47 protein-coding genes and 2 pseudogenes (1 of these 49 only partly in view) are annotated in these 57,027 nt (G+C 70.5%); 19 read left to right on the top strand and 30 right to left on the bottom strand.

Annotated features, from left to right (window positions below; all coding sequences use genetic code 11):
- Window positions 1-110 carry the 3' portion of a hypothetical protein gene (locus BLQ39_RS00250; RefSeq protein ID WP_092321084.1) on the top strand. The gene continues 586 nt to the left of window position 1, outside the view, so 110 of the gene's 696 nt are visible here — the last part of the coding sequence; its start codon lies off the left edge, out of view; it ends in the stop codon at window positions 108-110.
- Between the two features lie 91 nt (window positions 111-201).
- Here BLQ39_RS00250 and BLQ39_RS00245 read toward each other — a convergent pair whose 3' ends face one another.
- From BLQ39_RS00245 to BLQ39_RS00220, 6 genes are all read right to left on the bottom strand, one after another.
- Entirely contained in the window at window positions 202-1,098 is an 897-nt protein-coding gene (locus BLQ39_RS00245; protein WP_092321083.1) for a nuclease-related domain-containing protein, read from the bottom strand.
- Between the two features lie 183 nt (window positions 1,099-1,281).
- On the bottom strand, window positions 1,282-2,697 hold the full coding sequence (locus BLQ39_RS00240; RefSeq protein ID WP_092321082.1) for an FAD-binding oxidoreductase: 1,416 nt from the start codon (window positions 2,695-2,697) through the stop codon (window positions 1,282-1,284).
- Between the two features lie 229 nt (window positions 2,698-2,926).
- Window positions 2,927-3,553 carry a nuclease-related domain-containing protein gene (locus BLQ39_RS00235; RefSeq protein ID WP_092321081.1) on the bottom strand — a complete coding sequence of 209 codons (627 nt, stop codon included), beginning with the start codon at window positions 3,551-3,553 and terminating at the stop codon, window positions 2,927-2,929.
- Between the two features lie 168 nt (window positions 3,554-3,721).
- Window positions 3,722-5,242 carry a carboxyl transferase domain-containing protein gene (locus tag BLQ39_RS00230; RefSeq protein ID WP_092321080.1) on the bottom strand — a complete coding sequence of 507 codons (1,521 nt, stop codon included), beginning with the start codon at window positions 5,240-5,242 and terminating at the stop codon, window positions 3,722-3,724.
- Between the two features lies 1 nt (window position 5,243).
- On the bottom strand, window positions 5,244-6,461 hold the full coding sequence (locus BLQ39_RS00225) for a CaiB/BaiF CoA transferase family protein (protein ID WP_092321079.1): 1,218 nt from the start codon (window positions 6,459-6,461) through the stop codon (window positions 5,244-5,246).
- A 45-nt stretch (window positions 6,462-6,506) separates the two neighbouring features.
- Complete coding sequence (locus BLQ39_RS00220; RefSeq protein ID WP_092321078.1) at window positions 6,507-7,874, bottom strand: SLC13 family permease; 1,368 nt, start codon at window positions 7,872-7,874, stop codon at window positions 6,507-6,509.
- A gap of 126 nt (window positions 7,875-8,000) precedes the next feature.
- On the opposite strand from BLQ39_RS00220, the gene BLQ39_RS00215 reads away from it, so the two are divergent.
- Complete coding sequence (locus BLQ39_RS00215; protein ID WP_241987006.1) at window positions 8,001-8,714, top strand: FadR/GntR family transcriptional regulator; 714 nt, start codon at window positions 8,001-8,003, stop codon at window positions 8,712-8,714.
- Between the two features lie 79 nt (window positions 8,715-8,793).
- Here the strand turns inward: BLQ39_RS00215 and BLQ39_RS00210 are convergent, their stop codons facing one another.
- From BLQ39_RS00210 to BLQ39_RS00200, 3 genes are read right to left on the bottom strand one after another with little or no spacing between them, the layout of a single operon-like run.
- A complete protein-coding gene (locus tag BLQ39_RS00210; RefSeq protein ID WP_092321076.1) occupies window positions 8,794-10,299 on the bottom strand; it encodes a tripartite tricarboxylate transporter permease in 1,506 nt (501 codons plus the stop codon).
- Complete coding sequence (locus BLQ39_RS00205) at window positions 10,299-10,817, bottom strand: tripartite tricarboxylate transporter TctB family protein (protein ID WP_241977284.1); 519 nt, start codon at window positions 10,815-10,817, stop codon at window positions 10,299-10,301. Before BLQ39_RS00205 ends, BLQ39_RS00210 begins: the two co-directional genes overlap by 1 nt.
- Window positions 10,814-11,845: a Bug family tripartite tricarboxylate transporter substrate binding protein gene (locus BLQ39_RS00200; RefSeq protein WP_092321075.1), complete on the bottom strand. Its 1,032-nt coding sequence runs from the start codon at window positions 11,843-11,845 to the stop codon at window positions 10,814-10,816. Before BLQ39_RS00200 ends, BLQ39_RS00205 begins: the two co-directional genes overlap by 4 nt.
- Before the next feature lie 217 nt (window positions 11,846-12,062).
- On the opposite strand from BLQ39_RS00200, the gene BLQ39_RS00195 reads away from it, so the two are divergent.
- Together BLQ39_RS00195 and BLQ39_RS00190 are read left to right on the top strand one after the other, a co-directional pair.
- Window positions 12,063-13,802: a sensor histidine kinase gene (locus tag BLQ39_RS00195; RefSeq protein WP_167738586.1), complete on the top strand. Its 1,740-nt coding sequence runs from the start codon at window positions 12,063-12,065 to the stop codon at window positions 13,800-13,802.
- Complete coding sequence (locus tag BLQ39_RS00190) at window positions 13,795-14,481, top strand: response regulator (RefSeq protein WP_092321073.1); 687 nt, start codon at window positions 13,795-13,797, stop codon at window positions 14,479-14,481. Before BLQ39_RS00195 ends, BLQ39_RS00190 begins: the two co-directional genes overlap by 8 nt.
- 137 nt (window positions 14,482-14,618) lie before the next feature.
- Here the strand turns inward: BLQ39_RS00190 and BLQ39_RS00185 are convergent, their stop codons facing one another.
- The 3 genes from BLQ39_RS00185 to BLQ39_RS00175 are packed head-to-tail and all read right to left on the bottom strand — an operon-like array spanning window position 14,619 to window position 18,939.
- Window positions 14,619-15,779: an acyl-CoA dehydrogenase family protein gene (locus tag BLQ39_RS00185; RefSeq protein ID WP_174775392.1), complete on the bottom strand. Its 1,161-nt coding sequence runs from the start codon at window positions 15,777-15,779 to the stop codon at window positions 14,619-14,621.
- A gap of 29 nt (window positions 15,780-15,808) precedes the next feature.
- On the bottom strand, window positions 15,809-17,533 hold the full coding sequence (locus BLQ39_RS00180; protein ID WP_256332645.1) for an aldehyde dehydrogenase family protein: 1,725 nt from the start codon (window positions 17,531-17,533) through the stop codon (window positions 15,809-15,811).
- Complete coding sequence (locus BLQ39_RS00175) at window positions 17,530-18,939, bottom strand: aminotransferase class III-fold pyridoxal phosphate-dependent enzyme (protein WP_092321071.1); 1,410 nt, start codon at window positions 18,937-18,939, stop codon at window positions 17,530-17,532. The genes BLQ39_RS00180 and BLQ39_RS00175 overlap by 4 nt, the downstream gene beginning before the upstream one ends.
- Before the next feature lie 118 nt (window positions 18,940-19,057).
- Between BLQ39_RS00175 and BLQ39_RS00170 the strand changes: the two genes are divergently transcribed.
- The gene (locus BLQ39_RS00170) at window positions 19,058-20,767 is read left to right on the top strand and encodes a PucR family transcriptional regulator (RefSeq protein ID WP_167738550.1); all 1,710 of its coding nucleotides are present in this window, start codon (window positions 19,058-19,060) and stop codon (window positions 20,765-20,767) included.
- A gap of 45 nt (window positions 20,768-20,812) precedes the next feature.
- On the opposite strand, the gene BLQ39_RS00165 is transcribed toward BLQ39_RS00170, so the two are convergent.
- Entirely contained in the window at window positions 20,813-22,009 is a 1,197-nt protein-coding gene (locus tag BLQ39_RS00165) for a CaiB/BaiF CoA transferase family protein (RefSeq protein ID WP_092321069.1), read from the bottom strand.
- A 463-nt stretch (window positions 22,010-22,472) separates the two neighbouring features.
- Here BLQ39_RS00165 and adhP point away from each other — a divergent pair, with 463 nt between their 5' ends.
- Window positions 22,473-23,483: an alcohol dehydrogenase AdhP gene (gene adhP / locus BLQ39_RS00160; protein WP_092321311.1), complete on the top strand. Its 1,011-nt coding sequence runs from the start codon at window positions 22,473-22,475 to the stop codon at window positions 23,481-23,483.
- Window positions 23,484-23,878: 395 nt separating this feature from the next.
- On the opposite strand, the gene rraA is transcribed toward adhP, so the two are convergent.
- Window positions 23,879-24,346, bottom strand: a complete 468-nt coding sequence (gene rraA, locus BLQ39_RS00155) for a ribonuclease E activity regulator RraA (RefSeq protein WP_092321068.1) — start codon at window positions 24,344-24,346, stop codon at window positions 23,879-23,881.
- A 221-nt stretch (window positions 24,347-24,567) separates the two neighbouring features.
- Window positions 24,568-24,921 carry an iron chaperone gene (locus BLQ39_RS00150; protein WP_092321067.1) on the bottom strand — a complete coding sequence of 118 codons (354 nt, stop codon included), beginning with the start codon at window positions 24,919-24,921 and terminating at the stop codon, window positions 24,568-24,570.
- A gap of 194 nt (window positions 24,922-25,115) precedes the next feature.
- Between BLQ39_RS00150 and BLQ39_RS00145 the strand changes: the two genes are divergently transcribed.
- Both BLQ39_RS00145 and BLQ39_RS00140 read left to right on the top strand, forming a co-directional pair.
- Complete coding sequence (locus BLQ39_RS00145) at window positions 25,116-25,385, top strand: acylphosphatase (protein ID WP_092321066.1); 270 nt, start codon at window positions 25,116-25,118, stop codon at window positions 25,383-25,385.
- A gap of 17 nt (window positions 25,386-25,402) precedes the next feature.
- Entirely contained in the window at window positions 25,403-25,648 is a 246-nt protein-coding gene (locus BLQ39_RS00140) for a hypothetical protein (RefSeq protein ID WP_092321065.1), read from the top strand.
- A 29-nt stretch (window positions 25,649-25,677) separates the two neighbouring features.
- Here the strand turns inward: BLQ39_RS00140 and BLQ39_RS00135 are convergent, their stop codons facing one another.
- Together BLQ39_RS00135 and BLQ39_RS00130 are read right to left on the bottom strand one after the other, a co-directional pair.
- Window positions 25,678-26,529 (bottom strand): SDR family oxidoreductase, encoded by an 852-nt coding sequence (locus BLQ39_RS00135; RefSeq protein WP_092321064.1) that lies wholly within the window; start codon window positions 26,527-26,529, stop codon window positions 25,678-25,680.
- Between the two features lie 68 nt (window positions 26,530-26,597).
- Entirely contained in the window at window positions 26,598-27,458 is an 861-nt protein-coding gene (locus BLQ39_RS00130; protein WP_092321310.1) for a DeoR/GlpR family DNA-binding transcription regulator, read from the bottom strand.
- A 151-nt stretch (window positions 27,459-27,609) separates the two neighbouring features.
- Here BLQ39_RS00130 and galT point away from each other — a divergent pair.
- Together galT and galK are read left to right on the top strand one after the other, a co-directional pair.
- A pseudogene (gene galT / locus BLQ39_RS00125) lies at window positions 27,610-28,731 on the top strand (galactose-1-phosphate uridylyltransferase); the annotation flags it as partial.
- A gap of 186 nt (window positions 28,732-28,917) precedes the next feature.
- Complete coding sequence (galK, locus tag BLQ39_RS00120) at window positions 28,918-30,072, top strand: galactokinase (RefSeq protein WP_092321309.1); 1,155 nt, start codon at window positions 28,918-28,920, stop codon at window positions 30,070-30,072.
- Window positions 30,073-30,306: 234 nt separating this feature from the next.
- On the opposite strand, the gene BLQ39_RS00115 is transcribed toward galK, so the two are convergent.
- The 4 genes from BLQ39_RS00115 to BLQ39_RS00095 form a co-directional block, all read right to left on the bottom strand.
- Complete coding sequence (locus BLQ39_RS00115; protein ID WP_092321063.1) at window positions 30,307-31,548, bottom strand: FAD-dependent oxidoreductase; 1,242 nt, start codon at window positions 31,546-31,548, stop codon at window positions 30,307-30,309.
- Window positions 31,541-32,419 (bottom strand): class I SAM-dependent methyltransferase, encoded by an 879-nt coding sequence (locus tag BLQ39_RS00110; RefSeq protein ID WP_092321062.1) that lies wholly within the window; start codon window positions 32,417-32,419, stop codon window positions 31,541-31,543. The genes BLQ39_RS00115 and BLQ39_RS00110 overlap by 8 nt, the downstream gene beginning before the upstream one ends.
- A gap of 3 nt (window positions 32,420-32,422) precedes the next feature.
- A complete protein-coding gene (locus BLQ39_RS16025; protein WP_241982780.1) occupies window positions 32,423-33,730 on the bottom strand; it encodes a type III polyketide synthase in 1,308 nt (435 codons plus the stop codon).
- Between the two features lie 115 nt (window positions 33,731-33,845).
- The gene (locus BLQ39_RS00095; RefSeq protein ID WP_167738549.1) at window positions 33,846-34,667 is read right to left on the bottom strand and encodes a phosphatase PAP2 family protein; all 822 of its coding nucleotides are present in this window, start codon (window positions 34,665-34,667) and stop codon (window positions 33,846-33,848) included.
- A 384-nt stretch (window positions 34,668-35,051) separates the two neighbouring features.
- On the opposite strand from BLQ39_RS00095, the gene BLQ39_RS00090 reads away from it, so the two are divergent.
- From BLQ39_RS00090 to BLQ39_RS00080, 3 genes are all read left to right on the top strand, one after another.
- Window positions 35,052-35,594, top strand: a complete 543-nt coding sequence (locus tag BLQ39_RS00090) for an OsmC family protein (protein ID WP_092321060.1) — start codon at window positions 35,052-35,054, stop codon at window positions 35,592-35,594.
- Between the two features lie 84 nt (window positions 35,595-35,678).
- The gene (locus tag BLQ39_RS00085; protein WP_092321059.1) at window positions 35,679-35,999 is read left to right on the top strand and encodes a hypothetical protein; all 321 of its coding nucleotides are present in this window, start codon (window positions 35,679-35,681) and stop codon (window positions 35,997-35,999) included.
- Between the two features lie 391 nt (window positions 36,000-36,390).
- The gene (locus BLQ39_RS00080; RefSeq protein ID WP_241986950.1) at window positions 36,391-37,329 is read left to right on the top strand and encodes a phosphodiesterase; all 939 of its coding nucleotides are present in this window, start codon (window positions 36,391-36,393) and stop codon (window positions 37,327-37,329) included.
- On the opposite strand, the gene BLQ39_RS00075 is transcribed toward BLQ39_RS00080, so the two are convergent.
- From BLQ39_RS00075 to BLQ39_RS00060, 4 genes are all read right to left on the bottom strand, one after another.
- Window positions 37,259-38,959 carry a stealth family protein gene (locus BLQ39_RS00075; RefSeq protein ID WP_092321057.1) on the bottom strand — a complete coding sequence of 567 codons (1,701 nt, stop codon included), beginning with the start codon at window positions 38,957-38,959 and terminating at the stop codon, window positions 37,259-37,261. The genes BLQ39_RS00080 and BLQ39_RS00075 overlap by 71 nt on opposite strands.
- A 314-nt stretch (window positions 38,960-39,273) precedes the next feature.
- Window positions 39,274-39,699 (bottom strand): DUF1761 domain-containing protein, encoded by a 426-nt coding sequence (locus BLQ39_RS00070; protein ID WP_092321056.1) that lies wholly within the window; start codon window positions 39,697-39,699, stop codon window positions 39,274-39,276.
- A gap of 95 nt (window positions 39,700-39,794) precedes the next feature.
- Complete coding sequence (locus BLQ39_RS00065) at window positions 39,795-40,205, bottom strand: DUF488 domain-containing protein (protein ID WP_092321055.1); 411 nt, start codon at window positions 40,203-40,205, stop codon at window positions 39,795-39,797.
- Window positions 40,202-42,142, bottom strand: a complete 1,941-nt coding sequence (locus BLQ39_RS00060) for a thioredoxin domain-containing protein (protein WP_092321054.1) — start codon at window positions 42,140-42,142, stop codon at window positions 40,202-40,204. Before BLQ39_RS00060 ends, BLQ39_RS00065 begins: the two co-directional genes overlap by 4 nt.
- A gap of 103 nt (window positions 42,143-42,245) precedes the next feature.
- Between BLQ39_RS00060 and BLQ39_RS15725 the strand changes: the two genes are divergently transcribed.
- Window positions 42,246-43,421 carry a serine/threonine-protein kinase gene (locus BLQ39_RS15725; protein ID WP_092321053.1) on the top strand — a complete coding sequence of 392 codons (1,176 nt, stop codon included), beginning with the start codon at window positions 42,246-42,248 and terminating at the stop codon, window positions 43,419-43,421.
- Window positions 43,422-43,467: 46 nt separating this feature from the next.
- On the opposite strand, the gene BLQ39_RS00050 is transcribed toward BLQ39_RS15725, so the two are convergent.
- Complete coding sequence (locus BLQ39_RS00050; RefSeq protein ID WP_092321052.1) at window positions 43,468-44,301, bottom strand: aldo/keto reductase; 834 nt, start codon at window positions 44,299-44,301, stop codon at window positions 43,468-43,470.
- Window positions 44,302-44,449: 148 nt separating this feature from the next.
- Between BLQ39_RS00050 and hrpA the strand changes: the two genes are divergently transcribed.
- Complete coding sequence (gene hrpA / locus BLQ39_RS00045; protein ID WP_135109346.1) at window positions 44,450-48,409, top strand: ATP-dependent RNA helicase HrpA; 3,960 nt, start codon at window positions 44,450-44,452, stop codon at window positions 48,407-48,409.
- A 236-nt stretch (window positions 48,410-48,645) separates the two neighbouring features.
- Window positions 48,646-50,340: a glycoside hydrolase domain-containing protein gene (locus tag BLQ39_RS00040; RefSeq protein WP_092321050.1), complete on the top strand. Its 1,695-nt coding sequence runs from the start codon at window positions 48,646-48,648 to the stop codon at window positions 50,338-50,340.
- A gap of 119 nt (window positions 50,341-50,459) precedes the next feature.
- On the opposite strand, the gene BLQ39_RS00035 is transcribed toward BLQ39_RS00040, so the two are convergent.
- The 4 genes from BLQ39_RS00035 to BLQ39_RS00020 form a co-directional block, all read right to left on the bottom strand.
- Complete coding sequence (locus tag BLQ39_RS00035; protein ID WP_092321049.1) at window positions 50,460-51,254, bottom strand: amino acid ABC transporter ATP-binding protein; 795 nt, start codon at window positions 51,252-51,254, stop codon at window positions 50,460-50,462.
- On the bottom strand, window positions 51,251-52,276 hold the full coding sequence (locus BLQ39_RS00030; protein ID WP_092321048.1) for an amino acid ABC transporter permease: 1,026 nt from the start codon (window positions 52,274-52,276) through the stop codon (window positions 51,251-51,253). The genes BLQ39_RS00035 and BLQ39_RS00030 overlap by 4 nt, the downstream gene beginning before the upstream one ends.
- A 3-nt stretch (window positions 52,277-52,279) precedes the next feature.
- Window positions 52,280-53,173 (bottom strand): ABC transporter substrate-binding protein, encoded by an 894-nt coding sequence (locus tag BLQ39_RS00025; RefSeq protein WP_092321047.1) that lies wholly within the window; start codon window positions 53,171-53,173, stop codon window positions 52,280-52,282.
- Between the two features lie 162 nt (window positions 53,174-53,335).
- The gene (locus BLQ39_RS00020) at window positions 53,336-54,190 is read right to left on the bottom strand and encodes a sulfurtransferase (RefSeq protein WP_092321046.1); all 855 of its coding nucleotides are present in this window, start codon (window positions 54,188-54,190) and stop codon (window positions 53,336-53,338) included.
- Window positions 54,191-54,321: 131 nt separating this feature from the next.
- On the opposite strand from BLQ39_RS00020, the gene BLQ39_RS00015 reads away from it, so the two are divergent.
- From BLQ39_RS00015 to BLQ39_RS00005, 3 genes and pseudogenes are all read left to right on the top strand, one after another.
- The gene (locus BLQ39_RS00015; protein WP_092321045.1) at window positions 54,322-55,533 is read left to right on the top strand and encodes an MFS transporter; all 1,212 of its coding nucleotides are present in this window, start codon (window positions 54,322-54,324) and stop codon (window positions 55,531-55,533) included.
- Window positions 55,534-55,676: 143 nt separating this feature from the next.
- Complete coding sequence (locus tag BLQ39_RS00010; RefSeq protein ID WP_135109344.1) at window positions 55,677-56,591, top strand: hypothetical protein; 915 nt, start codon at window positions 55,677-55,679, stop codon at window positions 56,589-56,591.
- A gap of 96 nt (window positions 56,592-56,687) precedes the next feature.
- Window positions 56,688-57,027 (top strand): annotated as a pseudogene (locus BLQ39_RS00005) (helix-turn-helix domain-containing protein); the annotation flags it as partial.

Raw genomic sequence — 57,027 nt, 5'->3', positions numbered from 1 at the left:
ACGCGGCCGGCGCGGCCATCGGCGGCTCAGCGATGACCCTGCTGGATGAGCTCCCGGCGAAGAATGCCTGCCGGTCGGCCCTGCCCTCGCCCTGCCGCATTCCGGACTAACCGGCACGCAGCCGTACCGGCCAGCAGCACCACCCAGCAAGCAGCCCGGCCAGCAGCACTGACCGGCACGCAGCACCACCGGCCTGCAGCACTAACCGGCAAGCAGCCCTGCGAACAGCTGCAGCACCTCGAGGGCCATGGCCGCCGCCGTCACAACACCGAGCAGCACCCAGAGTGCGCGGCGCAGGCGCGCGGCGCGAACATCCGCGTCGAGCGCGGTAAACCGGGCCATGGGGTCGTCAGCCGGCTCCGCCGAGGCCCGGTACGACGGCGACGAATCGCTGGAGCGCTGCGACGACAATTGCGACGGCGACGACCGCACCGACGACACGACGGGCCCCGGCACGGTCACGGGCGGCCTGCGCCAGCTCGCGGGGTTGTCGACGACGGCCGTGATCTCCATCCGCTCCGGCCAGGCGAGGGTCGGTGGAAGGCTCAGCAGCCAGCGCCGCAGGTGGCGCGCGTCGATGACCGCCACGGATGCGGGCTTCTCCCGGATGCTCAGCTGCTTCGGGCCGACGAACGCCACGACGGGGCGGGCCGGCGCGCTCCGCGGCATCCGCTGCCGAACGAGCCCGGTGACTCGCTCGGCCTCGAGTTCGGCGTCACGGATGTAGCGGGTCTTGCGGCCGGACACCAGAAGGCTTCGGCCCGCGACCCACACGGACTGGCCGCGGTGGTGCTTGGTATTGATGGTGAAGACCCCCGCCGGGCCGACGACGACATGGTCGATGTCGGAGCCCCTCCCGCCCACCGGCAGCGCGTGGAAGACGGCCCACTCCGGCGGCAGCGACTCGAGGAGCGACCCCACGGCCCGCTCCCCCTTCGCGCCGAGGTACCAGGGCACGCTGTCGGCGCCCAGCGGCGACTGGCCGAACACTCGGGCGAGCGTCGTGCGCGGCGGAACATCGCCCTGCACGCGCAGCAGCTCCTCGATGACCGCTTGCGCCGCAAAACGGTGCCGCATGGTGTCCACATTTGTTGCCATGACTCTCCCTCCCTGCCGAAACTACCGGCGCCGGGGCAGGGGCGGGCATCCCCAGAATGGCCGCGGGTGGCCCCCAAAACGGGCGTGAGCACGACCGTCTACCGGCGGGCTGTCTATGGGCCGTGCTGTCTACTCGCGGGCTGTCTGTCCTCTTCCGCCCGGCCCGCTGCCCCGGCCTTCTGACTACGCGCGGCCGGCGTTGTCGTGGAATGTGCTGAGCATCGGGACTCCGGCCGGCTTGATGTTCTGGTTGATGTGGAAGAGATTGCCCGGGTCGTACTTCGCCTTCACCGTCGCCAGCCTCGCGTAGTTGGCACTGTAGTTGTCGGTGATGCGGCCCAGGTCGTCGGCATCCATGAAGTTGATGTACCCGCCGGGCTCCGAGAACGGCCGCAGGGCCGTCCAGAAATCGCGCACCCATTTGATGTTCGACTCGTTGTCGGCGGGATCCGTCCACATGCAGGCGATCACCGGCGAGAACGCGGCGTGCCGGTAGGGGAACGCGGTCGCCTCGGCCGCCACCCGCTGCACGGCACCGTTGATCGGGTAGATGTCGACGGATGTCTGCACGCTCGGCACCATCCGGCCGAAGTCCAGGTAGGCGTTGATGGCCCCGTCGCTCAGCCCCGACAGGAAGTTCGCCTTCCAGTAGGCCCGCAGACCCTTGGTGAGCAGGTCGTCGAAGGCCTCGTTCAGCTCCGGGTAGGGCATCCGTTCCACCAGGGCGCCGGCCACCGGTGCCACGTCGAGGAACGGTTGCCAGCGCGCCGGCCCCTCGGCTTCATCGCCGGTCCACATGCCCACGACCATGCACAACGGTTTGTCGTGCCATCTCTCGGGCAGGAACCCCACCGGCGGGCCCCGGTGGAACCCGAGGAACGCCCCGAACTCCTCCGGGGCGCTCTCGATGTACTCGCGGTAGAACTCGGCCACGTCCCGGGCGTCGTCGACGGAGTAGAAGATGATCGCCGCGTGGACCATGTCCACCGGGTGCAGCTGGAACTCGAACGAGGTGACCACGCCGAAGTTGCCGCCCCCACCGCGCAACGCCCAGAACAGGTCCGGGTTCTCATCGGAGCTGGCCGTGAGGATGCGTCCGTCGGCGGTCACGACTTCCGCCGACAGGAGGTTGTCGCAGCTCAGGCCGTACTGGCGGCTGAGATAGCCGATGCCGCCGCCCAAGGTCAGGCCGGCGACGCCCGTGCTGCCCACGATGCCCCCGGGCGTGGCCAGACCGTGGGCGTGCGTGGCCTTGTTGAACGTGGCCCACGTCGCGCCGGCATCCGCCCGCGCGCGACGGGTCACCGGATCCACGTCCACGCGGGTACGCCCCGAGAAGTCGATCACGAGGCCGTCGTCGCAGGTGCCGTAGCCCGGGGCGCTGTGGCCGCCACCGCGGATGGCCAGGTCGAGGTCGCGGGCACGCGCGAAGTTCACCGTGGCGGCGACCTCTGCGGTGTTGCCCACCCGCACGACGGCGGCGGGTCTCCGGTCGATCATCCCGTTGTAGACGGCGCGCGCGGCCTCGTATTCCACGTCGCCCTGGGCAATCGCGTGTCCGTTCACCTGGACACGCAGTTCGTCGATCACGCTGGACATGGGTCTCCTGCACTCCGTGGTGGCTCGCGTCGGGATCTCTCGGCCGTCGGGATCGTGCCCCCGCCCTGCCCCCATGGATCAGTCAAGCCACATTTTCTCCGGCCCCGTCACCCTGGGCGGCACGGGCCTCTAGATGAGAAAAATTACGCCCCGCCCCGGCGGCTGTCAACGTTTGTGCGCGCGGCTCGGTGGTTCGGTGGGTGCGCGCGGCGGCGCGTCGGCCCGGGGGTCAGGCCCTGGCTGCGATTCCGGGCGCGACGTCCGGCCGGGAACGCCATGTGCCCGGGCCGTCGACGATGGCGTCGAGTTCCATCAGCTCCGGCTCGGTCAGCACCGGCTGGAGCTGCATGAGCCAGCGGCGCAGGTCCCCCGCGTGGACGACCTTGACCTGCTCCGGACGGTCGTGGATGATGAGCTGCTTCGGTTCGACGACAGCGATCACCGGCTGCACGGGCGCGACCAGCGGCATCCGTTCGCGAACCAGCGTGGTGACCCGGGCCGCCTCGAATTCGGCGGCGCGGATGCTCGGAACCGGCCGGCCGGACACCGTCATGCCGTGCTTTCCGACGCCGATGATCTTGCTTCCGAAGTGCTTCGTGGAGATCGTGAAGACGCCGCCGGGGCCGACGACGAGGTGGTCGATGGCCGAACTCCGGGCGCCGATCGGGAGGGCGTGCAGCACGGTCCACTCCGGCGGGAGGCTGTCCAGGATCGAGCCGACGATCCGCTCGCCTTTCGCGCCGAGGTAGCGGGCGACGCCGCGGCTGCTGAGGGATGAGCGACCGAGCGGCAGGAGCCTCTCGATGACCGACTGTGCGGCAAGACGCTGCCGCAGGGTGGGGATGTCGGTGGTCACAGAACTCCTCTTTGGCTGTCACGAATCTAGCCCTCGAGCCCCCGGCTGCGCAGCCCCCGAATGGGTGTAGTTTGCGTCGGATTCGTGCGCATCCGAGCAGGAGCGGCGCCGAGCTGCCCTGTTCCGGTCGAGTTTGCCCGGCACACCAGGCAAACTCGACCGCAACCGTCAAGCTCGGCGGGATGCTCCGGCGCCCACTTGCCGGAACTTGTCGACTCTTCTCACCAGCAGTTCATCGACCGACAGGCCTGCCAACGCGGACAGCTCGTATTCCACGGCCAGCGCCATCCGGCCGCAGAACGCCCTGCCCTCCTGGGCGGCATCCGGTCGCTCGTCGACAATGTGATCGACGAGCCCGTTGGCGTACAGGGACGCCACGTGCACGCCCTGCGAGGCGGACATCTCCGGTGCCATGTCGACGGTCCGATGCACAATCGCGCTGGCTCCCTCGGGCGGCAGCGGCGAGAGCCAGGCGTGCTGCGCGGCGATGGTGCGGTCGGCCGGCAACAGCGCGAGCGCGGCCCCGCCTGCCCCCTGCCCGAGCAGCACCGACACCGTGGGCGAGCGCAGGCCGATGAGGTCGTGCAGCGACCGGGCGATCTCCCCGGCCAGGCCGCCCTCCTCCGCCTCCTTGCTCAGCGCGGCGCCGGCCGTGTCGATGACGGTGAGCAGCGGCAACCCGAGCTCCTCCGCCAGGCGCATGCCCCGGCGCGCCTCGCGCAGCGACGCCGGTCCCATCGCCGCGTCCCGAGGCCGCTTCGGCCGGTTGTGACCCAGCACGATGCAGGACTGGCTGCCGAAACGGGCGATGGCCAGCAGCAGCCGCGGGTCATTCTCCCCCTGCCCGGTGCCGTTGAGCGGCAGCACGTCGCTCGCCCCGTGGGTGAGCAGCTGGCGCAGGTCCGGCCGGCGGGGATTGCGGGAGATTTCAACGGATGTCCAGGCCGGCACGGTCGACGGCCTCACCTCGAGCGTGGCCGGGGCCGGCACGGGCGCGGCCGGCTCCTGCACCAGCATCGACAGCGCACGATCGACGATCTGCGGCAGCTGGTCGGGCGGGACGACCGCGTCCACGAGCCCCTTGTCGAAGAGGTTCTCCGCGACCTGCACGCCCTCCGGGAAGGGTTCGCCGTACAGCGCTTCATAGACCCGAGGGCCGAGGAAGCCGAGGAGCGCGCCGGGTTCCGCCACGGTGACGTGCCCGAGGGAGCCCCACGAGGCCATCACACCGCCGGTCGTCGGGTGGCGCAGGTAGACCAGGTACGGCAGCGCGGCCTGCCGGTGTGCCCGCACGGCGGCCGTGATCCTGACCATGGCGAGGAACGCCATGGTTCCCTCCTGCATTCGGGTGCCGCCCGAGGCGGGCCCGGCCAGAAGCGGCAGCCTCTCCCGGGTGGCCCGCTCGACGGCGTCCACGATCCGGTCGGCGGCGGCCTGCCCGATCGAGCCGGCCAGGAATGCGAACTCGCTGACGATGACCGCGACCCGGCGCCCGCGAATCAGCCCCTCCCCCGTGATGACGGACTCGTCCACCCCGCTCTTCGACCGGGCCCGCTCGAGGTCCGCCAGGTAGGCCGGGTCGGGGTCCGGTTCGGTGACGGGGCCATCCCAGCGGGTGAAGGAGCCCTCGTCCAGGACGACGTCGATCAATTCAGAGGCGCTCAGGTGCCTGGTCTTCTCGGTCAGCATGTCAACTTCTTTCCAGCGAGCGGCTGAGCCAGCTCCGGATCTGGTCCCCGTGCTGATTGAGCACGGGAGGGGCCGCGTGGGTGGTATTCGTCAGTTCGCGGCTGTCGGCCGGGCCGAAGAACCGAAGCGGCGGCCCCGGGAGACTGATCTGCCCGAGCACCGAGTGGTCGACGTCGATCAGCAGGCCCTGCGAGAGAACCTGATCCCATTCGTACACTTCCTCCAGCGTGCGCACCTTGCCGGCCGGGATGCCGGCCGCACCAAGCTTCTCGAGCAGGGGCGCGGCATCGAAGCGGCCGAAGGCATCCTGGATCTCACCCTTGAGCATGTCCCGGTTGCGCACCCTGTCGGCGTTCGACGCGAACTCGGGCCGGCTCGCGTCGAGGCCGAAGGCGCCGGCGAACGTGGCCCACAGCTTCTCGCTGCCGATGCTGATCTGCACGCTCCCGTCGCGGCAGGTGAAGAGGCCGTAGGGAGCGATCGACGGATGATGGTTGCCCTGCGCCTCGGGCACCTCACCGGCCACGGTGGCCCGGGTCCCCTGGAACGCGTGCACGCCGACGAGCGCCGCCAGCAGCGACGTGCGGACGACCTGCCCCTGGCCGGTGCGTTCCCGCTGCAGCAGTGCCGCGAGCAGCCCGAAGGCGCCGTACATGCCCGAGAGCAGGTCGGCGATGGGCACCCCCACCCGCTGCGGGTCGTCCGGGCCCGAACCGGTCAACGACATGAGCCCGGCCTCGCCCTGGAGGATCTGGTCGTAGCCGCTCCGGCTCGACTCCGGACCGTCGTGACCGAATCCGGTGATCGACAGGATGACCAGGGCCGGGTTCAGCTCGTGCATCGCGGCCGGAGAGAACCCCAGCCGGTCCAGGACCCCGGGGCGGAAGTTCTCGACGACGATGTCGGCCCGCTCGATCAGGTCGCGCAGCACCTGGCGCCCGTCGTCGCTCTTCAGGTCCAGTGCGATCGATTCCTTGTTGCGATTGCAGGAGAGGAAGTAGGTGGACTGCGGGTCGTCGGCGGGGCCGACGAACGGCGGCCCCCAGCCCCGCGTGTCGTCGCCCGATTCCGGGTTCTCCACCTTGATGACGCGGGCCCCCAGGTCGGCGAGCATCATGCTCGCGTGGGGGCCGGCGAGGGCCCGGCTCAGGTCCACCACCAGGTATCCGGCCAGGGGGCCTTCACTCGTGCCGGGTGCTTGTGTCGGTTCGGTGCTCATGATGCGTTTCCTCTCACGTGGTGGTAGCCGGATGCCGCGCTCGGCCTACATCCAGCCGGGGACGACCATCACCAGCCAGGCGATGGCGGGGCCGACGACGACCACGATCCCGCTGTAGGCGAGGATCTGCTTGTAGAAGCGTTCCTTGTTCACGTCCTCCGGCGCGTTGGCCAGCACGAGCGCGCCGTTGGTCGAGAACGGCGACACATCGACGATCGTCGAGGCGACGGCCAGGGCGCAGATGACCCCGACGGCCCCGATCTGGCCGGAGGCGAGGAACGGCACGGCCAGCGGAATCAAGGCGGCGAGGATGGCGGTCGAGGAGGCGAACGCCGACACCACGGCGCCGATGTAGCAGATCAGGAGCGCGGCCAGCAGCGGCATCCCCAGGCTGGCGACGCCGTCGGAGACGTAGGCAATCGTTCCGGCCTCCTCGAGGACGCCGACGAAGGTCAGCATGCCGCAGATGAGCAGCACGGTCGACCAGCTGATCTTGTTCACGGCGCCCTTCTGCGCCTTCGGCGAGACGAGCGCGAGGATGACGGCGATCGTGATGGCGACGAAGCCGACGTCGACCTTGAAGCCGAGCGCGATCACGGCCAGGGCGATGAGGCCGGCAATGGTGACGAGCTGCGGCATCCGTTCGGCGCGGCTCTTCGTGGCCGCCTCACCGTCTCCGGCGGGGTCGCGGGGTCCATAGATTCCGGAACCGAAGCCCTTGAAGTCCACGTCTCCGCCGGCGCGCATGCCCGCGCTGACCAGCATGCGGGCCTCGGCCGCCTGCTCGACGAAGTCACTGACCCGGGCCGACACGAGCTTCCGGCCACCGAGCACGGCGAAGAGGACCAGGGCGATCAGGAAGTTGAAGACGAGGCTGGACAGGAACAGGGCGGTCGGGTTGGACTCCAGTCCGGTGCCCTCCATGATTCCGTTGACCGTGACGCCGTAGACGGCGATCGGCGAGAAACCGCCGGCCTGCGCGCCGTGGATGACCATCATGCCCATGAGCAGCGGGCTGATCTTGTACTTGCCGGCGAAGCTCAGCGCGATGGGCGCGATGATCGCGACGGCGGCCGGGGACAGGGCGCCGACCGAGGTGATCAGAGCCGTCACGGCGAACATGACCCACGGGATGAAGGCGACCCGATTGCCGACCATCTTCACGGCGCCGCGCACCAGGAGATCGATGGTGCCGTTGTTCTGCGCGATGGCGAAGAGATAGGTCACGCCGACGATGGTCAGGAACAGACCGCCGGGGAAGTTGGCCAGGATGTCCTCGGTGGGCATGCCGAGGAAGACGGCGCCGAGGAGGAATGCTCCGACGAAGGCCAGTGCGCCCATGTTGACGGGGAGTACGGTGGCCAGCAGGAACATCACCGCCAGAATGATGATCGACAGGACGGGAGCGGACATCGTTGTTCCTCCATTGGCTTCGGATGTGACGTGGACCAAAGGACCACTGGCCTAGCCTCCTAGACAGTAGGTGAGTTGTCAAGCGCGCGGTAGGCTGGACTCCACGGAAACACCGTCACGACCGACGTGGAGGCAGCAGTGGCCCAGGACTTCACCCCCCAGCAGCTCACGCGTGTGTCCAAACCTCGCCTGTACGAACAGCTGGTGGAACAGATCCTCGGCTACATCCAGTCTGCCCGGCTCGGCCCTGGCGATCTCCTGCCGGCCGAACGCGACCTGGCGGAACGCCTCGGAGTGTCCCGGGCGACACTGGCCCAGGCTCTGGTGGCCCTGGAGGTCCTCGGCGTCATCGACGTGCAACACGGCACGGGCGCGGTGCTGGTCTATCGGCCGAGCATCGCGACCGTCATCAGGGAACTCCGCGCGCACCGCAGCCGGCTCCCCGACATCGTCGAGGCCAGGAGCACCCTCGAGGTGAAACTGGCCGGGCTCGCCGCGGTTCGGCGCACCGAGGAGGACATGCTCGCCATCGATGCGTCCCTGGACGCCATGGCGGCCGAGATCGCCGGCGGCGACAAGGGCGCCCACGGTGACGAGCTCTTCCACCAGGCGGTCACGCGCGCCGCGCACTCCTCGGTGCTGGCGCAGCTCATGACGTTCATCGCCGAAATGATCCTGGAGACGAGGCTGGAATCCCTCGGCCAGCCAGGACGCCCCGAGCAGTCGCTGGCCTCGCACCGCGCGATTGCGGACGCGATCCGCGGGCAAGACGCGCAAGCAGCGCAGGACGCGATGCAGTCCCACATCGATCTCGTCTCGGACGTCGCGCTGCTCAAGTGATCGGCCGTATCCGTGCGCGCCGAGCTGCCCTGTTCCGGTCGAGTTTGCCCGGCACACCAAGCAAACTCGACCGCAACCGTCAACCTCGGCGGGAGGCGTCGCGCGTCCGCCGCCGGACGGCCTTGAGCAGCGGCGGCACGACCAGGAAGACCGCGATCACCGCGTAGAGCACGATCGCCAGCGGTTCGCTCACCAACGCGGCCGGGTCGCCGGAGCTGATTTGCAGCGAGCGGCGCAGCTGGCGTTCCATCTCCGGGCCGAGGATGGCGCCGACGATGATCGGCAGCACGGGGAATCCGTAGCGCCGGGCCATGTAGCCGAGCGCCCCGATCAGCAGCAGGATGACGATGTTGAACGACTGCATCCCGGCCGCGTACGCGCCGAGGGTGGCGAAGAAGAGGATCCCCGCGTACAGGTACGGCCGCGGAATCCGCAGCAGCTTCGCCCAGAACGGCGCGAGCGGCAGGTTCAGCGCCAGCAGCAGTGTGTTGCCGATGAACAGGCTCGCGATGAGGGTCCAGACCAGCACCGGCTCCGTCTTGAACAGCAATGGCCCCGGGTGGATGCCGTACTGGTTGAACGCGGCGATCATCACGGCGGCGGTCGCTGTGGTCGGCAGGCCGAGCGTGAGCAGCGGCACGAGGGTTCCGGCGGCGGAGGCGTTGTTCGCGGCCTCCGGACCGGCGACACCCTCGATGGCGCCGTGGCCGAACTCCTCCGGGTGCTTGGAGAGCTTCTTCTCGGTGACATAGGAGAGGAAGGTGGGGATCTCCGCTCCGCCGGCCGGGATGGCGCCGAACGGGAAGCCGATCACCGTGCCGCGCAGCCACGGCTTCCAGCTGCGCTTCCAGTCGTCCTTGCCCATCCAGGGCACGCCCACCGGAATCGTCGCCTGCTTGCCCTGACGCAGGTGCGCGGCGATCCAGAGGGCCTCACCGACGGCGAACAGCGCGACGGCGATCACCACGACGTCGATCCCACCGGACAGCAGCGGCTGGCCGAACGTCAGCCGGGGCTGGCCGGTGGTGGGGTCCATCCCGACCAGGCCGATCGTCAGTCCGATGAAGAGCGCCGCGAGCCCGCGGATCCGGGACGAACCGAGCACCGTGCTCACCGCGATGAACGCGAACACCATCATCGCGAAGTACGACGGGGCACCGAGGCTGATCGCGATCGACACGATGAACGGGGCGACGAAGACCAGGGCGCCGGTGGCGATGGTGCCGGCCACGAACGATCCGATCGCCGCCGTCGCGAGCGCCTGGGCGCCTCGTCCGGCCTTGGCCATCTTGTTGCCCTCGAGCGCCGTGACCACGGACGAGCTCTCCCCCGGCGTGTTCAGCAGAATCGACGTCGTCGACCCGCCGTACATCCCGCCGTAGTAGATCCCGGCGAACATGATCAGCGAACCGGTCACGTCGAGTGCGTAGGTGAGCGGCAGCAGCAGGGCCACCGTCATCGCCGGGCCGATGCCGGGCAGCACGCCCACCGCGGTGCCGAGCAGCACACCGATCAGCGCGAAAAGCAGGTTCTGGAGCGTCAGCGCGTTCGTGAACCCCTCCATCAGCAGTGCGAGGTTGTCCATCAGAGAATTCCCGTCAGCAGGCCGGCCGGCAGGGGGATGCCGAGGCCAAGTACGAAACCGTAGAACGTCGCCACGGACAGCGCGACGCCGATGAGCAGGGCCCAGACGAAGCGCCGGGAGCCGAGCAGCAACGCCGAACCGTAGAAGAGGATGCTGCTGGCGACCACATAGCCGAGCGGGTCGAGCACCAGCGCGTAGCCAAGGATCAGGCCGGCCAGGCCGAAGACCGTCGGCCAGTGCGCCGGGATGGAGAGGTCGATGTCTTCGCCCTCTTCGGGGTCGGCGTGCCCTCCGCGCAGAACGCTGATCGCGAGCGCGATCGCGCACAGGGCCAGGCCGGTCGCGATGATGGCGGGAACGACCTGCGGGCCCATCACGCCGGAGTTGACGGCGGTCTGGCGGATGTTGGCGGTGTCGACGGCGACGATCACCGCAAGCGCCCCGAGCAGGGCGGCGACGCCCAGCTCGGAGCGACCGTGCAGCAGTCCTGGTCCACCCCGTGAGCTGGGGGTGGTCACACCAGTCCCAGATCGGTGAGCACGGTGGCGACGCGCTCGTCCTGCTCGGTCAGGAAGGAGGCGAAGTCGTCTCCGGTGATGAAGGCATCCGTCCAGCCGTTGTCCTCGAGCACCTGTGCCCACTCGTCACTGTCGTGCATGGCCGTGACGGCCGTCACGAGCCTGGCCGTCTCGGCCTTGCTGAGGCCCGGTGCCGCGAGCAGTCCGCGCCAGTTGGTGAAGACCAGGTCGACGTCCTGCTCCTTGAGGGTGGGGGCATCCGGCAGAACGGGGACTCGCTCTTCGCTGGTCACGGCGAGAACGCGCAGCTCGCCGGCCTTGACCTGCTCGAGGAATTCGCCGTAGCCGGAGGCCGCGAACTGCAGCTTGCCGCCGAGGATCGCCGGCAGCAGCTCGCCGCCGCCGTCGTAGCTGACGAAGTTCACGTCGCCGGCCTCGATGCCGACGGCGTCGGCGAGCTGCATCGGCAGCAGGTGGTCGGGCCCGCCGGGCGAGGATCCGCCGCCGACCGGGAACGCGCCGGGGTTCTTCTTCCAGGCGACGATGAGGTCGTCGAGGGTCTTGTACGGGGAGTCGGTCGGCACGAAGATGGCGCCGGCCTCCTCGATCAGGCGGGCGATGGGAGTCGCATCCGCGACCTTGGCATCCGTCTCGTTCGTGTAGGCGGCGCCGACGACGCCGAGACCCATCATGAGCAGGAAGTCTTTGTTGCCCTTCTCGGTGAGGGTGCGGGCCAGGCCGACCGTGCCGCCGGCGCCGGCCAGGTTGGTGACCTCGGTGCCCGTGGTGACGCCGATTTCGTCCATCACCTTGACCGCGGCGCGGCCGGTGACGTCGTAGCCGCTGCCCGGGGCGTTGGGGATCATCACCTGGATGTTCTTGAGCGGGCCGTCGGCCGTTGCCTCCGCGGTGCTCGCGGTGGTGCCGGTGACGCCGCAGGCGCTGAGCGCCAGGATGAGTGTGGCGGCGACGGCCGTGGTGCCGATCAGACGCGTGGGTGCTGGCTTGAGCCGGGCTGATGTGCGCATTGCAATCCTCTTCGATTGAAGGCCGGCATCGTCGCCGACCGTGACCATGATGCGCAGGAGCGCCGCAGCCCCTGCAACTTGTGGTGTTAGAGGACGTTGTGTAGCTTGTGGCCGAGTTTCCTTCCTTCCCCATTCTGAGGGACTATTTGTTAGGGCCGCCGCGCGCGGCCCGTGCGCCGGGGCCGACGATGGCCCGGGCCGGCCGACGGGAGGGCAGATGCAGTCACAGTCGCCGTCCTCTGCACCGTCGCAGGCGCGCCCCCGCCTCAGCCTCACCCGCCAGTTGCTCGTCTTCCAGCTCACCCTGCTCGCCATCGTGCTCGTCGCCGTGACCGCCATCTCGCTCGAACAGACCCGCAACATTTTCGACAGCGGCCAGCAGCGACGGATGCTCACCGTCGCCGAATACACGGCCGCCAATCCCCTGCTCCGCAGCCTGCTCGCCAGCGACTCGGCGCCGCGGAAACTCGCCTCGCCGGTGGAGTCGCTGCGCACCACGACCGGGGTCGACGAACTCATCGTGACGGATGCCGCCGGCCTGGTGCTCGCCTCCCCCGCCGACCCGCGCATGCTCGGCACCACCGTGCAGCTCAATGTCGACCGGAAGGGCTACGACGGCGCCTGGGCCGGAGTGGCGCAGCTCGGGACCGTCGACCATGTCGTCGGCCGGGTGCCCGTGCTCTCGAACTCGGGCGAACTCATCGGCACGGTCGTCGCCGGGCGCCGGTTCCCCACCCTGGCCGGCCTGTTTTCGGTTGCGGCCCCGAACCTGCTCACCTACCTCGGCGTCGCCGGCATCCTCGGCGCCGCCGGCTCGTGGTGGCTCGCCGCCCGGGTCAAACGCCAGACCCTGGGCCTGGAGCCGGAGCAGATCGGCCGCCTGGTCGAGCACCGGGAGGCCATGCTGCACGGCATCCATGAGGGCGTCATCGCGGTCGACGCGGACGGCATCATCACCCTCGCCAACGACAGCGCCCGGTCGCTGCTCGGGCTGCCCGACGACGCGGTCGGCCGTCCCGTCGACGGTGTCGGGCTGGGCGGAGAGGCCGAGCGGGCGCTGCGTTCGCACGGTGCCAACGACCGCGACACGCCCCTGGTCAACCGGGGGGTGCTGCTCGTGCTCAACCAGACCACGATTCATCCGCCCCGCTCCAAACCCGAGGTGGTGACGACGCTCCGCGACCGCACCGAGCTGGTCACGCTGCAGCACGACCTGGGCAGCAGCAGGCAGGCAACCGAAACCCTGCGCGCGCAGACCCACGAGTTCGCGAACCGGCTGCACACGATCTCGATGCTGATGCAGCTCGGCGACACGGATGCGGCCGTCGACTACATCGATGCGGTCTCCCGCGACCGCTCCGAGCTGGACAGCACGGTGCTCACCCGGATCAACGAACCCGCGGTCGCCGCGCTGCTGATCGCGAAGACGTCGCTCGCCCGCGAGCGCGGAGCCGACCTCACGCTCACGGCCGATTCCGCGCTGCCCAGGGTGGACGAGGCGATGTCGGTCGACCTCGTGACGGTGATCGGCAACCTCGTCGACAACGCCCTGGACGCGGTGACCGGGGCGGCGACCCGGCACGTCTCGGTCGACGTGCGGGTGGTGGGGCCGGGTGCGGCGGGGCCGGATGCTGCGGGGGCGGATGCTGCCGGTGCTCTGGTTCGCGTCGTCGTGCGCGACACCGGGCCCGGGGTCGACTCCGCCCTGATCGACCGCGTGTTCGAGGCCGGGGTCACATCGAAATCGACGTCGTCGGGCGCCGCCGACCACGGCTTCGGCCTGGCGATCGTGCACCTCGTCGCCACCCGCCGCGGCGGCCGGGTCGGCTACCGAAACGACGGCGGAGCGGTGTTCGAGGCGGTCCTGCCGACCGTCGCGCGCGCATCCGGAGCCCCCGGCGAACCCGTCGAGCCCACAGGCCTCGAGCCCACAGGTCGGGAGACCCTCCATGTATGACGTGCTGATCGTTGACGACGACTTCATGGTCGCTCGCGCCCACGAGCGCATCGTCGAACAGCTGCCCGGTTTTCGCGTCGTGGGGGTGGCGCATTCCGGCGCTGAGGCACTGGACCTGATCGGCACGCTGCGGCCTCAGCTCGTGCTGCTGGACATCTACCTTCCGGACACGACCGGGCTCGACGTCATCCGTCGCGCCCGCGAGCACGGGTACGACCTGGACTTCCTCGTGCTCAGCGCCGCCCGCGAGTCGGAGACGGTCAGCGCTGCGCTGCAGGGGGGCATCGTGAGCTACCTGCTCAAACCGTTCAAGATCACCGAGCTGCAGGCACGGCTCGCCGGGTACGCCGAACGCCGGCGCGTGCTCGGGCGCCCCGGCGACCTCAGCCAGAGCGACCTGGACCAGGCCCTCGGCTCGGCGTCGGGCGTGGCCCCGCTGCCGCCCCTGCCCAAGGGGCTGAGCAAGGAGACCGCCGTGCTGATCGAACGTGCGCTGAAGGACTCCGACCTGGACCTGGCCGCGTCCGAGTGCGCCGAGGAGCTGGGCCTGTCGCGGGTGGTGGCCCGTAAATACCTGGAGCACTTCGTGCTGCTCGGGCAGGCCGCCGTTGCGCTGCGCTACGGCCAGACCGGACGCCCCCAGCGCCGCTACTCCTGGCTCGGCCCGGCGCCCCGGTAGCGACCGCACCCGGCTCGCCCGCCCCGCGCTTCGCGGGTAGTGCGCCACTTCGCGCGTGGCGCAACTCACGCGCACCGGCGCAGTGCCCGCGTAACTCCCCCGCAGCGATACCCGCGCGACTGCTACCCGACGGGTGCCTAGCGGAAGGCGGGAATGCCCGTGATGTGGTTGCCGATGATCAGCGTGTGCACCTCGTCGGTCCCCTCGTAGGTGCGCACGCTCTCGAGGTTGTTCGCGTGGCGCAGCGGGGAGTAGTCAAGGGTGATGCCGTTGCCGCCGAGCACGGTGCGCGCCTCACGGCAGATGGCGATCGCCTCGCGGGTGTTGTTCAGCTTGCCGATCGAGATCTGGTGCGGCTGCAGGGTGCCGGCGTCTTTCAGCCGGCCGAGGTGCAGGGCGAGCAGGGTGCCCTTGTTGATCTCCAGGGCCATGTCGACGAGCTTCGACTGCGTCAGCTGGTAGCCCGACAGGGGCTTGCCGAACTGCATGCGCTCGCCGGCATATTCGAGGGCGGTGAGGTAGCTGTCGCGCGCGGCGCCCATGACGCCCCAGATGATGCCGTAGCGCGCCTCGTTCAGGCAGGAGAACGGGCCGCTCAGCCCTTTGGCCTTCGGCAGCATGGCCGAGGCGGGCAGGCGCACGTTGTCGAGGTCGATCTCGCACTGGATGGAGGCCCGCATGGAGAGCTTGGATCCGATCACCGTGGCGGTGAATCCGGCCGTCTCGGTGGGCACGACGAAACCGCGCACCCCGTCGTCGGTCATCGCCCAGATCACGGCGACCTGGGCAACGGAGGCCAGCCCGATCCACCGCTTGGTTCCGGTGATCACCCAGTCGTCGCCGTCGCGGAGGGCGTACGTGGTCATGCTGCCGGGGTCGGAGCCCGAGCCGGGCTCGGTCAGGCCGAAGCATCCGATCGCCTCGCCGGCCGCCATTTTCGGCAGCCACTCGTTCTTCTGTTCCTCCGAGCCGTGCTTGTGGATGGCGCTCATGGCCAGGGATCCCTGCACGCTCACGAAGGTGCGCAGGCCCGAGTCGCCGGCCTCGAGCTCCAGCGCGGCCAGGCCGTAGTCGACGGAGCTGCGGCCCGGGCATCCGTAGCCCGTGAGGTGCATTCCGAGCAGGCCCAGCTTCGCCATCTCCGGCACGATCTCGAGCGGGAAGACGCCGTTCTCGTACCAGCGCGCGATATTCGGCCGGATGCTCGAGTCGACGAACGAACGCACGGAGGCGCGGAGCGCCACCTCGTCGGCGCTGAGGAGGGACTCGATGTCGATCAGGTCTGAGGTGTCGATCATGGGGTTCACTTTCGTCAGGGTGGAGGACGTCATTCGCTCGGCGCCGTCGCGGTCGGCGCTGTCGCGGTCGCCATTGTCGCGCTCGGCACTGTCAGTTTGCCGTTGATTCGCCGCGGGATGCGCCAGGGGTTGCCGGGCTGGAGGGCCGGCGGCAGGTGGGCGGGTTCGGCGTTCTGCACCGCGACCGGCCGCACGAAGCGGCCGAGTGCCCCGGCGCCGACGCTGGTCGCATCGGAGCGCGAGGTGGCCGGCCACGGTCCGCCGTGCTGCATGGACCAGGACGTGGCCACTCCGGTGGGCCAGGCGTTGAGGGCGACCCGGCCCACCCGGCCGAGCAGCCGGCGCACGATCTCGGCCGACTGCGGGTCGCCCGGGCCGCCGGTGAAGACGGATGCGACGAGGCTCGGCTGCAGCCGGACGAGGGCGCCCAGCGCCTGCAGGGCATCCTCGTATTCACAGACGAGCGCTACGGGGCCGAAGCATTCCTCGAGCAGGCGGGAGCCCGGGTGCAGGTCGTCCAGCCGCACGAGGATGACCCGCGGGGCGACCGCATAGCCGCCGGCTTCGGCTTCGGCGGCCGGCGTTTCGGCGGACGCGGAGGACGCGGCGGACGCGGAGGACGCGGCGGACGCGGCGGACGCGGCGGACGCGGCGGACGCGGCGGACGCGGAGGGCGCGGGGGGCGTGGGCGCGGCTGCCTGCGCGGCCTGGGTGGCGGCGGGCTCGGCTGCATGCGCGGCGGCCTGCGTCACGGCGGGCTCGGCGGCCGCCGCCTCGGCGAGCCGCGCCACGCCCGCGCGGTAGCCGGCGGCGATCCCGGCCGTGAGCAGGGGGGCGGATTCGACCTGCGCCAGCTCCGCGAGCACGGCGTCGAAGATGCCGGCGCCGGCGGGGGCGAAGAGCAGCCCGGGCTTGGTGCAGAACTGTCCGGCCCCGAGGGTGAACGACCCTACGAAGCCGGCGGCGATCTCCTGGCCGCGCGCCGCGGCATCCGGGGTCACGAAGACCGGGTTGACGGTGCCCATTTCGGCGAAGACCGGCACGCCGCGGGCTGCGGCCCGGTCGACCAGGGCCATGCCGCCGCCCTGGCTGCCGGTGAAGGCGACCGCGGTGACCTCGGCGGCGTCGACGAGCTGCAGCCCGGCGTCGAAGCCCACGACGAGGGCGTAGCTGCCCGGCGGGGCGCCGGCCTCGGCGAGCGCGCCGGTGACGATTTCGGCCAGGCGCACGCTCAGGCGAGGGTGAGCCGGGTGGGCCTTGACGATCACCGGGCAGCCGGCGGCGAGGGCCGAGGCCACGTCGTGGCCGATCACGCCGAAGCCGAAGGGGAAGTTGCTCGCCCCGAACACAGCGACCGGGCCGACCGGGATGTTCCAGCGGGACAAGGTGGAGTCGCCGCCGATCCCCTCGGTGCCGGCCTGGAGGTAGCTGCCCTCGGCCGCGACCGTGCCGTAGAAGAGCGTGCTGGCCGCGCACTTGGCGAGTTCGCCGCGCAGGCGGTCCAGGCCGAGGCCGGTTTCCTCGCGGGCGATCCCGACGAGTTCCTCGTCGTGTGCCGTGAGGGCCTCGGCGACGGCGGTGAGCCAGCCGAGGCGCGTCGCCGGGCTGGTCTCGGCGACGCGATCCGCCGCGCTCTGCGCCCGCCTCAGGATGTCGGAGACCCGTTCCGGGGACGTGTGCGGCACGCTTCCGCGCTGCTCGCCCGTGCGCGGGTCGTGGCTCGGGTCGGCGTTCATCGTGGTCGGGGCGCTCACGCGCGGACCGCCGCCGCGCCGACGGCCGATCCGGCAGTCGAGTCGGCAGTCGATCCGGCAGTGGAGTCGGCGTACACCGACTCGACGGCCTCGCGGAGCACCGCGAGCCCGTCTTCGAGCAGTTCCTGGCCGATCACGAGCGGGGGAAGCAGTCGGATGACGTTGCCGTACGTTCCGCAGACAAGCACGAGCACGCCCCGGGCGTGGCAGCGCGCGGCGACCGCCGCGGCGAGCAACGGCCGCGGCTCGAGCGTCGCGGCGTCGGCGAATTCGATCGCGAGCATGGCGCCGCGGCCGCGGAATTCGACGATCGGCAAGTCCTCGGTCACGAGCGGTTCGAGCACCCGGCGCACCGTGTCCTCGATGCGGAGCGCCCCGGCGAGCAGGTCGCCGGTTTCGAACGCCTCGAAGACGCCGAGTGCGGCGGCGCAGGCGAGCGGGTTGCCGGCGTAGGTGCCGCCGAGGCCGCCCGCGTGCACGGCGTTCATCAGCTCCACCCGGCCGGTCACGGCGGTGAGCGGCAGGCCTCCGCCGAGGGCCTTGCCGGTGACGACGAGGTCGCCGGCCACTCCCTCGTACTCGCTGGCGAACATCCGGCCGGTTCGGCCCATTCCGGCCTGGATCTCGTCGAGCACGAAGACGATTCCGTGGCGGGCGGCGATGTCGCGGAGCCCGGCCAGGAAGCCGGGGGCGGGCACGATGAAGCCACCTTCGCCCTGGATCGGCTCGATCACCATGGCGGCGAAGGTGTCCGCTCCCTGCGCGGCCAGGACCGCCTCGACCCCGGCGAGCGCTTCGACGGTGGCGTTCTCCGCTCCGCCCGGCCAGCGCAGCGGCGCCGCCATCGGCGCCCGGTGCACCTCGCCGGGGAAGGGCCCGAAGCTGGTCTTGTAGGGGTTTTCCTTGGCGGTCATCGCCATGGTCAGCAGCGAACGCCCGTGGTAGGCGTCGTCGAAGACGAGGATCTTCTCCCGCCCGGTGGCGGCCCGGGCGATCTTGATGGCGTTCTCCACGGCCTCGGCGCCGGTGGAGAACAGCGCGGTGCGCTTCTCGAAGTCGCCGGGGGTGTGCGTGTTCAGCCACTCGCAGACCGCGGTGAACGAGTCGTACTCCGTCACCATGAAGCAGGTGTGGGTGAACCGGGCCAGCTGGTCACGCACCCGGGCCTGCACGAGCGGGTTACTCGCCCCGACGCTGGTCACCGCGATGCCCGAGGCGAAGTCGATGATGCGGTTGCCGTCGACATCCTGCAGGATGCCGCCCTCCGCCCGGTCGATGAACACCGGCAGGGCGACTCCGAATCCGCTCGAGACGTGCTGCACGCGCTCGGCGTGCAGGGTCGTGGACCTGGGGCCCGGGATCGCGGTGCGGAGCAGGCGAGTCTGGGCAAGCGGCAATGATTCCATGGCTTCAATGTAGGCGAGGCCACCCTCCGCGACATCGTACGGACTATCCAAAACCACACCCCCGCGGAGATAGACTGTCCAGTCATTGCCCCGGCCGCTCGATCTGAACAGGATGACTATGGTGCGGATCAGCCTCGCCCGGCTGTGCGAACAGCTCGGATCGGATCTCCTGCCGCACGACGGCGGCCATGTGGCCCGGCAGGGACTGACCGGCGTGCACATCTCCGAGCTCGACGATCCGACCCCGTACCTCGGTGGCGGGGAGCTGCTGCTGACCACCGGCATCCCGTTTTCGGGCGGCGCCGACGGGGCCGGCCGGTACGTGCAGCGCCTCGTCGACCGGGGCGTTGCCGCGCTCGGCCTGGGGCTCGGCGCGGGGACCGACGAGGTCCCGGCCGAACTGGATGCCGCCTGCCGCGAGGCCGGGCTGGCCCTGCTCATCGTTCCGGAACGAACCCCGTTCATGCACGTGTCGCGGGCCTATTGGGACCTCGTCGGCAAGGCGGAGCAGGCCGATCTCACCGCGAGCCTGAGCCGGCAGACCTCGCTCGCCCGCGCGGCCACGCGCCCGGGGGCGGTCGCCTCGGTCGTCAAGGCCCTGGCCGAAGCCCTGGGCGGCTGGGCCGCCTATGTGCCCGCCGACGGGACCGCCGAGACGATCTGGCCCCTGGCCGAGGCCCGCCTGCTGCCGCAACTGCGCGAGGAGACCGCGCGGCTCGGCCTGGCCGGCACGCACTCCTCGGCGACGTTCCCCCTGCACGGGACTGACGTCGTCGAATACTCGATCATCGCCGACGAGAAAACGGCGGGATTCCTCGCGGTCGGAGCCGGGCGGGCGCTGCGCGCGGCGGATCGGCAACTCATGCTGACCGGCTGCATGCTGCTCTCGGTCACCGCGCAGCAGCACTGGGACCGGCGCCGGGCCGACGCGGTCCTGGGCGGCACCGCGGCATCCCTGATCCTGCACGGGTACGCGGATGCCGCTCGCCTCGCGGCCGACGAACTGGGCATCCCCGCGCTCGCGGAACGGGTGCGGCTCCTGGCCGTGCGCGGCGGGCAGGTCGAGCTCCTGGGCAACGCCGAGCTGGCCGACCGGGTTGCGGCGATGGCGCCGGCCGGGGCGGCGGCGCGGCTGCGGCGGAGCATCCGTCGTTCGGGCCTGCGCTGCACGCTGGACGGCTTGACCTACGTAATCCTGGCGGAGACCGGCGCCGGGGCGAGCGAGGAACCGGGCGGCGAAGCGAGCGGCGACAGGTGGGTGGGCTCGGAGCCCGCGGGGGTGCCGGCCGGCGGAGCAGGTGCCGGGCCCTCTGTCGGCTCGCCTGGCTGGCTGGCTGCCGAGCCTGCTGGCGGACCGGCGGCGGGGCAAGCGGCCGGACCGGCGGCGGGGCAAGCGGCCGGACCGGCGGCGGCACAAGCGGGCGGGCAAGCGGGCGGACGGGCCGGCGGACTGGCGGCCGGACCTGCCGGCGGGCTGGCGGCCGCGCTGAGCGGCCCGTTGCTCCTGGGCCAGGTCTCCGGCAGCGTCACGGAGGTGGGCCGCGCCTGTCGGCGCGTGGCCGCGGGGCAGCTCGCCGTGGTGGACGGCCTCCTCGACCCGCAGGCGGACGACTGGGTCGACGCCTTGCGAAGCTACTCCCGGGCCGACCTCGTGCAGACGGTGCGCTGCTACCTGCGGCACCGGGGCCAGTGGGAGCCGACGGCGCGCGAACTCGGGGTGCACCGCAACTCGCTCCGGCACCGGATCGGGATCGCGTCCAAACTCATCGAGGCCGACCTGGACGATCCCGATGTCGCGGCGAACCTCTGGCTCGCCCTGCGCGGCTGACCTCCCCTCCCGCGAAACCGCAGTTGTGCGCGCTAAACAGGCGTTTTAACGCGCACAACTGCGGTTTCGCGAGGGATTGGAAGTCAGCCAGGCGCGGATCGCGTCGCCGTGCTCACCCAGGGCGGGCGGGGCGGCCGTCCGTGGCGCGAGCGGCGGGGTCCAGCTGACCGGGTGCCGGATCTGGCGTCCCACGGCCCGGCCGGAGGCATCCTGCACGTCGATGGTCGGCGCCAGGCCGAGGCTCTCGGCGAGCGCGATCCCCTCGCCGATGGTGGCCACGCGCCCGGCCGGCACGTCGGCTTCGGTGAGCCGGAGCTCCCAGGAGTGCGCCGATGCCCCGGCCAGACGCCCGTGCAGGATGTCGATGAGTTCGGTCCGGTTGCTCACCCGGGCGCTGTTGGTCGCGAAGCGTTCATCCGAAGCCAGCGTCTCCACGCCCAGGACCCGGGCGAGCCGCGCGAACTGGCCGTCATTGCCGCAGGCCACGGCCAGCGGACCGTCCGCGCAATCCAGCAGCTGGTAGGGCACGATCGACGGATGCGCGTTGCCCATGCGTGTCGGGATGACGCCGGCCCCGAGGTAGGCCTGCGCCTGGTTCGCGAGAGCGCCCTGCAGGCTCGAGAGCAGGTTCAGTTCCAGCCGCGCGCCCCGGCCCGTCGCCGCTCGGGCGGTCAGTGCGGCGAGGATGCCGATCGCGGTGTCCTTCGCGGTCAGCACGTCGACGAGGGCGACGCCCACCTTCATCGGATCGCCGTCGGCCTCGCCGGTGATGCTCATCAGGCCGCCGAGGGCCTGCACCAGGAAGTCGTAGCCGAGCAGGTCCGCTCCCCCGGCGCTGCCGAATCCGGTGATCGAGGCGTAAACCAGCCCCGGGTTCTCCTGCCGGAGCGCGTCGTAGCCCAGCCCGAGCTTCTCCATCCCGCCGGGCTTGAAGTTCTCGACGAGCACGTCGGCCTTGAGCGCGAGCGCCCGGGCCAGCTTGAGGTCGGCGGCATCCGTAAGGTCGAGGCAGATCGACTCCTTGTTGCGGTTAATCCCCTCGAAGTAGGTGGCCCCGGTGGCGGAGTACGGAGGACCCCAGCCGCGCGTGTCGTCGCCGGTGCCCGGACGCTCGACCTTGATCACCCGCGCGCCCAGGTCGGCCAGCGTGACGGTGGCGAGCGGGCCGGCGAGGATCCGCGAGAAGTCGGCGACCAGGATTCCCTCGAGCGGCCGGGAGAGGTCGCCGGCGCTGTTGTCCATCTGCTTCTGCACTGAAGTTCCGTTCACTGGTGGCGCGGCGGGCCGGACCCGCGCGGTTGCCCTGCCGCGGGTGACCCTGGTTAACTGCTTGCTGTCGAATCTAGCGGCCCGGCCGCACCGGCTCATTGGATGGATCATCCACAGACTGGGCAGCGTGCCCGCCGATGCGCGGATGCACGGATGCACGGACGCACGGACGCACGGACGCACGGACGCACGGATGCACGGATGCGTCGAGATTGCCTGTTCCGGTCGAGTTGGCCGCGCGCACCGGGCAATCTCGACCGCAGGTGCCAAAGTCTGCGGGCTTGCCCGGCCCGCAAGCTCCCGCAACGCGGCCGCAACGTTGCGCCGCCTAGCGTCGGGACCACGGACGAAGACGTTCGATCTAGGGAGTTTTACCATGACATTGATTGAAACGACCATGCACGACGAAGCCGGCGCCGATGTAACGGCTGCCACGATGCACGCCGCCGTCGTCTCGACCTTCGGCCAGCACCTCACCGTCGAAGAAGTCCCGGTGCCCACGCCGGGCCCGGGCCAGGCGCTCGTCAAGCTCATCTCGAGCGGCGTCTGCCACACCGACCTGCACGCCGCCGAAGGCGACTGGCCGGTCAAGCCGAGCCTGCCGCTCATCCCGGGCCATGAAGGCGTCGGCACCGTCGTCGCCCTCGGTGCGGGCGTCACCAGCCTCACCGTCGGCGAACTCGTCGGCAATGCCTGGCTCTGGTCGGCCTGCGGCAGCTGCCAATACTGCCGCACCGGCTGGGAGACGCTGTGCGAGCAGCAGAAGAACGGCGGCTACAGCGTCGACGGATCCTTCGGCCAGTACATGCTCGTCGACTCGCGGTTCGCCGTGAAGATCCCCGCAGGCTCCGACCTGGTCGAGATCGCGCCGGTGCTCTGCGCCGGCGTCACCGTCTACAAGGGCCTGAAGATGACCGAGGCCAGGCCCGGTCAGTGGGTCGTCATCTCCGGCATCGGCGGCCTCGGCCACATCGCCGTGCAATACGCCAAGGCCATGGGCCTGCGCGTCGTCGCAGTGGATGTCGCCGACGACAAGCTCGCCCTCGCCCGCAAGCACGGCGCCGAACTGACCGTCAACGCGATGGACGAGAACCCGGTCGAGGTCATCCAGCGGGTGACCGGCGGCGCCCACGGCGTGCTCGTGACCGCGGTGCACCCGAAGGCGTTCGGCCAGGCGATCGGGATGGCTCGCCGCGGGGGGACCATCGTCTTCAACGGATTGCCGCCGGGAGACTTCCCCGCACCGATCTTCGAGATCGTGCTCAAGGGACTCACCGTGCGCGGCTCGATCGTGGGCACCCGGCAGGACATGGAGGAGGCGCTCGAGTTCTACGCCCGCGGCGAGATCCACCCCACGGTGTCCACTCGCAGCCTCGACGAGATCAACACGGTCTTCGACGAGATGAAGCTCGGCAAGATCGACGGCCGGGTCGTCATCACGTACTGACCCGCTCGGTGACAGGCGCGAGCGGCGCTGCCCGGTGGCGAGTCACCCCGGACGGCGCCGCCCCCGGCCGCGCGGCCACGGCCATCTGCGGCCGCCCCCGTGTGTGTGGCTAACTCCCGTGTGTGTGGCTAACTCACGTGTGTGTGGCTAACTCAGGAGAATCCAGCGGCAACTGCCCCCGTGCCCCGATTTTCCGCGGAGGGGCGAGTCGGTGATCAGGATTCTCCTGAGTTGGCCACATACCCGCGGGTCGACTGAGGCCCGGACTCCGGGGCGCTGCAGTGGTTGGCCGCTGCCGCTTCGGCGCCGAGAATCGCCGTTCGCGCCCACAATCGCCGTTCCAGCGGCGATTCTCGGCGCGAACGGCGATTCTCGGCGGGCTGGGCGAGACTTGCCTAGCGTTCGACGAGGATGCCGTCCTCGTCGCAGTAGACCATGCGTCCGGGGCGGAACAGTACCCCGGCGAACTCGACGACGACATCCGCGCTGCCTTTGCCGGTCTTGTTGCTCTTGCGCGGGTTGCTCCCCAGGGCCTTGACCCCGAGCGCGAGCGCGCCGATCGCGACCCGGTCCCGGATGGCGCCGTTGATGATCACGCCCGCCCAGCCGTTGGCGACCGCGGACTCCGCGATCATGTCGCCCATCAGCGCCGTCTGCAGCGATCCGCCGCCGTCCACGACGAGCACGGCGCCGGCGCCCGGCCGCGCCAGGACTGCCTTGACCAGCGCGTTGTCCTCGAAGCAGCTGACTGTGCGGATCGGCCCGCTGAAGCGGGCGTTGCCACCGACCGACTGGAACTGCACCGCCACGGATTGCAGGTCTTCGCCACGCTCGTCGTACAGGTCGGCTGTCAGCAGTGTCATGGTGTCCCCCGGGAGCTTGTGCGGTGTCCCCCCAGAGTAGCGACCCGGAGGAGCGACCCTGCGCGGGCCCGGAGAAGCCCCTGCGCCCGCCCGGAGAAGCCCCGAGGCGCGGCGGCGCGTGCGGCGCGTGCGGCGCGTGCGGCGCGTGCAGCGCGTCAAGAGGGGCGGCGCGTGCGGCGCGTCACCCGGCGCGGCGGCGCGTCTCGCCGGGCAGGGCCGCGTCAGGCGCTGCGGTTGTCGGCGAGCCGGTTGGCCACGATGGTGCGCACGAGCGACTCCGGCAGCGGATGCGACGGCGTGAACCGGATCGTCCCGCCGGATGCGTCGAAACCGGCGAGCTCCTCGCCCAGGGAGGAGACGAGCCCGGGGCGCAGCGTGTAGAAGCTGCAGCCCGTCGATTGCGCGCCGAAGCCGACCAGCATCCCATGGTCGAAGAACGTCGGGATCCGGTAGCTGATCCGTTCGGTGGCCTCAGGATCCAGCCGCTGGATGGTCTCGCGGAGCTCCTGAAGCGCCCCGCGGAACTCCAGCGGCACGCCGGTCAGGTACTCGTCAACGTCGTCCGACCCGCTCATGCGGCCCAAAATACACCCGCGCCGCCGGCCTCCCCCGACTGCGCCTTGCGCCCAGCCTGCGCCGAGGTTGACCGTTGCGGTCGAGTTTGCCCCGCGCACCGGGCAAACTCGACCGGAACGATCAAGGTCGGCGGAGCATCCGGGCGATCGAAGCCGATGGTGCGCCGGCGCGGCCGGCGGAGCAGAATATCCCTGTGATCCGCAAACATGCCGTCGTGCGAGGCCAGGTGCAGGGCGTCGGGTTCCGGTACTACGCGCTCACCGAGGCGTCCCACCTGAACCTGGCCGGTTACGTGCGCAACCGACCGGATGGCTCCGTCGAACTCGAGTTCGAGGGGCCGGAGGCCGCCGTTGCGCGGATGCTCACCTGGCTCGCCCATGGGCCGCGGTCGGCGATCGTCGACTCGCTCGACGTGTCCGACATCCCGCCGCTCGGCGAGGCCGCCTTCGCGATCGCCTACTGACTGCGAGAATCCTCGGCATGGACCCGCTCGCGATCAGCTCCCTCTACCTGCTCCTGACCTGGATCATCTCGGGAAGCGCAGCCCTGCTCCTCATCTACGGAGTCGTGCGCGTGGCGGTCAGCCGGGGCCTGCGCGACCACCACAACTGGCTCGTGAAGAGCCGCCGCGCGGCCTCCGCCGCCGCCGACAAGGGCTTCACGGGAGAGCCGCAGTTTCCGCCGATCACGCCCCAGCCCTCGACCGCGGACCGGACCGTCGACTAATCCAGGCCTTCTGACTCTGAGCCCCCCGATCAGCGCCGCTCCTCCGCCACGCTGTTGCCGCCGTCGACGACGACCGTCTGCCCGGTCACGTACGACGCGCCCGGCGAGGCGAGCCAGGCGATGACGGATGCCACCTCCGCCGCGGTCCCGCTGCGCCCGGCCGGCACCAGGCCGCCCTCGATCTCCTCGCTGGGAAGCTGCGACCCGGTGGCGATCCAGCCCGGCGCCACCGCATTCGCCGTGATGCCCCGCGGCGACTCGTCCACGGCGAGCGCCCGGGTCAGCCCGGCCAGCCCGGCCTTCGCCGCCGCGTAGGCGACATCCCCGCGGGAGGCCATCACCGGCCCGCTCACGCTGGACACCGTGACGACCCGTCCCCAGCCGGCGGCGCGCATGAAGCCGATCACCGCCCGGGTGGCGTGAAAGGCGGTCGACAGGTTGATCGCGAGGCCGCGCTCCCAGTCGGCGGTACTGCTCAGGATGTCGCCGTGCGCCATCTCGACGTCCCCGACGGCGACCATGCCCGCGTTGTTGACGAGGATTGTCGGCGTGAGGCCCGCCTCGGCGAGCCCGTCGGCAAGCATCCGGGCGCCGGCCTCGGAGTCGAGGGTGCAGACGATTCCGGATGCGTCCACGCCGAGTTCCCGGAGCTCGGCCGCGCGCTCGTGCACCCGGCTGGTGGTGGCGGTGACGACGACGCGTGCGCCGAGTTCGCCGAGCATCCGGGCCGCAGCAAAGCCGATGCCGGAGGCGCTCCCCGCGCCGGTGACGAGTGCGGTGCGCCCGGCCAGGCTCCAGGCGTCGGGCAGGGGCAGGGGCGCAGACAGGGACGCCGGCGGGGAATCGGGCGCAGACAGGGAATCGGGCGCAGGCAGGCTCATGGCATCATGCTAGGCGACCCGCGGGCCCGGCCCCTCAGCTACTGCTACTGCTACTGCTACTGCTCCCGCTACTGCTCCGGCTGCAGCACGCCGAGCCCGGTTTCGCGGATGAGTTCCAGCGTGGACGGGTCGGCCGCGGCATCCGTGATCAGCAGGTCGAAGGCGGAGAGAAGTGCGACCCGGCCCAGGTGCACCTGGCCGAGCTTGGCGCCCTCGGCGACGACGATCGCGCGGGCGGTGGCGGCCAGCATCCGCGTTTTGACGGCCGCCTCGGGGAGGTTGATGTTCGTCACGCCGTGCTCGGGATCGACGCCGTTGCAGCCGATGAAGGCCAGGTCGGCGTGCACCTGGTCGAGCACGGTGGCCGCCAGCGGCTCGACGAGGGAGTGCTGCAGGGGGCGGAGGGATCCGCCGGTGACGATGACCGAGAACCTGGGGATGGCGGGCTCCAGTTCGAGCGCGATGCTCAGCCCGTTCGTGATGATGACGACGTCGGTGAGGTCGGCTCGGGCGCGCAGTGCTCGGGCGATTGACAGCGTCGTCGTGCCCACATCGAGGATCACGCTCTGGCCGCTCCGCACCAGCGACGCGGCGAGTTCGCCGATCTGGCGCTTGGGCAGCACGGCCGACGCGAGCGCCTCCTCGAACGACGACTCGCGCTCCGGGCGGCCCGCGCGACCGGCGCCTCCGGCGGCATGGGCGGGCACAGCGCCGCCGTGCACGCGCTGCACGGCACCCTCGCCGACCAGCACGTCGAGGTCGGCCCGGGCCGTCACGCCGGACACGCCGAACGCCTCCCGGAGCTCGGCCACGCGCACGAAGCCGCGCTCGTCGACGAGGCGACGGATCTGCTCCCGCCGCAGGTGAGCAGGCAGCGCGTCGCGGTCGCCCGGGGGCGCCGGCTGCGGCGGGGGTGTCGGCTGCGGCATCGGCGGCACGGGCGGCACAGGGCGCGTCGAAGGCACAGGGCGCGTGGGGAGCACAGGGGAAGCCATGCCCCCATCTTCACTTAGTTGGTGTTTCTTTTCAATACGAAAGCACTGGTTTCAGATGTGAAGATCGGATATCGTGGTTCCTGCCATGAACACCACTTCCCCGGCCTTCGTCGCCGACACGCGCATCGCCCGGCAGCAGCACACCCTCGCGGACGGGCGGGAGCTCATCTACTTCGACGACCCGGACACGGCCCTGGCGCCGGAGCGCGCGCCGGACCTCCGCGAGCTCGAACCTCGCCCGGCAACAGCGCGCATGCGGCAGGACCCGCTCACCGGCGAGTGGGTGTCGATCGCGGCCGCGCGGCAGAACCGGGTGTTCCTTCCCCCCGCCCACCTCGACCCGCTCGCCCCGTCCACCCCGGAGAACCCGTCCGAGGTGCCGAGCAACTACGACGTCGTCGTTTTCGAGAACAAGTCGCCGTCGTTCGGCCCCCTGCTGACCGATGCGGATGCCCCGGACGGCCTGGCCGACCTCGCCTCCATCGGGCTCGGGCGCTCCCGCACCTCGGTCGGGCGCTGCGAGGTGGTCTGCTTCAGCCCCGAGCACGAGGGGTCCTTCGCGAGCCTGTCGGTCACCCGCGCCCGCACGGTGATCGAGGCCTGGGCGGAGCGCACGCACGCCCTGTCCCAGCTGCCCGGCGTCGAGCAGGTCTTCCCGTTCGAGAATCGCGGCGAGGAGATCGGCGTGACGCTGCGGCATCCGCATGGACAGATCTACTCGTACCCGTACGTCACGCCGCGCACCCAGCGGCTCGTCGAGTCGCTGGACTCGTACGGCCCGACCCTGTTCGCGGATATCCTCGCCAGCGAGCAGGCCGGCGACCGGGTCATCCTCAGCGGCGAGCACTGGACCGCCTTCGTGCCGTTCGCCGCCCGCTGGCCGATCGAGGTGCACATGCTGCCGCACCGGCAGCTGCCCGACTTCGCCGCGACGACCCTCGCCGAGCGCGACGAGCTGGCGGTGCTCTACCGGCGTCTGCTGCGCGGGATCGACGCCCTGTACCCGACGCCCACGCCGTATATCGCGGCCTGGCATCAGGCGCCGGTGAATGTGCGGCGTGACGACATCCGGCTGATGCTGCAGGTCACCAGCCCCCGCCGGGCCGAAGGCAAGCTGAAATACCTGGCCGGCTCGGAGGCCGCCATGGGCGCCTGGATCGGCGATGTGCTGCCGGAACAGCAGGCGGCCACGATCCGGGATGCCGTGCTGCGCGCGGCCGCCGCCGACGATGCGGCCGACTCCACCAACGCGGGCCTTACGGCCGACACCGGCGTTGCGTCCGACACGGGCGTTGCGACCAATACCGGCGTTGCGTCCGACACGGGCGTTGCGTCCGACGCGGGCGTTGCGTCCGACGCGGGCGTTGCGGCCGACTCCCGGCCGGCCACCACCGTGCTGAACGCCACCGTGCTGGCCGATTTCGAGAGCCGGTTCAACCACCGTCCGGCCGGCATCTGGTCCGCCCCCGGGCGCGTCAACCTGATCGGCGAGCACACCGACTACAACGAGGGGTTCGTCTTCCCGTTCGCGATCGACCGCCGCACGGTGGTTGCGCTCGGCCTCCGCGAGGACCGGATCATCCGCGTGGCCAGCTCGTTCGCGGCCGAGGCCATCGAGATCTCCCTCGACGAACTGATCCCGGAGAATCTGGCCGGCTGGTCCGCGTATCCGCTCGGCGTGGCCTGGGCGCTCGGACGGTTCGGGGCCGACCTCGGCACGGTGCCCGGCTTCGAGGCCTTCATCGACTCCGACGTGCCGATCGGCGCCGGGCTGTCCTCTTCCGCGGCGATCGAGAGCGCGGTGGCGGTCGCGCTCAACGACGTCTGGGGCCTCGGGCTCGATCGGAGCACCCTCGCCCAGGTCGGCCGGCTCGCCGAGAACCGTGCCGTCGGCGCGCCCACGGGCATCATGGACCAGTCCGCGTCCCTGCTGGGCAAGGCCGACGGCGGCGTCTTCCTCGACTGCCGCAGCCTCGAGAGTGACGTGATTCCGCTCGGGTTCGACGCGGCCCGGCTGGACGTCCTGATCATCGACACGCGGGTGAGCCACGCGCACGCGACCGGCGGGTATGCCTCGCGCCGGGCATCCTGCGAGGCGGGCGCAGCCGCCCTGGGCGTGTCAGCGCTCCGCGAGCTCGGCCTCGACGACCTCCCACGCGCCGCCGAGCTGCTCGATGACGAGACCTTCCGACGGGTTCGGCACATCGTCACCGAAAACCAGCGCGTGCTGGATACCGTGCAGACTCTGCGGGAACACGGGCCGACCCGGATCGCCGAGCTGCTGGATGCCTCGCACGTCTCGATGCGGGACGACTTCGAGATCTCGATCCCCGAGCTGGACCTCGCGGTCGAAACCGCCCGCGGCGCCGGCGCCCTCGGGGCGCGCATGACCGGCGGCGGCTTCGGCGGGGCGGCCATCGCGCTGACTCCGCGCGACCTGGTCCCCGACGTGGAGGCGGCCGTCGCAGCCGCCTTCGCCGAACGCGGTTTCCGCGCCCCGGTCATGTTCGTCGTGCACGCCGCCGACGGGGCCCGCCGCGAGCAGTAGCCGCCGCCGGTCCCCGCGCGCCCCGCACACACCCCGCGCGCCCGCGCGCCCGCCCTGATCGCCGCCACGTGTGGCGAACTCAGGAGAATCCGTGACGGCTCGGCGCCGGCCGGCGTGTTTCCGCGGGAGAACCGGGCGGGGCTACGGATTCTCCTGAGTTAGCCACAGCTCAAGCACGGCACCGGGCCGGGAGGGCGCGGGACAGCAGGGTGCGGGGGGTGGGGGCGGAGCGGGTCAGAGCCAGCGCATGGTGAACGCGCGGGCGAGGATGCCGCGGGCCGGCGGAACCGCGAGGACCCGCACGAGCGCGTTCCTGGCCCGCAGGCGCACGCCGCTGGCCGGGCGGCCCATCGCCATGTTGAACCCCGCCTGGCGCGCGGCCATCCGTGCCGAGCGCCGCCTGCGCCGATCGAACTCGGCCAGCGCCGCCTCCGCCGAGGCCGGATCCGCCAGGGCTAGGGCCACCGCCGGTGCCAGGGCCACCGCGTCGAGCCAGCCCAGGTTCATGCCCTGTCCGCCGATCGGACTGATTTCGTGGGCAGCGTCGCCGACCAGTACGACGCGGCCGGCCAGCATCCGGTCGGCGAGGCGTTGCCGCACCGAAAATGCGCTCGGTGGGTCGGCTGACGGGGGTAGGAGCACCCCGGTGCGGTCCCGGATGATCCCGGCCAGGTCCGCGGAACAGGCATCCGTCACCAGGCCGTCGGTCAGGGCCACCCAGCGGCGCCGACCGTTCGGCAGCGGGAAGGACTCGACCACCCCGCCCCGCTCGAAGTACAGCACCGCCTCACCGCTGCCTGAGGCCGCACCGGCGGCGCCCGAGCCGGCCTCGCCCGAAGAACCCGCGCCGCCCGAGGCTGCACCGGCGGCGCCCTCGCCGCGCACACCCGCGTTGCCCGCGCCCGCGCCGCCCTCGCCGGGTTCGGCGAAGTCACCCATCAGGTAGGTTTCGCCGCCGCCGTGCGAGGTCCAGCCGATGTGGAGTGCGTCCCGCACGACGCTCCGTGCGCCGTCGGCGCCGACCACGTATCGGGCGCGGATCGTGCCCCGACCCCGTGACGTGACCTCCACGTGGTCTCCGAGGTCGCGCACCCCCAGCACTGTGACGCCGGGGCGCAGCCCGCCGGGCCGAAGCTGCTCGAACCTGGCGCGGAGCAGGGCCTCGGTCTCATACTGGGGAAGGGCGACGACGAACGGATACCGCGCCGCGGCCTCCGCGAAGGAGAGCCGTCCGAGCGTGCGCCCGTCGCAGCTCACGATGCCGCCGCGGATCCGCACGGCCCGCGCGATCAGGTCGTCGGCGACGCCGATCTGCTCCAGCGCCCCGAGCGACGGCGGGTGGATGCCGATCGCCCGCGAGCGCATCGACGGCTGCCGGCGCTGCTCCAGCACCTCGACGTCGACCCCGCGCACCGCGAGCAGACAGCCGAGCAGGATGCCGACGGGCCCCCCGCCGACGATGACGACGTCACGCATGCGCGGGCCCCGACCCTGTCGCCGAGCTTGAGCGTTCCGGTCGAGTTTGCCCGGCGCGCCCGTCAATCTCGACCGGAACCGTCGAACTCGATGACTGCGACCCCGATCCCGCACGCGAACCCGACGCGCCGGACGAGCGCGACACCGGCGCCTCCCAGTGCAGCACAAGCCGCGACGGGAGTTCCCGCGTCACCCGCCACCCGGCGGGGAGCACGCTCCGCAGCTCCGCGGCCGTGAAGCTGCGACGGATCGAGGTGAGCCCGTCGGCGCGAATGAACGAGCCGCGGAAGAACGGCCAGGTCGCCAGCCCGAAGCCGAGGTAGGCCGATCGGCTCCGCTCGATGTCGCTGTGCAGCACCCGCCCGGCGCACAGCCGCTCGGAGTCGACCAGCAGCCCGCCGAGCTCCGCCGCGCCCAGGTGGTGCAGCACATGGTTGGACACCACGAAGTCGAAACGGGCCCCCTCTGCGACCAGCTCGGAGCTCAGCGCCCGCCGGAACGACAGCCCGGGCAGCGGCGGGCGGGCGGTCGCGTACGCGTGGGCGCGGGCATCCGGGTCGATCGCGGTGACCCGCAACTGCAGCCCGTCGCGCGCGGCCCACCGGGCGAGCGCCCGCGCCACGTCCCCGCCGCCGGAGCCGATGTCGAGCAGAGTTCGCGGACGGGTGCGGGACAACGCCGGGCGGATGTCGCGCCGGTACATTCCCCGCCAGCCCGACACGAACGCGTTCACGATCCGGAAGTCGGCGTAGGTGCGGGCGAGCCGTTCGGGGTCGCACCCGGGGTCGTCCATGATTTCGACGGCGTCGCTCGCGCGCACGCGCAGCGAGCGCGCACGCCGCGCGGGCACGTGCGGCGCGGACAGGCCCATGCCCTAGCCGACGGCGACGGTCATCAGGCCGGACTCGACGGTCAGCCCCGGCCCGAAGGCCATGGCACAGACACGCTGTCCGTCCTCGGTCGTCGGGGCGTCCATGATGGCCTTCATCACGAAGAGGATCGTGGTGCTGCTCATGTTTCCGTACTGGCGCAGGGTCTCCCGCGACGGCACGAGCTGGGCTTCGGTGAGCCCCAGCTTGGCCTCTGTCTTGTCCAGGATGCTTCGCCCGCCCGGGTGGATCGCCCAATGCGCGATGGCCGTGCTGAGGGTGTCCGCCGGCGCACCCGCGCCCGGCCCCGCGCCCGGGCCTGACCCCGCGCCCACCGCCGCAGCCCCGGCACCGGCCCCGGCACCCGACGAGACCAGCGACTCGGCGAGCACCTGGGAGAGCACGTCGGCCAGGACCTCGATCTCCGCGGCCTCTTCCGCCTCCTCGACCGGCAGCAGTCCGGCCAGGGTCTCGTCACCGTCGAACAGCGGCGCGAGCGCGCCCTCGATGTGCTCGTCGATGATGTGCGGCACATAGGAGCTGAGCACCATCTCAAAGCCCTCGTCGCCGATCTTCCAGGCCATGTCCCCTTCGCCGACCGGGGTGATCACGGTTTCGAAGCGGTCGAGGTTCAGCGCGACCTCGCCCGGCGCCAGGGCGCGGCTGCTCACGATGCCGGCGGCGGCGCCATCCGCGAACAGGGAGGAGGCCACGATCGTGTCCGGGTCGTTGGAGCTGCGCAGGTGCAGCGAGCACAGCTCGGCGCTGACCACGAGCACGACGGCGTCGGGGTCGGCCAGGACGAACTGTTTGGCGGTGCGGAGCGCCGGCATCGAGGCGTAGCAGCCCATGAAGCCGAGGTGGTAGCGCTGCGTGGCGGGGCTGAGGCCGAGCTCCCGCACGAGCATGTAGTCAGGACCCGGCGCGTAGAAACCCGTGCAGGACACGGTGACGACGTGCGTGACATCCGCGGCCTCGATACCCGGGCAGGCGTCGACGGCGCGTCGGCCTGCCTCGACGAAGAGCTTCGTGGCCTCGGTGATGTACAGCTCGTTGCGCACCTTCGTGCTCGGCACCAGCAGCCGCTGGGTCACCGAGTCGAAGAACCGCGGATCGGCCGCGTCCCCGTCGAGGGTCAGCTCCTCGATCACGGTGTGCCGTTTCTCGATTCCCGACAGGTTGAAGGATGTCGACACCAGCCGCTGGGCGAGACGGCTGAGGTCGGGCTGGGCTGCGAAGACATCCCGCACCTCGTCCTGGATCAGGATGGTCGGCGGGACAACGGTCTGGATCGCTCTGAGCGTGACGGCCATGCCCCAGTGTGACACGCACCCGCCCCACGGGCCAGTTTCGGGTTGAGTTGCGGAAAAAGTACCGTCAATCTCACGTCGAAGGTGCTTTGTCCGCATCTCAACGGGAGGTGGCCGGTCAGGGCAGCGGGTCGAAGAGGCGGGTGGCCGTGAGCGCGATAAGGAAGCCGGAGGCGGCGATCGCCGTGAGGCCGCCGATGTAGGCGATCAGGGCACCGGATGCCCCGCCGGACGTATCGAGGAGGGTGACGACCAGCGCCGCCCCCGAGATCACCGCGAAGGGAATCGCGATCCACCACTGCCGGCTCGGGGAGTCGTGCGGCGGCAGGTCTGCAACCGCGCGGCTGAACGAGAGAACGGCCCCGCCCACGCACCCCCAGAAAGCGACCACGAGCAGCGCGGCGATCACGTCGCTGGGGCGGTGCCACTGGTCGGCCAGGGTAGACAGACCCGCGAGCACGGCGAAGACGGTGCCCCAGACGCCCACCCGCGAGCGTGTCCGGGGGCTGGCCACCAGGAAGAGCGCCAGGGCGGATGCCGCGGCGACGGTCGTATGCCCGGAGGGGAATGAATTGCCGGCGTACCCCTCGACGCCGAGGTCGGAACGCGACAGGATGCCGTACTTGAGCAACTGCGTCGTCGCGATCGCGGCGGCGGCAACACCGACCGCCACGACGAACGTCTTCAGGTGGCGACGGATCAACGCGACGATGATCGTCAGCAACAGTCCGACCACGGCCGAGGCGATCGGCAGCCAGTCGAGGATTCCCTGCGTGAACGGGGTCACGCTCCGACGCCCGAATTCCGCGCCATCGTAGGCGAGCTGGTCGACCGCCTGCCCGGTGTGCGTCTGCACGAAGAACAGGTAGAGCAGCACGAACACGGCGGTCGACAGAAGCGCTCCGCCGAAGAAACGGACGGGGTTGGATCGGGTGCGCACGGTCCACCTTTGCACAGCCAGGCCGGTTCCTCCTGAATCCGCCGCGGCTCGGGCACGTAGCGAGGGACCCCGGCAACTGAAACAGCCTCCGGGGTCCCTCTGATCTGACTTGCGTCCGATGTCCAACACAAGCTAGGCCGATCCTCAGCCGGCGCAAGGGTGCCGGCGCACGGGCGCCTGCGCACGGGCGCCGGAGGGGGCGCGCAGGGAGCCGGGGGCGGGGGGCCGGTTACGCCGCGTGACCCGCAGCGTTACGCCGTGTGACCCGCAGCGTTACGCCGTGTGACCCACAGCGTTACGGCGTGTGAACGCGGGGCGGGGCGGAGGCCGCAATGGTTCGTACTCTGAAGTTCCCGCCCCACACTCTCCAGGAAGAAGCCCCCCGTGATTATCGAATCCTCCCGTTCCATTTCCGCCGACGAGCGCGCCGCTCGCCTTGTCTCCGCCGGCACCGCCTGGGCGGACCGGATCGGCGCCGACGCCCGGAGCGCCCAGCTCTCCTACACGGTCAAGGGAGAAGGCGAAGGTTCCGTTGCCAGCCGGATCACCGCCGGCCGGCAGGTCTTCTTCGTCGACGAGCCGGCCGCCCTGGCCGGCGACGATATCGCTGCCAGCCCCGTGGAGTACGCGCTGGGCGCACTCATCTCGTGCCAGATCGTGGTGTACCGCCTGTACGCGCAGAACCTCGGCATCCGCGTGGACTCCATCTCGGCCACGGCCGAGGGTGACCTCGACGCGCATGGCCTGTTCGGCCTCGACGACGCCGTGCGTCCCGGATTCTCCGCCGTGCGCCTCGATGTGCGGGTGACCGGCCCGGAGTCGGACGAGCGCTACGCGGAGCTGCACTCCGCAGTGGACGCGCACTGCCCCGTGCTCGACATCTTCACGAACCCGACGCCGGTGACGGTCTCGCTCACCGCAAACTAGCCGGGGCGAGGAGTCCTCTCGTTTCACCGTTCGCGGTCAGCGATCACCGCTTGATTTCACCGCAGGGCGGCGTACCGTGAAAGCATGTTCCCGTGGCGACGCGACCGGAGGACCGGCAGCGAAGACTCGACCAGCGCTGACACCAGCGCTGACAAGCGCAGCGCTGGTGTCAGCGCCGATTCAACCGGCGCAGGCGCAGCCCGCGCAGAGCCCGGCAAGAACTCGTTCCGGAAGAAGTCGCCGAAGCCCGGCGCGGAGAGTTACGGGTTCACCGGGCTCGAGGGCGACTTCGAGGCGGAACGTCGGCGCGCCGCCGAGGCGACGCACGAGCCAGCCGAGCCCTACGAGGGTGAAGACGGCAGGCATCCGCTGCCGGGCACGGCCGGCGGGCTGACCCACCCGTAGCAAACCGTGGCGAGCAACCGTCACGTCCTGAAACGATGAGCGGGGCCGGTGAGCGCTTCGGCCATGCCGCGCAAGATCCAGGTGCAGAGCTCGAACGAAGACCGGCTGACCGTGAAAGAGGGAGGCGAGCGCCAGACCAGCGGCTCGTAGTACGAACGCCGGTCCAGCAGGCCACACGGGGTCCGGGGAGCACTCCGGGCCCCGTGTTTTCGCGCCGGAATCACGGGGATCTCCGCGCCGGAATCACGCGCCGGATCCGTCGCCGCATCTTTTCTGTCCTCTCTTCTGGGGGCGCGCCGGTTACCTCCTGTTCATGTTCTTCTGCTCCAATAGAGGGAGTACCGTTAGTGCGCCGTCGCAGAGTGCGTACTTCCGAACGAATGGAAGCTCCGTGAACGTTCGAACGGCCGAGCACCCCAGGCCGGAACATTTCCTGCTCCACCTCAGCGACACGCACCTGCTCGCCGGCGGCAATCGCCTCTACGGCAGCGTGGACAGTGCGGCGCACCTCGCCCGACTCTTCGACGAGGTCGAGGCATCCGGCGGTCGACCTGAGGCGATCGTCGTCACCGGCGACCTGGCCGACAAGGGCGAGCCGGATGCCTACGATCGGCTGCGTCGAATCGTCGAGCCCGCGGCGGAACGCCTGGGCTCACAGGTCATCTGGGTGATGGGTAACCACGACGACCGTGCGTCGTTCCGAGCCAACCTGCTCGACGAGCTACCCACGTCGAATCCGATCAATCGCGTGCACAATGTGAACGGACTGCGCGTGATCACCCTGGACACCTCGGTGCCCGGTCATCACCACGGGGAGATCTCTGCGGAGAGCCTCGGCTGGCTGGCGACACAACTCCGCATGCCCGCGCCCGACGGCACGATCCTCGCCATGCACCACCCGCCGGTGCCGAGCATGCTCGACCTTGCGGCGACGGTGGAGTTGCGCGATCAAAGCGCCCTGGCCAGGGTTGTGCGCGGCTCGGATGTTCGCAGCATCATCGCCGGACACCTGCACTATTCGTCAACCGCGACCTTCGCCGGCATTCCGGTGTCGGTCGCGTCGGCCACCTGCTACACGCAGGACCTCAACGTGCCCGTCGGCGGCACCCGGGGCCGCGACGGCGCCCGCGCGTTCAACCTCGTGCACGTGTATCAGGACACGGTGCTGCACTCGGTCGTGCCGCTCGGCAGCTACCCCACGCTGGACTACATCGATGCCGCCGAGAGTGCCCGGCGGCTCGCCGCCTCCAACGTGACGTTCACTCCCGCGGGTACTCTGCCAGTGTTCCGTGAACCGCCGATGACCACACCGATCCCGGTCCTGCGATAACGGATTCGCCGCTCACCCGGCTTTCGTTCTCCCAGGGGGCCGCGATCGGGAAGTACAGTTCAAGGAACCCGGTCACCGCTGCCACGCGCACCTCGTCCGAGATTTCCGGGAAGCTTCCGTCGTTCAGGCAGAACATGTCGTGGTCGCGGCGTTTGCGCAGGCGGTTCATCTGGCGGAGCGCCACCCGCAGGGTCGTCTCCACGTAGAGGGACTTCGCCTGCGTCTGGGCGACCGCGCGACCGGTCATCAGCGCGTAGTAGTGGTACAGCGAGTTGGTGACCGAGATGTCCGTCGCCGAGCGGAACCGGCTCGCGGCCGTGCGGGCGAAGTCCTCCGGGAACTCGGCCTCGAGCTGGCGCATGACGCTCTTCCGCATGGGGGCCGCTGTGTGCTCGAGGTGGCGGGTGGTGACCTTGCCGAAACGCTCGTGCAACAGGGCGCGGTTGACGCGCGCCGCATTCTCGAATCCGCTGCGGGTCGGGTCGTTCTCGCCCAGCCCGATCCGGGTCGACGCCTCGATGAACTTGGTCACGCCGCCCGGGGAGAAGAAGAGCTCCGGCCCGACCGGACGACCGAAGAACATGTCGTCGTTCGAGTAGAGGAAGTGCTCGGCCAGGCCCGGGATGCGGTGCAGCTGGCTCTCGACCGCGTGCGAGTTGTGTGTGGGCAGCACGCTCGGGTCGGGGAAGAAGTCCTCGCTGCGCATGAGCGTGACCTTCGGGTGGTCGGCCAGCCACTCGGGTGCGGGCGAATCAGTGGCGATGAAGATGCGCCGCACCCAGGGGGCGAACAGGTAGACGCTGCGCAGCGCGTACTTGAGCTCGTCGATCTGGCGGAAGCGGGCGTCGGACTCGTCGCCCTCGCCCACGACGTAGGCCTTCATCCGCTTGGCGCGTTCGCGCTGGAAGTCCGTCGACGAGCCGTCGACCCAGGAGAAGACCATGTCGATGTCGAAGCTGATGTCGCTGGCGAGGTCGTCGAACATGTTCTGCAGCGTGCGCCAGCTTCGGCCGTAGAGCTCGATCGTGGTTTCGCGTGCCTCTGAGCGCGGCATCCGGGTGCGCATGAGCTGGTTCTCGACCGGGGCGACGATCTCGTCGTCGCCGAAGCGCCACATTTCCAGCTGGAACGCGGTCTGCGAGCCGTAGCGGAGGCGGCCGATCGGTTCGATCCGCGGGCGGTACACGCGGAAAACGGAGGACTTGCGCAGCGACGAGAGGGCGCCGTCGGCCAGCAGAAGCGGCTCGGTCCGGGCGCCGTCCAGCGGCTTGGCGTAGAAAGGCTCGTTGGCGAACGCCGAGGCGAGCACCCGGGTGAGCGCCTTGCGGCTCTTGCGGTCGACCGCGATGACCGGGCGGCCGCCATCGCCGCGCACGAGCAGGAAGTCGATGCCGGCGGCCTCGAGCGCGTCGCGCACCGCGAGCAGGTCCTTGACCATGGACTCCTGGGGCGTGAAGTTGCCGTTGATGAGCGCGATTTCGCCCTTGCGCACGACGAGGTCGTCGCGATCGAAACGGCGGGTTCTGGCGTCCGGCGTGATCAGCACCAGTTCGGGTTCGGTGCTCAGGGAGAGGGTCGGCGGCGTCGGGGCATCCGCGCTCGGTGTGTCTGATCGATCGAATGTCGCCATGGTCCTCCTCAGGGGGTGGGAACACTCGTTCACGAGGCAACCACACGCTATGCCAAGGGGAGTGCGTCCGGTATCACCGAAGCGCTGCGCTGAAGTCCGAAACCGAGAGCGAAGCAGCCGGCGGAACGCGGTGGCGCTTCTTCCAGTGTACGCTGCCGCGGCCTGGGCCGAGATTGCGTGCTGCGCTGGCGCCTGGGTTGAGTTGCGGAGAACGCACCTTCGTTCGGAGATTGAAGGTACCTTTTCCGCAACTCAACGTGGCTGCTGGGCTGCAGTGCGCTCAGCTGCAGGGCGCTCGACTGGAGGGCGCTGGCCTAGAGTGCGCTGATCCCGAACAGGCCGATGATCAGGGCCATAACCACCAGGGTGACCAGCTCGTGGGCGATGTTGAGCACGGTCAGGCCCCACGGTCGGCGATCGAATGCGTCGTGGGTGACCATGCGCGCCGCGGTGAAGCCGGCCCAGAGGATGATCGCGGTCAGGACCGTGTTGGCGAGGAAGCTGCCCCCGTAGAAATTCTGCACGATCGCGGCGCTTCCGGCCAGCACCCACGCGGTGATAAAGCTGACAATGACCGTGACGATGATCGGCGCGGCCGCTCCCCCCATGGTTTCCGAGGTGTGGCCGACGGCCTTCATCCAGTACGTGCCGAACACCCGTCGCGCATACCAGATCGTGCCGACGACCATGCTGGAGGCGGTGGCGAGCAGCACAGCCCAGATGTTGACTTCGGGAATCATGGTGGAGTCCTCTCAGCAGCGGCGCCGCCCCGGAATCGCAGCGGATGCCCCGATGCTAGCGCCCGGGGGCGGCGACGGGCCTGATTTCCGGGGCGTCAGTCCTGTGCCGGAGCCTCAGCGGGTTCGGCCAGGTCCGCGCCGAGGTACTCGGCCAGCACGCGGGCGTGGTTGTCGCGCCGCTCCCGGGCGCCGTAGAGCAGGGTGACGCGCACGGGCGCACGCTCCGCGGCGAGCGCCCGCAACTCGGCCACGGCCTGCACGCTCGCCGGGTTCCCGTCGAGTTCGGCCCGGTACCGGAGCGCGAACTCGTCGAAGCCTCCCCCGTTGTGGAACCAGCGGCGCAGCTCCGTCGACGGGGCAATCTCCTTGAGCCAGGCGTCGAGCCGGGCGCGCTCGGTAGAGACCCCGCGCGGCCAGAGGCGGTCGACCAGCACGCGGCATCCGTCGTCGTCGGCCGGGTCGTCGTAGATCCGTTTGAGGGCGATGTTCCCGGGTTCGACGCTCATGGCCGGCCTCCCGCCGGGTCCAGGCCCGCCGGATCGGTGACCGGCAGTCGGCAGACGAAGTCGCGGCAGAGGTAGGCGGTCGGCGCTCCGGCGCGGGCGGTGCGCTCCGCGAAGAGTTCGAATCCCGAGGCGGCGAAGGCGGAGGCCTGGGCCTCTGTGACGGATGCGACGAGTCCACTCCCCCGCCGGCGAACGGCGGCGAGGAGGCCGGCCGGGTCCTCCGGCTCGCGGCCGGGCGCCGCGGCGGGCGTGATGACGACGAGCTGCTCGACCGGCGCAGCCAACTGCGCGATGAGCCGAAGCGCTGCCCCGAACGCGAGCGGGCGGGCCGGGGCCAGCGCGGTGAGTGTTCCCATCGCGTGCTCCGCGGTCGCGCGGTAGCGACGCTCCGCAGTGAGCAGGTAGAGCAGCTCCGCGGCGTCCGCGGTGGCGCTCAGCCCGGAGGGGTAGGCGCCCTCGGACGGATCGGCATCCAGGGCCAGGCCCTGCGCGGCCAGCACCGGGTCGGGACCGTTCGGGGCGGTGAACGGTTGCGCCAGGGGTGGGACGTCGGCGGGGGCGGGACTGTCGGTGGCCGGGATTAGCGTGCTGTCAATGAGCCCGCGCGCCGCAGTGGCGTAGCCGCTCTCCCCCGTCAGCAGGGCGAGGTGAAGGAGTCCGTGTGCGAACATCCCGTAGTCCTCCAGGGTGGCCGGGGCCGTCGAAACCCGGTCGTCAATGGACGCCCGCACGAGGGTTCCGCGATCGTGCGGTCCGCGCTTCGGGAGGTGGTGCTCGAGCAGGAAATCGGCGGCCCGTCGCGCGGCGCCGGTGAACGTGTCGTTGTCGAAAGCGAACCCGGCCAGGGACAGCGCTGCGATGGCGAGCCCGTTCCAGCCCGTGAGGACCTTCGCATCGAGTGCCGGCGGGGTTTCGCCCGCGCGGCCCTCGGCGTCCAGCGCGTAGTAACCTCCCTCGACGCGGTGGCCGTCGACCGTGCTCTCGGAGTCCTGGGCGCTGGCGAAGCCGCCGCCGGGCAGTTGCATGACGGTGATGAGGAAGTCCGCGACACCCTCCGCGACCGAGCGCGCCCACTGCTCCCCGGTGACTTGCCACGCGCGGGTATACAGCTCGAGGAGCTGGGCGTTGTCGTAGAGCATCCGTTCGTAGTGAGGTTCGCTCCAGTCGCGGTTCACGGCGTAACGGAAGAAGCCCCCTTCGACCGGGTCCCGGAGCGGGGACGCCCCCATTCGTTTGAGAGCGCGCAGGGCCAGGGCCTGGCCGGCAGCAGGCCCGTCGGCAGGCTGGGCCAGCAGGAAGGCGAGCGCCGGCGCCGCCGGGAATTTCGGGGCTCCGCCGAATCCGCCGTGGGTCGTGTCCTCGTAGGCGGCGAGTTCGGCGACCGTGCGTCCGAGCGTGGCCGCGTCGGGCAGCGAACCGCCGCCGCGATGCTGCCGGGTGCCCTCGGTGATTGCCGCCGACAGGAGTGCGGCGCTGGCGGTGACCTCGTCACGCCTGGTGGTCCAGGCCTCCGTCACGGCTTCCAGCACCTGCCGGAACGCGGGCTGGCCGCGCATCGGCCGCGGCGGGAAGTAGGTCCCGGCGTGGAACGCCCGGCCGTCGGGGGTGACGAACACGTTCAAGGGCCAGCCCAGCCCCTCGATGAATGCGCCGGCCGCCGCGAGGTAGCTCGCGTCGACATCCGGATGCTCCTCGCGGTCGACCTTGATGCTGACGAAGTGCTCGTTGAGGTAGGCGGCGAGGTCCGGGTCGCTGAAGCTCTCCCGCGCCATCACGTGGCACCAGTGGCAGGTCGAATAACCGATCGAGACGAGCACCGGCAGATCTCGTGCGCGTGCCTCCGCGAACGCCTCCGCTCCCCAGCCGTGCCAGTCGACCGGGTTGTCCGCGTGCGAACGCAGGTAGGGGCTGATCGCTGTTGCAAGGCGGTTCGGCATGGCTCCATTCTGCTCCGCACAGGTTCGCGGTACCCCTATTGACCGGCGGCCGAGGGGGATATTCTGGCGCCATCGGGCTCAGTTCGAACAAAGAAGCTATGGCGTGACACAGGAAATCCTGGCGCAACGGCTGTGGACCGCTGCGCAGAACGATTCAGGCCTTCTCACCAGGCTACGGAGCGCATACCGCGGCCGGTTCGACGTACGAGATGCCCTCTGGTGGAGGGCCAATCCCCTCGCGCCGACTCCCTCCGGCCGGCCCGATCCGGCGGCCCAACTCTTCGAACTCAAGGCCGCGGTGTACTGCATGCATTCGGTCCCCGAGCCGCTCGTGGAGTTCGTCGACCCGATCACCCTGCGCACCGTGCACGCCACGGAAACCGAGCACCGCCTTCGTCAGCGGATGCGCGAGCAGGCACAGGAGGACGCCGCGCTCGACGCCGCGCTCGCGACAGCGGACCGTTGGGCGGACGCGGCCGACGTGCTCGACGCGCTCGACGGGCCCGCCCAGGCAAGCCCGCCGGCCGCGCTGGGCCGGGCCGACCCTGCCGATGAGGGCCTGGGGACCGAAAACGCCGACGACTCGGGGGCCGGCGGATGGAGGCCGCGGGGATCCGCCTCGCAGGGATCTGTTCCAGGGGGATCTGCCACGACTCGATCGCTCAGGACTGAATTCGGGCTCTACCCGGGCGCCCCCCGGCCCCAGCGCCGCTTCGCCCTGCTCCTGGTCGCCGTCGGCGCGCTCGTCGGCGCGCTCGTCGCCGCGCTGATGGTTCCGGCTCTCGTTGGCCCGGCCGACCTCCCCGAAGCGGCCGCCCCTGCGGCCGACATCGGCTCCGGGCCCGGGGCTCTCGGCGCGGCAGACCCCCAGGCACTCGAGCAGGACTACCTGCGCATTTTCGACGAGCCGGCGGACTTCGCCGACGGGAAGGCGCCGTACCTCGGCGCCGAATTCAGCCACGACTCGATTCGGAGCGTCGGTGCGGCGCCTGCGGGGGCCAGCTTCGGCGTCTACGTCGCCCGGCGCGGAACGGGTCAGTATTGCATCATCGTGCAAAACGCCGACCATACCGGCACGAGCGCCTGCGCCGGCCCGGGAACCCTGGCCAGGACCGGGCTGCGGGTCAACGCCACCGTGCGTGGGACCGTGTCGGTGGGCGGCAATCCGAGCATGGCGGTGCTGCTCGAACTGTCCGTCGTCTGGGCGCCGGACGGATCGATCACGACGTCGTCGCACCCTCAGGGCGACTCGTGCGTGGCCTCACCAGCCATCTGCTGATCGACGAGCTCGCCCTGCGGCGCATCGCCCCAGCCGCGGCCGAGGGTCAGTTGACCTCGTCCGGATGCGCGCTGACGCGGCCGGCACGTTCGAGGGAGGTGATCGCGGCGAGCTCCGCGGCACTCAACTCGAAGTCGAACACGTCGAAGTTTTCCGCCATCCGCGAGCGCCGGTCCGACTTGGGGAAGACGATGTTGCCCATCTGCAGGTGCCATCGGATGACGACCTGGGCCGAGGTCTTGTCGTGCGCTGCCGCGGCACCGGCCACGGCGGGCTCGTCGAACAGGGGGTACTTGCCCTGGCCGAGCGGGCCCCAGGCCTCGATCTGGATGCCGTTGGCGCGCGCGAACGCGGTGACCTCCGGCTGCTGGTGGGCCGGGTGCAGTTCGATCTGGTTGACCGCGGGCACGACATCCGTCTCGGCCAGCAGGCGCTCGAGGTGCGGCACGAGGAAGTTGGAGACGCCGATCGAGCGGGCGCGGCCGGACTCGCGAATCTGCTCGAGCGCCTTCCAGGCCTCGACGTACTTGTTGTTGGCGGGAGCCGGCCAGTGGATCAGGTAGAGGTCGACGTATTCGAGGCCGAGCTTCTCCAGGCTCTCGTCGAACGCGTCAAATGCCGACTGGGTGCCCTGGCGGTCGTTCCACAGCTTCGTGGTCACGAACAGCTCCGAGCGGTCGATCCCGGAGTTCGCGAGTGCGTCGCCGACGCCGGCCTCGTTGCCGTAGATCGCCGCGGTGTCGATGTGGCGGTAGCCCACCTCGAGGGCATCCGAGACAATCCGGAGCGTCTCGTTCGGGTCGACCTTGAACACGCCGAACCCGAGCTGCGGGATGGTGTGGCCGTCGTTGAGGGTCAGGGTGGGTACCGGATTCGTCATGGGTCCAGCCTAGGGCTGGCGCCGGGGTGAGCGTCGCGCCGGCCACGGCCTCTTCGCGGGTGGCGCCGCGCGCAGCGAGGCCGGAGAAGGGTGCGCCGTGGACCCGCGCCGGGGAACCATCGCGCCCGGGAAGTACGATTGGGGTGCCATGCTCCCCGTTGCCATCACCTTCCCCGCCGAACTGCCGGTCAGCCAGCGACGGGACGACATCGCCGCCGCCATCCGCGACCACCAGGTCGTCATCCTCGCCGGCGCGACGGGCTCGGGGAAGACCACGCAGCTGCCCAAGATCTGCCTGGAGCTCGGCCGGGAGAGCATCGGTCACACCCAGCCGCGCCGCCTCGCCGCCCGCACGATCGCCGAGCGCATCGCAGAGGAACTCGGCCAGGAGGTCGGCCAGACGGTCGGCTACCAGGTGCGCTTCACCGACCGCGTCGGCGCCGACACCCGGATCAAGCTGATGACCGACGGCATCCTGCTGAACGAAATCCACCGCGACCGGATGCTGCGGAAGTACGACACGATCATCATCGACGAGGCGCACGAGCGCAGCCTCAACATCGACTTCCTGCTCGGTTACCTCCGCCAGCTGCTGCCCCGGCGCCCCGACCTCAAGCTCATCATCACCTCGGCGACCATCGACCCGCAGAGCTTCGCGAAGCATTTCGCCTCAGCCGACGGCACCCCGGCGCCGGTGATCGAGGTCTCCGGCCGCACCTACCCGGTCGAGATCCGCTACCGCGCGCTCGTCGCCGAGGCCATGGACGAGGACGAGACGACGGATGCCGCGCCGGCCGTCGACCGCGACTACATCGAGGGCATCTCCGCCGCGCTCGACGAGCTCGAACGGGAGTCGACCGGCGACGTGCTCGTCTTCCTCAGCGGCGAGACCGAGATCCGGGATGCCGCCGACGCGCTGCAGGGCAAGTTCGCCTCCGGCGGCCGCACCAGCCCGACCGAGATCCTCCCGCTCTACGGCCGGCTCTCCTCCGCCGACCAGCACCGCGTGTTCCAGCCCTCTGCCGTGGCCGGCGTGCGCCGGCGGATCGTGCTCGCCACGAACGTGGCCGAGACCAGCCTCACCGTGCCGGGCATCAAGTACGTGATCGACGCCGGCACCGCCCGGATCAGCCGCTACAGCGTGCGCTCCAAGGTGCAGCGGCTGCCGATCGAGGCGATCTCGCAGGCATCCGCGAACCAGCGATCCGGCCGAAGCGGCCGCACCAGCGACGGCATCGCGATCCGGCTGTACTCCGAGGAGGACTTCACCCGCCGCTCCGAGTACATGGAGCCGGAGATCCTGCGCACGAACCTGGCCGCGGTCATCCTGCAGATGATCTCCCTCGGCCTGGGCGACATCGCCGCGTTCCCCTTCCTTACTCCGCCGGACTCGCGCGGCATCAAGGACGGCCTCGACCTCCTCGCCGAGCTCGGCGCCGTCGCCCCCGGCGCCACCGGGGCCGGCGCAGCGAAACTCACTCGGGTCGGCCAGCAGCTGGCGAAGCTGCCCATCGACCCGCGCTTCGGCCGGATGGTGATCGAGTCGAAGACCCAGGGCACCAGCCGCGAGGTGATGGCAATCGTCGCCGGGCTCACCATCCAGGACCCGCGCGAGCGGCCGCTGGAGCGCCGGGCCCAGGCCGACCAGCAGCACGCCCGCTTCGCCGACCCGACGAGCGACTTCCTCAGCCTGCTCAACCTCTGGAACTACCTCGAGACCCAGCAGAAGGAACTCGGCTCGAGCGCCTTCCGGCGCCTGTGCAAGACCGAGTACCTCAACTACCTGCGCGTGCGGGAGTGGCAGGACGTCTTCCGGCAGCTTCGGCAGCTGGCCAAGCCGCTCGGCCTGCAGATCGGCGAGCCGAGCGCGAACCCCGACGGCATCCACCGGTCGCTGCTGGCCGGCCTCCTGTCGCACATCGGGCTGAAGGACACCGCGAAGAAGGATTACATCGGCGCCCGGCAGCAGCGCTTCGTGCTCTTCCCCGGCTCGGCGCTGGCGAAGAAGCAGCCGAACGCCGTGATGAGCGCCGAGCTGGTCGAGACCAGCCGCCTGTTCGCCCGGATGAACGCCGTCGTCGACCCGGCCTGGGCCGAGGCGCTCGCCGGGGACCTCTGCAAGCGCAGCTACTCCGAACCGCACTGGGAGAAGAAGCAGGGAGCGGCCGTCGTCTACGAGCGGGTCACCCTCTACGGGGTGCCGATCGTGGCCAGGCGGCGCGTGTTGTTCTCCCGGGTCGACCCCGCCTACGCCCGCGAGCTGTTCATCCGGCACGCGCTGGTCGAGGGCGAATGGGATCGGGACCGGGCCGACAACCGCGCAGACAACCCCGTGGAGACCCGCGGCGGCCTGGGCGACAAGGGGCCCAACCGCGGCGGAAACCGGGCCGACGACCGGTCCGGCCGGCCCGCCTCGTCGCGTCCGGGGGCCGGCCCCGGTATGTGGGCGTTCGACCTGGCGAACAAGAAACTGCGCGCCGAACTGGCCGAACTCGAGGAGCGCACCAGGCGCCGCGACATCCTCTTCGACGACGAGGCCATCTTCGAGTTCTACCAGCGGCGCATCCCGGCCGACGTGAATTCCACCCGGTCGTTCGAGGCCTGGTGGCGCACGACAAGGCTCGAGACGCCCGACCTGCTCACGATGACCGCGGACGCCCTGGTCGCCGAGGACACCCCCGAGGTCGACGAGTCGCTGTTCCCACCCACCTGGCAGCAGGGCGACCAGCGATACGCGCTCGGTTACCGGTTCGAACCGGGCGCGGACGACGACGGCGTGACCGTGCGGGTGCCGCTCGCTTTGCTGGCACGGATGTCTCCAGCCGGCTTCGACTGGCAGGTGCCGGGGCTCAGGGCCGAGCTGGTCACGGCGCTGATCAAGTCCCTGCCGAAGGCAATCCGACGCAACGTCGTGCCGGCGGCCGACTGGGCGGCCCGGCTGCTCACCGAACTGCCGCCGGCGCCGGGAGTGGTGTCGACGGTCTCGACCGGCTCCGCCGTCAGCGAGACCGCGTTCACCGAGACGCTCGCCGCGCTGATCCAGAAGCTCATCTACGTGCCGGTTGCCCGGGCGGACTTCGACCTGAGTCGCGTGCCCGCGCACCTGAGGATGACGTTCTCCGTGGTCGACGAGCGCGGCCGCTCGGTCGCCGCCGGCAAGGACCTCGAAGACCTCCAGCGGCGCCTCGGCAGCCGCGTGCGAGAAAGCGTGGCGGCGGCATCCGCGGCCACCCCGAACGCCATTGAGCGCGGCGGCCTGACCACCTGGGACTTCGACGAACTCCCCCGCTTCCTCGACACGAAGCAGGGCGAGAACACGATCCGCGGCTACCCGACCCTGGTCGACGAGGGCACCTCGGTGGCGATCCGGATGATGAGCACCGAGGCCGAGCAGGCCCTCCACCTGCCGACCGGCGTGCGCCGCCTGCTGCTGCTCGCCACCCCGTCTCCGGCGGCGTATGTGCAGCAGCACCTCACCGGCGCGGAGAAGCTCAGCCTGGCCACCAGCCCATATCGCAGCACCGCGGCGCTCTTCGAGGACTGCCTCGCGGCATCCGTCGACGACGTGCTCTTCCGCGTGCGGCCGGGCGGCCAGGTCTTCATGCGGGCCGAGTTCGACAGCATCCGCGACCGCGTCTCGGGGGTCGTGATGGACTCGATGTTCGAAACCGTCGGCCTCGTCGCCCGCGTCCTTGCGGCGAGCCGGGCCGCCGACAAGCTGCTCAAGGCATCCACCAGCATGGCGCTGCTCCCCGCGCTCAGCGACGCCCGCCAGCAGCTCGAGGGCCTCGTCTACCCGGGCTTCGTCAGCGCGACCGGGCTTGCCCAGCTCCGGCACCTGCCGCGCTACCTGGCCGGCATCACCGCCCGGATCACCAAGCTCATCGACAACCCCAGCCGCGACCGGGTCTGGATGAACGAGGTGCAGGCCGCGACGGCCAGGTTCACGGATGCCGGCGGCGCGATCCCCCTGCCTCCCAGCGCGCCGGCCCACCTGGTTCGGGTGCGCTGGATGATTGAGGAGCTGCGGATCAGCCTCTTCGCCCAGGAGCTGAAGGCCGCGGAATCCGTCTCGCTGCAGCGCATCCAAAAGGTACTCGCGGGCTGAGCCGGCCTCCCGCGCTCGCGCCCGCTCACCCGCGTCCCGCCCGCGCTCCCGCGCCCCCGCGCTCGATTGAGTCGCGGACAAAGTACCTTCATTTCGAAATTGAAGGGTGTTTCTCCGCAACTCAGTTGGGTGTCCGCGACTCAGCGCGGGCAGGTCCTCCTTGCCTCCCGCGCGGTGTGGTGCTGCAATGGCCTCATCGCCCCACGCGGGAGTGGGACGCTGGATCGGGGATAGCCATGGACAAGTCATGGCGGGCGCTCGCGGCCGTCGTCGCGGCCACGCTCGCGGCGGCGACGCTCATCGCGCCGGCCGCGCAGGCAAGTCAAGCCACGCAGTCCACGCAGTCCACGCAGTCCACGGTCGAGTCTGCGGCAACCGCTGCAGCCACCGCGCAGGCGCAGGCGTCGGCTGCGCCCATGGCCTCCGCCGCGGCACTCCCGGCCGCGGTCAACGTCCCCGCTCCGGGGACCTATGCCGGACCCGGCTTCGACGCGTGCTCCGCGCCGGCGCCGGATCTCATGGCCGCCTGGCTGACCGCATCCCCCTACCGGGCGGTCGGCATCTACATCGGCGGGGTCAACCGGTTCTGCACCCAGCCGCAGCTCACTCCCGCCTGGGTGAGCGCGCAGCAGGCGGCAGGCTGGCACCTGGTGCCGATCTACCTGGGGCTGCAGCCGTACTGCACGACATCGAACAAGGAGTTCCGGTTCACGGCAGCGAACGCCGCGGCATCCGGCCGGGCCGCCGCCGGCGACGCGGTTGCCCGGGCAAGCGCCCTGGGCCTCGGGCGCGGAAGCGCGATCTTCAACGACATCGAGGCGTACAGCACCACCGATCCGGTCTGCCGCCAGGCGGTGCTCACCTTCCAGAGCGCCTGGACCACCAGGCTGCACGACCTGGGCTACCTCTCCGGCTTCTACAGCAGCCTCTCCTCCGGGGTCGCCGACCAGGTCGCCGTCTACGGCTCGACCGCGTACGTGCGCCCCGATTACCTGTGGTTCGCCCGCTACGACGGCGTCGCCACCGTCGAGAACCCGGCCATTCCCGGCAGCTACTGGCCGCACCGCAGGATCAAGCAGTACCAGAACCCGGCGCTGACCGGCGGCCCGGAAACCTGGGGCGGCAAGACCCTCGAGGTCGACCGCAACCAGCTCGACGTCACCCCGGTGCCCGCGACTGCCTTCGGCGACTTCACCGGCAACGGCTGGTCGGATCTGATCTCCCGCCAGACCGCCACCGGCTACCTGTTCCTCTACCCGGGCAACGGCACCGGGCTCGGCACCCCCACGCGGATCGGTTCGGGCTGGAACGGCCTGGACTCGATCAGCCGGCTCGGTGACTTCAACCGGGACGGCAAGGAGGATGTCCTGGCGCGCGATCCCGTCACCGGCGCCCTGCTGCTCTACCGCGGCACCGGCTCGGGGTTCGTCTCCCGGCTGACGATCGGATCCGGCTGGAACGGCATGCGCGAAATCACCCCGAGCGGCGACATCAACCTCGACGGCTACCCGGACCTGTTCGCCGTGGCGAAGTCGACGGGATGCCTGTACTACTACCGCGGGCGGGGCACGTCGCTCCTTCCCGGCGTGCGTCTTGGCTGCGGCTGGAACGCCATGAGCGAGCTCGTCGGCCTCGGCGACTTCACCCGCGACGGCCGGATCGACCTGGCCGCGCGGACGACCGCGACCGGCGAGCTCTGGCTCTACCCGGGCACGGCCACGGTCCTGGGCGCGCGCAGCCGCATCGGCACGAGCTGGAACACCATGCGCGACCTGGTCGGCGTGGGCGACTTCGACCGCGACGGCTTCACCGACCTCGTCGCGATCAAGTCCGCCACCGGCGAGTTGTTCCGCTATCCCGGCCGGGGAACCTCGCTCGGCACGGCCCTGCGCATCGGCACAAGCTGGACCGGCATGCGCCCCATCCTCTAGCCCCGCCCCCGGCTCATCCCTTCCGCGAAACCGCAGTTGTGCGCGCTAAAACACCCGAATGACGCGCACAACTGCAGTTTCGCGGGAGGGGGCGGCGGGGATGGAAGGGGGGTTAGGGGTTAGAGGACCTTCGAGAGGAAGGCCTGGGTGCGCCGGTGCTGCGGGTTGGAGAGCACCTCGTCGGGATCGCCGGACTCGACGACCACGCCGCCGTCCATGAACACGAGCGAGTCGGCGACCTCGCGGGCGAAGCCCATCTCGTGCGTGACGACGATCATCGTCATGCCCTCCTTGGCGAGCCCCTTCATCACGTCGAGCACCTCACCGACGAGCTCGGGGTCGAGCGCGCTGGTCGGCTCGTCGAAGAGCATCAGCTTGGGCTCCATCGCCAGCGCCCGGGCGATCGCCACCCGCTGCTGTTGGCCGCCGGACAGGTGCGCGGGGTAGTAGTCCGCGCGGTCGGCCAGGCCGACCCTCGCCAGGAGGGCGCGGGCATCCTGCTCGACTCTGGCCTTCGCCATCTTCTTGACCCGCAGCGGAGCCTCCATCACGTTCTCCAGCGCCGTCATGTGCGGAAACAGGTTGAAGCGCTGGAACACCATGCCGATGTCGCGGCGCTGCCTGGCCGCATCCTTGGGCGCCAGCTCGTAGAGCCTGCCGCCGGTCTCGCGGTAACCGATGAGGTCGCCGTCGACCATCAGGCGGCCCGAATTGACCACCTCGAGGTGGTTGATGCAGCGCAGGAACGTGGACTTGCCCGATCCGCTGGGTCCGACGAGGCACATGACCTCGCCGTGCTTCACCTCGAGCGAAATGCTCTTGAGCACCTCGTTCGACCCGAAGCTCTTCGATACGCGGTCGGCCAGCACCATGGGCGCCCGCGCTGCCGCGCTCGGCGTGGTCGCGTCACTCATCGCGGTCCTCCAGGCTCGGTCGGTGGTGGCCCGTCGCCGGGCGGCCGCACAACGGTGGGCTGGCCGGAGCCCAGCGGAACGGCACCGGTGAGGGTGCCCGACATCGTGTCGATCTTGCGGTCCTCACGTGCGCCCACGCCACGCGCGAAGCGCTTCTCCAGGAAGTGCTGGCCCACCATCAGGATCGAGGTGAAGAACAGGTACCAGATCGAGGCGACGATCAGCAGCGGAATCGGGGTGAACGTCTCCGCCGAGATGTCGCGGGAGCGGGTGTAGAGGTCGAAGCTGTAGGGCACGGCCGTCACGAGCGAGGTCGTCTTCAGCATCGAGATGACCTCGTTGCCGGTCGGCGGGATGATCACCCGCATCGACTGCGGCAGGATGACCCGCCACATCGTCTGGAACCAGGTCATGCCGAGCGCGGTCGCGGCCTCGTCCTGGCCCTTGTCCACCGAGAGCAGTCCGGCCCGCACGATTTCGGCCATGTAGGCCGCCTCGTTGAGCGCGAGCCCGATGATCGCCAGGGTGAACGTGCTCAGCGCGGCATTGGTCTCGAAGGAGAACCACGGCTCCATGAACGGGATGCCGATGTCGATCGACGAGTAGATGATCGACAGCAGACCCCAGAACACCAGCTGCACGTACACCGGGGTTCCGCGGAAAACCCACAGGTAGAACCAGGCGAGGCTGTTAACCACGGGGTTCGGGGTCAGCCGCATGACGGCCAGGATCACGCCGAGAATGATGGCGATCACCATCGAGTAGACGGTCAGCTGCAGCGTGTTGAGGGCGGCCTCGCTGATCCGGCGGTCGAAGACATACTTCGCGACGAAGTCCCACTTGTAGGCTTCCCGCCCGGCAGCGTCGACGATGAACAACACGAAGCCGATAACGAGCACGACGGCGAAGACGATGCGCCACGGATGCCGGAGCCGGATCGCCTTGATCGGCTCCGACTCCGTCGCGCCGCCCGCCGGCGGGGTGGCCCCCGCCGCCGGACGGCTGTTGTTCTCGGTGCTCACGCGTTAGCCGTTCGCGGCTGCGTTGATCGTGATCTCGTCGATGCCGCCATCGGAAACGCCCCACGCGTCGAGGATCTCGGCGTAGGAGCCGTCGTCGACCATCGACTGCAGCGCGGCCTGGATCGCCTCGGCCAGCCCGGAGTCCTTGCCGACCGCGATGCCGTAAGGCGCGACGTCGAACGTCTCGCCGGCGAGCTGGAGCTCGCCCTCGGTCTTCGAGATCGCGTACAGGGTGACCGGGGAGTCGGCGCTCATCGCGTCGACCTGGCCGAGCACGACGGCGTTGGTGGCCGCATCCTGGGTGTCGAACGGCTTGATGTCGATCGGCGCCTTGCCGGCGGCGACGCAGGCGTCGCTCTTGGCCGGCACCTCGTCGGTGTGCTCGTAGGTGGTGGCCTGCACGGCGACCTTCAGGCCGCAGGCATCGTCGGGGTCGACGTCATTGCCCTTGGCCGAGGCCCACTGGATGCCCGCGGTGTAGTAGTTGACGAAGTCGACCACCTTCTCCCGCTCGACGTTGTCGGTGAACGAGGAGACTCCGATGTTCACCTTCCCGCCGGTGACGCTGGGGATGATGTTGTCGAACTTCGACACCTGGTACTCCGGCTCGAGGCCGAGCTTGGCGGCGACGGCGGCGGCGATCTCGATGCCCCAGCCGATCGGTGTGCCCGCCTCGTCCTTGAACTCGTTCGGCGCGTAGGTCGGGTCGGTGCCGATGATGAGCGTGCCGGAATCGGCGATCTTCGCGGGGAGCAGCGCGGCGGCGTCGTCATCCTTGGTGACGCTGGTCGTGGGCTCCGCGGATCCGCCGGGGCTGGGCGTCGAGTTGTCGACGCAGCCGCTGAGCAGGAGGACGGCCACGGCCGCAATGGCCGGGAGTGCATATTTTGCGCGCATGGCAAGACCTTCTTCGTAGTTGACGGTGCTGCGGGTTCATCATTGATCCGCGTTCGGGTTTGCGACAGGGATGAGCCTAATACAACCCTTCACGTGCGGATTCCGGCGCAGATAACGTTTTGGAGTAGCCATACCGGTCGCCGGCTGCCACTGTGCGTCCGGCTATGCTCGTCCGCCCGAGTTCCCGGTATCGCCCGTCTCCACGGGCCGTCCCGGCAGGTTCGACCACTGCGACCAGGAGCCGGGGTAGAGCGCCGCCCGGAAACCGGCGATGGTGAGCGCCGCGGCCTGGTGGGCGGCCGTGACACCGGAGCCGCAGTAGACGCCGACGTCGGCGGCATCCGTCGCCCCCAGCGCTTCGAACCGGGCGCGGAGCTCACCAGCCGGCAGGAAGTGCCCCTCGGGGCCGAGGTTCTCGGCCGTCGGCGCGCTGATCGCGCCGGGGATGTGGCCGGCACGAGGGTCGATCGGCTCCGTGTCGCCCCGGTAGCGTTCGGCGGCCCGGGCATCGAGCAGCAGGCCGGTGCCGGGGAAACCGGCTGCGGCATCCGCGTCGAGCGTGGGCAGGCGGCCGTAGGCGAGCGTGACGGTGCCGGGGGCGACGGGCTCTTCGCCCCGGGCGAGCGGCAGGCCGGCGGCGCGCCAGGCCGCCAGCGCCCCATCGAGCAGCAGCACCTCGCGCACGCCGGCGTGGCGCAACAGCCACCAGGCGCGGGCGGAGAAGAGGTTGCCCAGGCCGTCGTAGACGACGACCGTGTCGCCGTCGTTCAGGCCCCACCGGCGGGCGGCCGCCTGCAGCGCGTCGATGGACGGCAGCGGATGCCGCCCGTCGGTCGGCGCGCCGTGGCCGGCCAGCTCCTCGTCCAGGTCGACGTACGCGGCGCCGGGGACGTGGCCGGCGAGGTACTCGGGCCGTCCGGGCGGGCCGCCCAACCGCCAGCGCACATCCAGCACCCGGATGTCGCCGCTCCCGGTCAGTGCCGCGGCAAGCTCCTCGGCCGAAATCAGGGTTCGCATCAGGCCAAGGCTACCCGTTCGGCCCTTCCCTGCGGCGACACAGGGAAACCGCGCGCGGCGGCGGTTCTGCGCCTCTTCCCGCTCCCGCACGGCGGTTTCCTGCGGGCCTTCCGCCAATAGACTTAGGGCTTGTGAGCAGTTACTGGAGCCTTCTGAAGACGCCGGGCGTTGCCCGAGTCATCGGCGCCCAGCTGACGGCACGATTCCCGTTCGGGATGCTCTCGCTCGCCTTCCTCATCCACCTCGAGCAGGTCTACGACTCGTACGGCGCGGCCGGCCTCGTGCTCGGCGCGATGAGCATCGGCCAGGCCATCGCCGGCCCGCTGACCAGCCGGCTGATGGGCCGCTGGGGCATCCGCCCGGTCATCCTGGTCACGATGACGGTCTGCACGATCTCGATCGTGCTGATGGCCCTCCTGCCGCTGGCGGTCTACGGGGTCATGCTGATCGGGTTCCTCGCCGGGCTGTCGATGCCGCCGATCCAGCCGGCCGTGCGCACCATCTACCCCAAGATCGTCAACTCGCGCCAGCTCACCCCGCTGTTCTCGCTGGATGCCTCGGCGCAGGAGATCATCTGGGTGCTCGGCCCCGTGATCGCCACGTTCGTCGCCATCCAGGTCAGCGCCGTGGCCGGCATCCTGCTGGCCGCGGTCTTCCTCGTCGGCGGCGGCCTCTGGTTCGTCTCGCTGCCGGAGGTCGGCCGGGTGCGCATCCCGCGCAGCAAGCGCACCATCGGCGCCGTGCTCAAGAAGCCGCAGGTGCTGCTTAGCACGATCGTCGGCTTCATGCTCGTCGCGGCATGCGCCGCGGTTGAGGCCGGCGTGGTGGCCGCCTTCGGCCACGGCAGCGCGGACTCGGGCTGGGTCCTGGGCATCTTCGCGATCGGGTCACTGATCGGCGGCCTCGCCCTCGGTCACGCCCCGATCGGGCCGTGGGCGCTGGCCGGGCGCATGCTCATCGTCACGGTCGGCCTGGTGCTGGCCTCCTTCGGCCTGGGCTTCTGGTGGCTCTCGGTGACCCTCCTGCTCGCCGGCGTGGGCATCGCCCCCGCCTTCGCCGTGCTGTTCGGCATCGTCTCGGCGAGCGTCAAGTTCAGCGACACCGCCGAGGCGTACGGCTGGGTGGGCACCGGCCAGCTGATCGGGGCCGCCCTCGGCTCCGCGGTCGCCGGCTTCCTGATCGACCACTCCGGGCCCACGTCCGCGATCATCGCCGCCGCCGCCTTCGCCGCCCTGGGCACGCTGATCCCGGCCGTCGGCAGGCGCTGGCATCCCGACCTGCGCGGACGCGACGTGGGCCCGATCCCCGACACCGAGCCCATCCGCACCATCCAGGTCTCCTAGCCCTCCCTTCACCTTCTCGCCCCCTACGCCGAACTGTGAGTTTGGCACCTTCGTGGGCGTCGGGAAGGTGCCAAACTCACAGTTCGGCGAGGGGGTGTGGACAACTTCGGACGAGGGCGCGCGCATCCGTCATCATCATGGGCATGGCCGCCCGAATCGTGCTCCCGCCCGAACTCGCCGACGAACCGTTCTCGGTTCGCCGGGCCCGGGAACTGGGGCTCGGTAAGAGCCGCCTGGGTGGCACCGATCTCGACAAACCGTACCGCGGGCTGCGCACAGTCGCGCCCGCGCCGACGTCGGTGCTTGAGCTCAGCCGCGCCTATGCGACCCGGATGCCGCCCACACACGTGTTCAGCCACGGCACGGCCGCCGTGCTCCACGGCATGCCGCTGCCCGGCCGGCTGGTGCACGAGCGCGTGCTCCACGTGACCGTACCGGCGAAGAACCGGCCGCCGCAGGTAGCGGGGATCGTCGGGCACGAGCTGCAGGCAGTCCTGATGGATGTCGAACTTCTGGACCTGCTGCCGGTCACCTCCCCCCTGCAGACCTGGATCGACCTCGGCCCCCTGCTGACGCGGGGCGAACTCGTCGCGGTCGCCGATTTCCTCTGCGCCGGCCCCACGCCGCGCTACGAGCCGCAGGACCTCCGCGCGGCCGCCGCCCACCTGAAGGGGCGCCGCGGCTGCCGAGCCCTGCGGGAGGCCGCCGCGCTCGCCCGGGCCCGGGTCGACTCCCCCAAGGAGACCGAGGTTCGGATGCTGCTTGTCGACACGGGGCTCCCCGAGCCGGTCGCCAACTTCGAGGTGACTGATGCCGCGGGTCGCGTCATCGCGCGGGTCGACCTCGCCTGGCCGCAATTCCGGCTGTGCATCGAGTACGAGGGCGACATCCACCGCACGGACCGCCTGCGCTTCCGCAGCGACATCACGCGCAGGGAGCGGCTCGAGGACGCCGGCTGGCGCGTCATCCGAATCACCGACGACGACCTGCGGGACGGCGGCCGAGAGCTGCTGCGGCGGGTGCGGTCCGCCCTCGCCGCCCGAGGCTGCCGCGCCTGACCCGCCCACTTCCCCTCGCCGAACTGTGAGTTCGGCACCTTCCCGGGCGGGCAAAGTCATAGGGTCAAAGCAACGCTCTGATTGGTGGAGCGTTTTATGGTCAAGTTGTTTCCGCAGGCTGCTCGTGATGAGTTCGTTGACTTGGTGTGCGCGGGGGTGGGTTTGCGAGAAGCGGGCGCCAGTGTGGGCGCGTCGGTCAACACGGCGACGGTGTGGTGGCGGCAGTCTGTCGGAATGCCTCTTCGACATGCCCGGTCACGCCTCAAGATCGCTCCTGATGCCTCGGAGCACGTCCCGGACGAGTGGCCCGCCGTCGAGCAGGGTGGGGTCCCTCGGCGGTATCGGTCGTTGACCAAATTCGAGCGGGGGATGATCCAGATCGGTCATCGGAACGGGATGACGTATGCCGATATCGGGAAGGCGCTCGGCCGGAACA

The organism is Cryobacterium psychrotolerans (assembly GCF_900101115.1).
Taxonomy (GTDB): Bacteria; Actinomycetota; Actinomycetes; order Actinomycetales; family Microbacteriaceae; genus Cryobacterium; species Cryobacterium psychrotolerans.
The sequence above is the reverse complement of the archived record's forward strand: the minus strand, read 5'-3'. Positions and strand labels throughout refer to the sequence as shown.

Bases quoted from the DNA above. Each gene is read 5' to 3' on its own strand.
- BLQ39_RS00070 (WP_092321056.1), bottom strand. From the start codon at position 39,699: ATGATTCCCGAAGTCAACATCTGGGCTGTGCTGCTCGCCACCGCCTCC.
- BLQ39_RS00150 (WP_092321067.1), bottom strand. From the start codon at position 24,921: ATGAGCGGGTCGGACGACGTTGACGAGTACCTGACCGGCGTGCCGCTG.
- BLQ39_RS00230 (WP_092321080.1), bottom strand. From the start codon at position 5,242: ATGCTGACCGAGAAGACCAGGCACCTGAGCGCCTCTGAATTGATCGAC.
- BLQ39_RS00210 (WP_092321076.1), bottom strand. From the start codon at position 10,299: ATGGACAACCTCGCACTGCTGATGGAGGGGTTCACGAACGCGCTGACG.
- BLQ39_RS00035 (WP_092321049.1), bottom strand. From the start codon at position 51,254: ATGAGTGACGCGACCACGCCGAGCGCGGCAGCGCGGGCGCCCATGGTG.
- BLQ39_RS00200 (WP_092321075.1), bottom strand. From the start codon at position 11,845: ATGCGCACATCAGCCCGGCTCAAGCCAGCACCCACGCGTCTGATCGGC.
- BLQ39_RS16025 (WP_241982780.1), bottom strand. From the start codon at position 33,730: ATGGCCGTCACGCTCAGAGCGATCCAGACCGTTGTCCCGCCGACCATC.
- BLQ39_RS00245 (WP_092321083.1), bottom strand. From the start codon at position 1,098: ATGGCAACAAATGTGGACACCATGCGGCACCGTTTTGCGGCGCAAGCG.
- BLQ39_RS00085 (WP_092321059.1), top strand. From the start codon at position 35,679: ATGTTCCCGTGGCGACGCGACCGGAGGACCGGCAGCGAAGACTCGACC.
- BLQ39_RS00110 (WP_092321062.1), bottom strand. From the start codon at position 32,419: ATGGGCCTGTCCGCGCCGCACGTGCCCGCGCGGCGTGCGCGCTCGCTG.
- rraA (WP_092321068.1), bottom strand. From the start codon at position 24,346: ATGACACTGCTGACAGCCGACCTGTACGACGAGCGTGGCGAAGACCTG.
- BLQ39_RS00040 (WP_092321050.1), top strand. From the start codon at position 48,646: ATGGACAAGTCATGGCGGGCGCTCGCGGCCGTCGTCGCGGCCACGCTC.
- BLQ39_RS00185 (WP_174775392.1), bottom strand. From the start codon at position 15,779: ATGATCGACACCTCAGACCTGATCGACATCGAGTCCCTCCTCAGCGCC.
- BLQ39_RS00170 (WP_167738550.1), top strand. From the start codon at position 19,058: ATGGTGCGGATCAGCCTCGCCCGGCTGTGCGAACAGCTCGGATCGGAT.
- BLQ39_RS00175 (WP_092321071.1), bottom strand. From the start codon at position 18,939: ATGGAATCATTGCCGCTTGCCCAGACTCGCCTGCTCCGCACCGCGATC.
- BLQ39_RS00140 (WP_092321065.1), top strand. From the start codon at position 25,403: ATGGACCCGCTCGCGATCAGCTCCCTCTACCTGCTCCTGACCTGGATC.
- BLQ39_RS00115 (WP_092321063.1), bottom strand. From the start codon at position 31,548: ATGCGTGACGTCGTCATCGTCGGCGGGGGGCCCGTCGGCATCCTGCTC.
- BLQ39_RS00130 (WP_092321310.1), bottom strand. From the start codon at position 27,458: ATGCCGCAGCCGACACCCCCGCCGCAGCCGGCGCCCCCGGGCGACCGC.
- BLQ39_RS00165 (WP_092321069.1), bottom strand. From the start codon at position 22,009: ATGGACAACAGCGCCGGCGACCTCTCCCGGCCGCTCGAGGGAATCCTG.
- BLQ39_RS00010 (WP_135109344.1), top strand. From the start codon at position 55,677: ATGGCCGCCCGAATCGTGCTCCCGCCCGAACTCGCCGACGAACCGTTC.
- BLQ39_RS00220 (WP_092321078.1), bottom strand. From the start codon at position 7,874: ATGTCCGCTCCCGTCCTGTCGATCATCATTCTGGCGGTGATGTTCCTG.
- BLQ39_RS00240 (WP_092321082.1), bottom strand. From the start codon at position 2,697: ATGTCCAGCGTGATCGACGAACTGCGTGTCCAGGTGAACGGACACGCG.
- BLQ39_RS00050 (WP_092321052.1), bottom strand. From the start codon at position 44,301: ATGACGAATCCGGTACCCACCCTGACCCTCAACGACGGCCACACCATC.
- adhP (WP_092321311.1), top strand. From the start codon at position 22,473: ATGCACGCCGCCGTCGTCTCGACCTTCGGCCAGCACCTCACCGTCGAA.
- BLQ39_RS00195 (WP_167738586.1), top strand. From the start codon at position 12,063: ATGCAGTCACAGTCGCCGTCCTCTGCACCGTCGCAGGCGCGCCCCCGC.
- BLQ39_RS00065 (WP_092321055.1), bottom strand. From the start codon at position 40,205: ATGAGCGTCGAACCCGGGAACATCGCCCTCAAACGGATCTACGACGAC.
- BLQ39_RS00190 (WP_092321073.1), top strand. From the start codon at position 13,795: ATGTATGACGTGCTGATCGTTGACGACGACTTCATGGTCGCTCGCGCC.
- BLQ39_RS00020 (WP_092321046.1), bottom strand. From the start codon at position 54,190: ATGCGAACCCTGATTTCGGCCGAGGAGCTTGCCGCGGCACTGACCGGG.
- BLQ39_RS00075 (WP_092321057.1), bottom strand. From the start codon at position 38,959: ATGGCGACATTCGATCGATCAGACACACCGAGCGCGGATGCCCCGACG.
- BLQ39_RS00025 (WP_092321047.1), bottom strand. From the start codon at position 53,173: ATGCGCGCAAAATATGCACTCCCGGCCATTGCGGCCGTGGCCGTCCTC.
- BLQ39_RS00135 (WP_092321064.1), bottom strand. From the start codon at position 26,529: ATGAGCCTGCCTGCGCCCGATTCCCTGTCTGCGCCCGATTCCCCGCCG.
- BLQ39_RS00225 (WP_092321079.1), bottom strand. From the start codon at position 6,461: ATGAGCACCGAACCGACACAAGCACCCGGCACGAGTGAAGGCCCCCTG.
- hrpA (WP_135109346.1), top strand. From the start codon at position 44,450: ATGCTCCCCGTTGCCATCACCTTCCCCGCCGAACTGCCGGTCAGCCAG.
- BLQ39_RS00060 (WP_092321054.1), bottom strand. From the start codon at position 42,142: ATGCCGAACCGCCTTGCAACAGCGATCAGCCCCTACCTGCGTTCGCAC.